Genomic DNA, 55,393 nt, shown 5'->3' on the forward strand with positions numbered 1-55,393 from the left:
CACAGTGGCGACGTCGGCATCAAGCCCGCGCCCGCCGCTGCCATTACCAGCGACAGCGACGAATCATCGATCACTAAATGCGGCTGGAGTATTAGTCACTGGAGCGACCGGCAAGCAGGGAGGCGCTGTGGCTCGCGCGCTCCTTCGCGGCGGTGTTCCGGTGCACGCCCTGGTGCGAGATCCCGGCTCCGAGCGTGCCGCCGCACTCGGGTCTCTCGGCGCTGTCCTGGTGCGCGGCGACCTCGACGACGTCGCGTCGCTGAGAGCCGCGCTAGCCGGTGCCCGCGGGGTGTTCTCCGTGCAGGTGCCTGATCTCGCTGATCCGACGGGAGACTCCGAGGTCCGGCACGGGCGGAACCTGGTCGAGGCCGCCCGGGCGGCGGGCGTCGAGCACATCGTGCACACCTCGGTGTCCGGCGCGGGCACCGTCGACGTCGAGCGCTTCGACGAGCAGCGCTGGGGTGCGCACATGCGGCACTACTGGCGCGGCAAAGCCGCGGTCGAGGAGCTCGTGCGGGGCCTGCCGCGGTGGACGATCCTGCGACCGGCCACGTTCATGGAGAACTTCGTCCGGCCGTCGTTCTACTTCGCGGACAGGACCTCGGACCGGCTCCTCGTGGGAGTCGATCCCGACGCCCGGCTGCCCTTCGTCGCCGTCGATGACATCGGAGCCGCCGCCGCCGCGGCGTTCGCGGAGCCCCGGCGTTTTCACGGCGTCGAGCTCGAACTGGCCGGTGACGTCCTGAGCTTCCGTACGGCCGCTCAGGTTCTGTCCGAGGTCCTGGGCGTGACGATCGAGCTGCCGGCCAGCCCGGAACAGGCTCTCGCGGACGGACTGGTGATGGGGCTCTTCCAGGCGCAGCAGCACATGAGTACGCATCCCGCACCGGCGCGCCCCGCCTTCGCGGCGAACCTGGGGATATCGGTCACCGGCTTCCGCCAGTGGGCAGAGATCGCCCTGGGCGGGCCAGGGCCGCGGTCCTGGTGAACCCGCAGGGCCGCGGTCCTGGTGAAGCCGCGAAGGTCTCTGACGTGCGAAAACCCCGCCTGGTGCCGGGAAAGCGGGGTTCGCTCGTACAACTACAGACGTCAGGGCTTGGTGGCGACCCCGCCGTAGGCCCAGGCGTGGCCACCGCCCGGGATGTCCTCGCGCTGCGCGCCCTCGTCGGGCCGCCAGTCGACCACCTCGACGACGCCCGGGTCGACCACGTTCCAGCCGTCGAAGAAGCGGGTCACCTCGGCGTGGGTGCGGGGGACCATGGGCGCGCTGCTCTTGTCGTAGGGCTTGGTGAAGTCTTCCTTGCGCACCTGGGGCGCGAAGTCGAGGGTGATGTGCGACAGCAGGAGGTGGCTGCCGGCGGGCACGGCGTTCTTGTAGTGCTCGACCGCTCCGTGCGGGTCCTCCTGGTCGGTGATGAAGTGCAGGACGCCCGCCAGGACGATGGCCACCGGACGGGTGAAGTCGATCACCGCCCGGGTCTCGGGGTGGGAGAGGATCACGTCCGGCTGCCGGAGGTCGGCCTCGATCACCGTGGTCCTCCCGGCGGGGCTGCCGGTCAGCAGAGCCCGGCCGTGGACCAGGACGATCGGGTCGTTGTCCACGTAGACCACCCGTGCCTCGGGGTTGACCTGCTGCGCGATCTCGTGGGTGTTGCCCTGGGTGGGGATGCCGGTGCCGATGTCGAGGAACTGCGCGACACCCGCCTCGGCGAGGTAGCGGACCGCCCGGCCGAGGAACGCGCGGTGGGCGCGGACGCCCTCACGGGTGCCGGGGGACAGCTCGATCAGTTTCTCGGCGGCCTCGCGGTCGGCCGCGAAGTTGTCCTTGCCGTCCAATAAGTAGTCGTACACCCGGGCGGGGTGCGCCATCGCGGTGTTGATCCGCGCGGCGGCCGCGATCCGGGCCTCTGTCGTATCCGGCACCGGCCACTCCTGTCTGCCTCTCGGCTTCGGCGAAACTGTTGCGCTACAACATGAGCAATCTTTCCCTATATCGATATGTCCTGGGTTGTGAAGCGTTTCAGGTTAGAAGCCGAGTTTTCTCAGCCAGGTGAGCAGGTCGTCCTCGCGCTGCGCCGACTGCTCCCTGGTCCACGGCCCGAGTTCGCGGGAGTCGATCAGCAGCCCGTCCCGGAGGTAGATCACCCGGTCGGCCCGCGCGGCGCAGGCGGGGTCGTGCGTGACCATGACGAGCGTGGTGCCGTCGTGGTGCACGTCGGTGAGGGCGTCCATGACGTCCAGGGTCATGCTGCTGTTCAGGGCGCCCGTCGGCTCGTCGGCGAAGAGGATGGACGGTTCGCAGGCCAGGGCGCGGCAGATCGAGGCGCGTTGCAGCTGGCCGCCCGAGACCTGGGTGATGCCGTGCCGGCCGACGTGGGCGATGCCGAAGCGGTCCATGAGAGCGTCGACGCGGGCGACGGCCGCGTCCTTCCGTTTCGGGGCCGCCTTGAGCGCGGGCAGGAGGATGTTGTCGCGGATGGTCAGATTGTTGAGGAAATAAGGTTGCTGGAAGACGAAGCCCATCTTGGTCAGCCGGACGCGGCTCATTTCGTCGTCGCCGAGTGAGGTCAGGTCCCGGCCTTCCAGGAGAACGTCACCGCCCGTCACCCGGTCCATTCCGCTGACGCAGTAGAGAAGGGTCGACTTTCCGGAGCCGGAGGCACCCATGACGACGAGAAATTCACCCGCTCTGACGGTGAGGTCGATGCCGTTCAGGACCTGGGCGGGGGGATCGGTGGTGAAGAAGGTCTTGGTCACGTCGCGGACGTCGAGTACGGGGTGTGTCATGAAATTTCCTGTCATTTCAGCCATGAACTCTTGTCGGCCCCGCGAAGCCGCGCGGTGAGGAGCACAGCACCGAGATATCCGGCGCCGACCAGGGCCAGCGGGTAGCACACGTAGACGAGCAGCGGCTCCGGCAGGAACGTGAGATCCGCGATCCCCAGCCCCGCCGAGGAGATGAGGACACCGGCCAGTGACTCTCCGGCGGTCGCGGCGAAGATCACGCCCAGCGAGGTCCCGGCGGCCACCGCGAGGACCGTTTTCGCCCGTACCTGCGTGACGATCTCGCGCGCCGAGAAGCCGACGGCCGACAGGACCCCCATCTTCCGCCGCTCTCTCGTCAACCGCAGCTTGAGGAAGAGGCCCGTGATGAGCAGGGCGACACCGATCCCGAAGACACCGGCCACGACGGCCGCGTTCCGGAACGCGCCGGTCACGTACGACAGCGTCTGCTGCACGTACTCCCGCATCGGGACCACGGCGGCCGACGGGAAACGCTCTCCGTAGTCGGCCGCGACCGCGGCGGGGTCCGCGCCGCCGGCCGTGTCGGCGTAGACGACGTAACCGGCCGCGCCGGACGTGACCTCGCCGTGCATCTTGGCGGTGAAGCCGCCGCTGGTGACGTCCTGATAGACGCCGCTGACGAGGAGCGCCCTCGGGCCGTCGCCGTCGCGGACGGTCAGTTCGTCGCCGGGCGCGAGCCGGTGCTTCTCGGCGTTCAGGTAGGAGAGCGCGATCTGCCCGGCTTCCGGCCGGGTGCCCTGGAGGTATTCGACCGTGCCGCTCGCGTGGTCGCCCACTTCGACGCGGAGGGTCTCCCATCCTTCCTCGCCGCGTGTCTCGTACAGCATGGTGGCGAAGACGCGCACGTCCGTCAGGCGCGCGTCGGTCCGCATGCTCGCGAGCAGATCTTCTCGTACGGTGTCGAGCTCGTCCGAGAACTGCAGATCGGCGCGGAGGTCGCTTTCCTGGGCCCCGAGGTACGTGACGAAGTTCGGGCTGGCGAAGGTGCTGAACACGTTCGCCGGGAGCGTCATGAGAACGGTGGTGAGGAAGAAGACGACGGGGATCAGGACCCACTGCCCGCCCTCGGCCCGGAGGTCCAGGAGTGCCAGGCGCCGGTTGATGTTCCCGCCGCGGAAGGACGCGAGGCTCGTCCGCGGGACCCGCCGCTCGTCGCGGGTTTCGCCGTGGACCAGGGCCCGCACGACCTGGATCTTCCGGACCTTCCTGAGCACGCCCCGGCAGAGGCCGATGACGAACAGGTAGACGAGCACCAGCGCGAGCACCGGCACCAGGACGGTGGCCAGGCCGGGCGGCGCCTCCGCGTAGTCGACCTGGACGTCCCGGGTCAGCAGCCGCGTCGCGACGACGGCCAGCCCCCCGCCGGCGACGCACGCGAGAAGGGTCATGACCCGGTACTTCGCCAGGTAGAGGCGGGCGATGGCGCTGCTCCGCAGGCCGATGGCCTTCATCGCGCCGATCTCGCGGACGTCGTCCTCCAGCGTCCCCCGGATCACGAACCGCAGGTTGAGCATGGCGATCGCGACGAGGAGCAGGCTCACGAACACCAGGGCCACCGCCACCAGGCCGTCCCCGAGAGCGTTGACCATGCGGATCATCTGGAAGGTGACCGCCTGACCGTTCTTCGGCAGCGCCCCGTCCGACTCGTAGGCGCGCTGGAACTCCGACGCCAGGGAAGGATCTTTCAGCCGGTACTGGACGATGATCTCCGGGACGCCGCCGCCGGCCCGCGTCAGGTCCCGGAAGGCCGCTTCGGAGACCAGGAACCGCGTGGCGGAGGAGAGCGACGACGCCATCTGCGCGTCGCGGACGAACCCCCGCACCTGGAAGGCGTGGACCCCGGTGTCCGTCCTGATCCTGAGCCGATCACCCGCCTGGAGGCCGAAACTCTGCTGGTAGGCCACCGGGACGTAGACCTCTCCGGGAGCGGGCCGCGGAATCGCCCCGCTCTCGTCGAGCAGGAAGTCGAACCCCTGGTTCTGCGTCACGAAGAGGTTGTCGATCAGGCTCGCGGCGAGATCCCCCGACTCGCCCGTCGCGGGGCGCTCCCAGCCGACGGCGGCGCCGTCGAAGGCGATCATCTCCTGTACGAGCCACGCGTCGATCTCGGGACGGCTCCCGGCGAACCGCGCCAGCGCGTCCGGGTCGTAACCCCCCTTGTGAAGCTGCAGGAAGTGCGGCGGCTTCGCCTCCTCGAAGAGCTGGTCGACCGAGCCGACCAGCCGCTCCATCACCATCGCCCCGGTGGCCATCAGCGACGCGCTGAGAACCAGGAGCACGAAGAGCGCGAGGTTGACGCCCCTGTTCCTGATCAGGTCCTGGTGCGCGTACCGGAGATTCACTGCCCGCCACCCTTCGTCATGCCGAGGAAACTAATCAGCTCCGCGGCGGGGCACATCGGGGATCGCCCCCATTTCGCCGGCACCAGGACCCTGACTCAGGATCGCCGGCAGGACCTTCGCGGGCCGGAAGTCCGGCGGCACCGCGAGCCGGCCGCCGCTGAGCTGAACCTCTTCCGCGCCTCCGCCTCCTCGTAAAGCGCCTGCGTGGAGACGAGCGCCTGGTTGGTCCTGCACCCGCTCGTTGTCCTGCGCCTCGGTTTCGTACGAGCGCCACGGCGGCAGGTCGAGCTCCGGCCGCGCCACGATCAGCTCGCGCAGCCGCCTCGGATCGAGTCGAGATAGGCCGTGCCGCACTCGTACCACTCGCCGTCGCTGAGCTGGTAGACGCGTGACCCGAGCGACACGGTGGCCTCGATCCAGCGGATGTCGCGCAGGTAAAGAATGGCGGTGAGAACTCAGAAGTGCGGCGCCCAGCCCGTGTCAGCGCCTGCCTGGTCGTCTAGCGGCGGGAGGCGAGGTCGTGCAGGGTTTCGGTGGTGCGGTGCAGCCAGTCGGCGATGACTTTCAGCTCGGCCTCGGAGTAGCGTTCGTGCAGGGCCAGCATGGCCTGGGCGATGCCGAGCTGGTCGCCGGTGGCGGGGCCGGGCTCGGGGGTGGTGGCGGGGCGGACGATGACCTTGCGCCGGTCCTCGGGGTGGCGGTCGCGGGTGACGAGCCCGCGTGCTTCCAGCCGGTCGATCAGTACGGTCACCGAGCCGGTGGCGAGCTTGAGCCACTGCGCGATCTCGCCGGGCGTCATGGGCCCCTGGATGCGCAGGAGCGCGTACGCCTGGAAGTCGGTGGGGTTGAGGTCGAGGCCGAGCGACATGGTGTGGAGCAGCCGGATGAGTCCGGCGGCGAGGCGCTGCCCGTCGTGCTGGATGTCGCGGTAGAGGCGCTCACGGGATCCGGCGCGCGAGGTGTCCATCTCTCTCCTAGCGGCCGTCCCGGTGTCGCCCGCCATTCTAGGGGCAGGGGCGCTGCGCGGCCCGTTCGTCGTGCCCATTAAGCTCGATTTTCGAGAAGCTCGATAACCGGGGGAGTCAGCTCGATGACCGTTGACCGCGTCCGCGCACGGCAAGAGGCGGAGCAGCAAGCGCCGCCACGGCGGCATCGGGCCTGGTACGGCGCGGCCGTGCTGCTCGCGCTGGTCTGGCTCCTCGGCGCCGGGCCGCTCGGCATGTTCATGGGCAAGCTCACCGAGGTGCAGACCAACGACCAGTCCGCCTTCCTGCCGATCGGCGCCGAGTCCACCCAGGTCCAGGAGGCGCGGCGGGCGTTCGAGGACAGCGGCGCGGTCCCCGCCTTCGTCGTCTACTCCGCCGACCAGCCGCTCGACGGGCAGCGGCTCGCCGAGATCGCCCAGGACGCGCGGAAGATCGGCGGAGAGCCCTGGGTGCAGGGCGAGGTCGCGGGCCCGATCCCCGGCTCCGAGGATCGGAGCGTGGCCCAGCTCATCGTGCCGATCAGCGACCAGGCCGAGGCGGACGTCGCCGTCGAGAACCTGCGCGCCCTGCTCCAGGACAGCGCCGCCCAGGGCACGACCGTGCAGGTCGCCGGCCCCGCCGCGCTCGGCGCCGACCTGGGCGCGGCCTTCGGCGGCATCGACGGCACCCTCCTGTTCGTGGCGCTCGGCGCCGTGCTGATCATCCTCATCGCGGTCTACCGGTCGCCGCTGCTGCCGTTCGTGGTCATCGTCGCCGCCATGCTCGCCCTCGTGCTGGCCGCCTTCGTCGTCTACCTGATGGCCGACGCCGGCTGGATCGAGCTGAACGGGCAGAGCCAGGGCATCCTGTTCATCCTGGTCGTCGGCGCCTGCACGGACTACGCCCTGCTGCTGGTCGCCCGCTACCGGGAGGCCCTGTACGAGCGAGAACGGCCGGTCGAGGCCATCCGGGTCGCGGTGCGCGGCACCGTCGAGCCCATCGTCGCCTCCGGCGGCACCGTCATCCTCGGCGTGCTCTGCCTGCTGGCCAGCGACCTGGCCTCCAACCGCGGCCTCGGTCCGGTGGCCGCGCTCGGCATCGGCGCCGCCCTCGTCTCGGCGCTCACGTTCCTGCCCGCGGTGCTCCTGCTGCTCGGCCGGGCCGCGTTCTGGCCGGTGCGGCCGCGCTTCGGAGCCCAGGAGGGGGACGCCGACTCGACCGCCGCCGTCGTGGGCCGCCACCGGCTCTGGGGCCGCATCGCCGGCTCGGTGGACCGCCGGCCTCGCGCGTACTGGATGATCACCGTGGTGGTGCTGGCCGCGGCGGCGGCGTTCGTGCCGCAGTTCAAGGCGGAGGGCACCTCCCAGCTCGACGTGTTCCGCACCGAGGTGGAGTCCGTCGCCGGGCAGCGGACGCTGGAGCGCGGCTTCGGCGCGGGCAGCTCGGCCACCCCCGCCACCATCCTGGCCTCGGCGGGCCGGGCCGAGCAGGTCAAGGCCGCCGCCGAAGGGGTGCCCGGCGTCACCGAGGTCACCCAGGCCGACAAGGTCGTGGACGGCCGGGTGCTGCTGCACGCCACGCTCGCCGAGCCCGCCGAGTCCACCGCCGCCGTGGAGATCACCCGCGACCTGCGCGCCGCCGTGCACGCGGTGCCCGGAGCGGACGCGCTGGTCGGCGGGACGGCCGCGGTCAACCTGGACACGCTCGACACCTCGGCGCGCGACCTGCGGGTGGTGATCCCGCTCGTGCTGCTGGTCGTGCTGCTGGTGCTGATCGTGCTGCTCCGCTCGCTGGTGGCGCCGCTGCTGCTGGTCGCGACCACGGTGCTCTCGTTCGCCTCCGCGCTCGGCGTCGGCGCGCTGGTCTTCGACCACCTGCTCGGCCTGCCGGGCGCGGACCCGGGCGTGCCGCTGTTCGCGTTCGTCTTCCTGGTGGCGCTGGGCATCGACTACAACATCTTCCTGATGACCCGGGCCCGCGAGGAGACGATCGGGCACGGCCCGCGTGAGGGCACGCTCCGCGCCCTCACGCTCACCGGCGGCGTCATCACCTCGGCCGGGGTGGTGCTGGCGGCCACGTTCGCCGCGCTCGCCGTGCTGCCGCTGCTGTTCCTGCTCCAGCTCGCCTTCCTGGTGGCGTTCGGCGTCCTGCTGGACGCCCTGGTGGTCCGCTCGCTGCTGGTGCCCGCGCTCTCGCTGGACCTCGGCCGCCGCATGTGGTGGCCGAGCCGGCTGTCGCGCTGACCGTCAGGCGGCGGCCTCGCGCGGCCGGAAGATCTTCCGTACGCCCGACGCGATCCAGATCGTGGCCAGCGCGGTGTAGGCCGTCAGGATCCCGACGGGGAAGGAGAGGGTGACCAGCCCGGCGGCCACGACGGCGGCGAGCAGGATCGCCCACCCCGACAGGATGCGCCGCCCGACCGGGGAGCCGGTGTGGGCGGCCTCCTGGATCGGGGTGATCAGCGCCATCACCGCGACGCCGGCCACCGACACCCCGTCCTGGCCGAGCCCGATGCCCACCCCGAGCAGGGCCGCCCCCGCCGCCAGCACGCCGCAGCAGAGCAGGGCCACCCGGGCGGCCGACCCCTCGAACAGCAGGCGGGTCGACTTGGCCCTGGCCAGCCGGAGCGTGGTCGCCGCCTCGGCGATCCACGCCGCCCAGTGCAGCAGCGCGCTGAGGATGAAGACCGCGATGACCGGCGGCAGCGCGGGCAGCAGGAACAGCAGCCGCCAGCTCACCCGGAAGCTCAGCCGCGACAGCAGCCGGTAGACCGGGTTGCGCTGCTTGAGCGCGTGCACCAGGTGGTCCCTGGCGCTGTCGAAGCCCGGGTCCAGCCGGAGCACCTCGCGGAACGACTCCGCGGCCGTCTTCGGGTCGCCGGTGCCCAGCGCGGCGCGGCCGTAGGCCCAGTGCGCCAGCGCGCTCTCCGGGTCGTTGCCCACGGCCTGGGCGGCGGCGGCCCTGGCCCGCTCGTCCTGGCCGAGCTGGGTCAGGGCGAGCGCCAGCAGGCTCGCCAGGTCCGCGTTCTGCGGCTCCGCCGCCAGGCCGCGCTCGGCGGCCTCGGCCATCTGGGCCCAGTCGCGCCGGGCCATGTTCACCCGGGCGAGCAGCTCCCAGGCGGGGGCGTACTCGGGCTCCAGCTGCAGGCAGGCGGCGATCGCGCGGGCCGCCTCGTCCACCAGCCGCGCCTGGTAGAGCACCTGCCCGGCCAGGTAGTGGGTCACGTACTGGTCGGGCGCGAGCCGTACCGACTCGTTGGACTCCTCCCGCGCCTCGTCCGTACGGCCCTGCTGGACCAGCGCCAGGCCGAGCAGCGCGTGCGCGCCGGCGTGCTGCGGCTCCTCGGCGAGGACGCCGCGCAGCTGCCGCTCGGCCTCCTCCGGGCGGCCCATCTGCAGTAACAGCCGCCCCCGCTCCAGGGAGTCGCCGACCTTCACCATTTGCGCTGGATGTAGGGCATCAGCTCGTCCCAGGCGCCCGACTCGTTGGCGTGCATGACGTAGTTGCGGGCGGTGGCCATCCACTCCCGCACCGACGTGGGCCTGGCCGCCTTGGCCGCGGTGAGCAGGTCGCGGGTCGACAGCGGGATCGGCCGGCCCGCCCGGATCGACTCCTGCAGCTTGGCCTCCACCGCCCGGTCCACCACGCCCTTGAGGTCGGCGCCGACGAACTGCTCGGTGACCTTGGCCACCGCGGCGAAGTCCACCTCCGCGAGCGGCTTGTCGCGGCAGAGGATGCGCAGGATCGCCGCCCGCGCCTCCGCGTCCGGCGGCGGTACGAAGACGAGCTGGTCGAACCGGCCCGGCCGGCGGAACGCCACGTCGATGTACCAGGGGGCGTTGGTGGCGGCCAGCACCAGCACGCCCTCGTTCGCGCTCTGGTCCACGCCGTCCAGCTCCGCCAGGAACTGGTTGACGAGCTGCCGGTTGGCCGTCTGGCGCATGTCGGAGCGGCGCCCGGCCAGCGCGTCCACCTCGTCGAAGAAGAGCACGCACGGCCGGTGGCGGCGGGCCAGGTCGAAGGTGGCGCGCAGGTTCCGCTCGCTGGAGCCGACGTACATGTCGAGGATGTCGGCCAGGCCGACGGTCACGAACGCCGCCCCCAGCTCGCCCGCGGCGGCCCTGGCCAGGTGCGTCTTGCCCGCGCCCGGCGGCCCGTACAGCAGCACGCCGCCGCCGGCCCGCTTGCCGAACGCGGCGAACAGCTCGGGCTGCTGGATCGGCAGCAGCAGCTTGACCCGGAGCGCTTCCTTGACGTCCTCCATCCCGGCGACGTCGGCGAAGGAGAACTTCGACCGCTCGACCTCCGCCGTGGACTGCTCGTGGGTGACGGCGGAGGGCGCCAGGTAGGCGGCCTCCTCCGGCTCCTCGGCGGGCGCGGCGGCGGGGGTCTCCGGGACCCTCTCCACGGGCGGCGCCGCCAGCCGGGCCGCCAGCTCCGGGTCCGCGACGGACGGGTCACGCGAGACCGCCTCGTGGTAGCGGAAGGCCGCCTTGTGCAGGTCGCCCTCACCCAGCAGAGCGCGGGCCGCCAGCACCCCGATCCGCGGCGGGTACCCGCCCTCCGACAGCAGCGGCTCCAGCGCCGACAGCGCCTCCCCGTAGGAACTCTGCCGGACGAACGCCTCGGCCAGCCCCGCCATGATGTCCGGGTCCTTCGGCGCGAGCACGAGCGCGGCCCGGAACTCGGCCTCGGCGTCGGCGAGATACCCCTTGCCTAGCAGTTGCTCGGCCAGGTGCCGGCGCAGCGGCAGGTTGTCCGGGGAGAGGCGCGCGGCCTCCGCGAGCGCCTTCAAACCGGGGTCGTCGACCACGTGCCCGGTCCCTTCTGTCGTGATCTCGGTCTTACAGAACTACGTAAGGTACCGAAATCGGACTGGGGCCGGGGCGCTGTCAGCCCTTGTCGCGGGCCGCGCCGCTGAGAACCTGGTCGATGCGGGCCGCCAGCTCCACGTCCTTGGGCGTGACGCCGCCCGCGCTGTGCGTGGAGAGGCGGAAGCGGATGCCCCGGTCGGTCCGGTCGATGTCCGGGTGGTGGTTCATCTCGTCGGCCTCGTTCTGCACGGCCTCGGTCAGCCAGCGGAAGCTGTCCGGCGTGATCGGCACGTCCTTGACCAGGGCGTCCCGCTCGCTGTGCCAGCCTTCGAGCGCCGCCAGCGCGGTGTCGATCTCGTCCCGGGTGAGCAGATCGGTCATGATGTCCCCCCTGAGCTCGGTGCCGGTCACCCTCCGGCTACCACCGGAACGGGCCTTCACACACCCGGTAGATTGGCCGCCCATGCGAAGCTTCCGCGTCGTGACGGCCGCCGCGTTGCTCGCCGCCGCGGCGGGCTGCGCCACCCCGCCGTCGGAGAGCGCACCCGCCGCCGCGCCCGCCACCACGCGAGCGACCCCGGAGCCCAGCCCCACGCCCACGCCCACGCCCGAACCCGACCTGCCCAGCCCCGGCGAGCGCATCCCCAAGGACCCGGCGAAGCTGGCCGCGGCCCTGGAGGAGACCACCGCCGCGCTCGCCGAGGCCATCGGCGGCTGGGACAAGAAGCAGGCGCCGCCCGCGGACGTGGAGCTCCTCGCCCTCTACCACCAGCGCATCTACCGGTTCGCCGCGCGCAACCCGGACATCGCCGAGAAGGCGTTCGCCCGCCTGCCCCGCCGCCTGGCCTCCGAGGCCCGCGGCAACACCCACGCCATCCGCGAGCTGCTGGCCCTCGCCCACCCGGTCAAGAGCGCGTCGGTCATCAGGACGCGCGACGCCCGCCCCGCCGCCGAACTGCTGCGCTACTTCAAGCAGGCCGAACGCCGCTTCGGGGTGGAGTGGGAGGTGCTGGCGGCGGTCATGTTCGCCGAGACGAAGTTCGGCCGGGTCCGCTCGGCCAGCCACGTCGGCGCGCAGGGGCCGATGCAGTTCATGCCCGCCACCTGGAAGGCGTACGGGATGGGCGGCGACGTCCAGGACCATCGCGACTCGGTCATGGCCGCCGCCAACTACCTGCGCGCCACCGGCGCCCCGCGCGACTATCAGCGCGCGCTGCACGCCTACAACCCCTCCCAGCGGTACGTGAACGCCATCCAGGCGCACGCCCGCCAGATCAAGCGGGATCCGGTCAACTACTACGTGTACTACAACTGGCAGGTGTACGTGATCACGACCAAGGGCGAGCGCCGCGTCACCGGCCCGTCAGAGGACTGACCGGACCGCCTCCTCGGTGCGGCCGACCACGGCGTGCCCGTCGGCGGCGGTGATGATGGGGCGCTGGATGAGGACGGGGTGGGCCGCCAGCGCGCCGATCCACCGGTCGCGGCTCTCCGGGGTGCGCGGCCAGGCGTCGAGGCCCAGCTCGGCGGCGGCCTGCTCGCCGTGGCGGGTGATGTCCCACGGCTCCAGGCCCAGCCGGGCCAGCACGTCGCGGATCTCCTGCTCGGTCGGCGGGTCGTCCAGGTAGCGGCGTACGGTGTAGCCCGCCTGCTCGGCGTCGAGGACCGACAGGGCGGCGCGGCACTTGGAGCAGTCGGGGTTGATCCAGATCTCGATCATTTCGGCCGTCCCGTGAGAGCGAAGAACTCCGCCCTGGCTTGGGCGTCGTCCCGAAGCGTACCGAGCAGTGTGGAGGTGAAGGTGCGTGATCCGGGCGCCTGCACGCCGCGGAGCGTCATGCACGTGTGGTCGGCCTCGATCACCACGCCCACCCCCTCGGGGTCGAGCTGGTCGTGCAGCCACCCGGCGACCTGCCTGGTCAGCCGCTCCTGCACCTGGGGGCGGCAGGCGAAGTGCTCCACGATCCTGGCCAGCTTCGACAGCCCGACGATGCGCTTGCCGGGCAGGTAGCCGACGTGCGCGTGCCCGGTGAAGGGCAGCAGGTGGTGCTCGCAGATCGAGCGCAGCGGGATGGCCCGTACCAGGACCAGCTCGTCGTAGCCCTCGTCGTTGGGGAAGGTGGTCAGCTCGAACGGCCGCGGGCTGAGCATCTCCGCGTAGGCGTGCGCCATCCGGCGCGGGGTCTCGCGCAGGCTTTCGTCCTCGGTGTCGATACCGAGCGCCGTCAGGAATCGCTCGGCCGCTTGCTCGGCCTCGGCCAGGTCCATCGCGTGGCCACCTCCCTTTTTCACCAATAAGCATTAGCTATATCGATATATTGGGTCAATATGGTCTTTTTCACTAGCGCCTTTGGGTGTTAATCTGATGGCGTGACGGGGGCCGAGCAAGCTCGCGCGGCCGTCGCCGTACTCGGCGACGACCTGCGGCGTCGCATGTACGACTTCATCCGGCGCTCCGGCCGTCCCGTCACCCGCGACGAGGCCGCCGAAAGCGTCGGCATCTCACGCAAGCTCGCCGCCTTCCACCTCGACAAACTCGTCGCCGTCGGCCTGCTGTCGGCCGGCTACGGCCGCCCGGGGGAGCCGCGCCCCGTCGGCCGGGCGCCCAAGGTCTACCAGCCCACCGGCCTCGACGTACGGGTCAGCATCCCACCGCGCGAGCACGAACTGCTCGCCGCCATCCTCCTGGAGGCCGTCCGCGACCAGCATGCGGACGAGACCGCCCGGGAGGCCGCGCTCCGCACCGCCGAAGAGCACGGCCGCGCGCTGGGCGCCGCCGAGCGCGACCGGGCCCGCCCCGGCCGGCTCGGCGCCGAGCGCGCGCTGACCTGCGCGGCGCGGGTGCTCGAACGGTACGGTTTCGAACCCGTCCGGGTCGCCCCCGACCTGCTGCGGCTGCGCAACTGCCCGTTCCACCCGCTGGCGGCCCAGGACCCCGGCCTGGTGTGCGCGATCAACCACGCGCTGCTCGCCGGGTTCCTCCACGGGCTGGACGCGCCCGCCGCCGAGGCCGTCCTGGCCCCGCGGCCCGACGCCTGCTGCGTCGAACTGAGAGGCACCCGATGACCGCCCCGCCCGACGAGTTCCCGCTTCACCGACCTCCCCTGCCTGAAAGCGGGGGTTTCCTCGGAGGTTCCTGATGACGTACGTGATCGTCGGCGGCGGCCTGGCCGCCGCCAAGGCCGCGCAGGCGCTGCGCGAGCAGGGCTACGAAGGCCGCCTCGTCGTGGTGGGCGCGGAGCCGCACCTGCCGTACGAGCGCCCGCCGCTCTCGAAGTCCTACCTGCAAGGCAAGTCCGAACGCGAGAAGATCTTCGTCCACGACGCCGCCTGGTACGCCGACCAGCGCGTCGAGGTCCTCACCGGCACCTCGGTCACCGCCATCGACCGCGCCGCCCACGAAGTCACCCTGTCCACCGGCGACAAACTCGGCTACGCCAAGCTGCTGCTCGCCACCGGCGCCACCCCGCGCCGCCTGCCCGGCGACGCCCTCTACCTGCGCACCGTCGACGACAGCGAACGCCTCCGCGACGTGCTGGCCAGCGCCTCCCGGATCGCCATCGTCGGCGCGGGCTGGATCGGCCTCGAAGTGGCCGCCGCCGCCCGCGCCGCCGGCGTCGACGTCACCGTGCTGGAGGCCGGAAGCCAGCCGCTGCTGCGCGTCCTCGGCGAACGGATCGGCGCGGCCTTCGCCGACCTCCACCGCGCCAACGGCGTCGACCTGCGGCTCGGCGTCAAGGTCGAGGAGATCTCCGGAGGCGTCCGCCTCGCCGACGGCACCCGCGTCGAGGCCGACGCCGTCATCGCCGGCATCGGCGTCGAACCCGACACCCGGCTCGCCGCCGCGGCCGGGCTCCAGGTCGACGACGGCGTGCTCGTGGACGCCTCGCTCCGCACCTCCGACCCCGACATCTTCGCCGCCGGCGACGTGGCCCGCGCCCACCACCCGCTGCTCGACACCCACATCCGGGTCGAACACTGGGCGAACGCCCTCAACCAGCCCGCCGTCGCCGCCCGCGCCATGCTCGGCCAGGACGCCACCTACGACCGGCTGCCCTACTTCTACACCGACCAGTACGACCTCGGCATGGAGTACACCGGTTACGTCCGCCCCGGCCAGGCCGACGACGTGGTGATCCGGGGCGACCTCGCCGGCCGCGAGTACATCGCCTTCTGGCTGTCCGACGGCAAGGTCGTGGCCGGCATGAACGTCAACATCTGGGACGTCACCGACGACATCAAGGCCCTGATCAACTCCGGCGCCCCCGCCGACCGGGCCAAGCTGGCCGACCCGACCATCCCACTCGCCGACACCCTCGCATAACGTAACGGCCGGGCCCCTCCAACCGTGGGGCCCGGCCGCCTGGCCCCTCAACCCACACCTTGCCCGGGGCATCCCTTGACCCCGTCAGCCCGCCCGTCCACAAAGGCCCTCGCTGTCGCTCGGACGTTCTTCCTGGGGCCCGGCGGCTGTCGCCCCACGTAAGCCGCCTGGCTGATCCAGGGAAAACGTGGGTGTGGTCACACTGAAGGGCTCAGCCACAACCTCAGCCGTACCACCCTTACCCGTACCGGACTGACCGTCCGACACCGCCACCATCTCGTCCACGCGTGGAATCCCCGGGCTTCAGCGCGGGGAGGATGTCAAACGGCGATGGCGATCTTCGCCCGGGCGTGCCGCTCCTCGAAGTGGCGCACCGCCTCGGGCACCTCGCTTAGCGGGTAGACGCACTCCACGGCCGGGCGGACCGCCCCGGACTCGATGAGCTCCGCCAGCGTCACCAGGTTGCCGGCCTGCGGCGACGCCATGTACCAAGAGATCTTGGGTTTGATGAGGGGCGACCGCACCATGAACCCCATGCTGCGGCCCAGCGGCCCGAACCACCGGCTGCCGCCGCCGGACGACATGACGAGCACGCCCTTCGGGGTGAGGACGCTCACCAGCTCCTTCAACGAGCGGTTGCCCACCAGGTCGAAGATCAGGTCGTAGCGGTCTCCGTGCTGGGTGAAGTCCTGGCGCGTGTAGTCGATCACCTGGTCCGCGCCGAGTGTGCGGGTCTGTTCGACGTTCTTGGTGCTGCACACGCCGGTGACTTCGGCGCCCAGTGCCTTCGCTATCTGCACGGCGAACGTGCCCACCCCGCCGGACGCGCCGTTGATCAGGACTCGCTGCCCGGCGGTCACGCCCCGCAGCCCGCCCAGCGCCGTGTTGCCCGCCACGGGCACCGTGCCCGCCTCCTCGAACGTGAGGTTGCCCGGCTTGGCGGCCAGCCGATCCTCCCGTACGAGCGCGTACTCGGCATAAGCCCCGGCCCAGACCTCCGCGTACACCTCGTCACCCGGGCCGAACCGGGTCACCCCCGGCCCGGCGGCCTCCACCACGCCGGCCAGGTCGTGACCGGGCACCGAGTGGCGGGGGCGGCGCAGGCCGAAAGCCAGTCTTCCCAGGTAGGGCATGCCGCGGGTGGTGGCCCAGTCGCCGAAGCTCACCGATGATCCCCGTACGCGGACGAGGACCTCACCGTCACCGGGGACCGGCCGGTCGGCCTCGCCGACCGTCAGCACCTCCCGGGGAGGGCCGTAGATTCGCTGGGTGATCGCTTTCATGCCGTCCTCCTCCGTAGCGCCCTGACGAAACCGTTCACGCTGTCGTTCAGGGCCATGAGCACCACGGCGATGACGACCACCCACACCACCACGCCCTCCGGCCAGCCCATCGCCGTGAGGAACGCGTCGTTCAGCAGCAGCCCGCCCGCCGTCACCCAGCCGCCGAGCACGGCGAACGCCAGCCCCATCACCGCGTTCGCCACCGCCTGCGGCACACCCCAGCCGAGGTAGTAGCCGACCAGGTCGAAGCCGATCCGTACGGCCGCGAACACCACCGCCAGATACAGCCAGCCGGACTCCCACAGCCCCGGCGAGATCACCGGGACCGGCCCGTACAGCTGGACCAGCACCAGCAGGCAGATCAGCACCGTCGCGATCGACGTCCCGCCGACCAGCGACAGGCGGTCGATCCGCTGCGCGGGCAGCTCCGGCAGCATGGCCGGGACCCAGCGCTTCAGCCGCCGGTCACGTGCTTTCGGGACCCGCTGGACGGCCGCGAACACCGCCGTCACCCAGAACGCGACGTGCATCGCCACCGTCAGTGCCGTCCCGGCCGCGTCCCACAGCACCTGACCGACCGTCCCGCCCCCGGCGAAGCCCGCCGCGCTCGCGCCTACCAGCACCAGCGGGACGGCGGTGGTCAGCAGCGTCTTCAGCAGGCGGGTGTAGCTCAGGTAGAGGCCCGGGCCGATCAGGTACAGCGGGCGGCCCGCGTACTCGGCGGACAGGCGCGCCGGGTCGCCCAGCGCGGTGAGCGCCTCCACCTCCGCCTTCTCCTCGTCCTCGTCCGTACGGAGCCGCACCTCGACGGCGTCCGCGATCGAGGACCGCAGCTCCCGCTCGATGTCGTCCCGCTGGCTTTCGGGGATGCCGCGCAGGACCTCGGCCACGTAACGGTCGGTGAGCGTCGTCATTCGTCGTCCCTGAGCTTGGAGAAGGCGGTGTTCAGCTCGTCCCAGTCGCGGGACAGGATGTCGGCCAGCGCGGCGCCGTCGGGGCTGGTGACGTAGTACTTGCGCGGGCGTGACTCGTCGGTGTTCCACTCGGCGGTCAGCAGGCCCTGTTTCTCCAGGCGGCGCAGCAGCGGGTACAGCGTGTTGGCGTCCACCGTGAACCCGCAGCTCTCCAGCGTCTCCAGCAGCGCGTATCCGTAACCGGGGCGGCGCAGGATCAGCAGACAGGCCAGCACGATCGTGCCGCGCCGAATCTCCTGACGGTGCGTAGCCAGTACGTCATCCTCTATCACGCCTCGCACGATACTGTGTGCCACACACCATTGGCAACGGCTTGGGTGCCGCGCTGAAGTGACAACCGGCTACCTGGGGCATCCCGAGCAGCTTGTCCCCGTCAACCCACCCCTTGCCCAGGGCATCCCTTGACCCCGTCAGCCCACCCGTCCACAAAGGCCCTCGCTGTCGCTCGGACGTTTTTCCTGGGGCCGGGCTGCGCCCGGCGGCTGTCGCCCCACGCGAGCCGCCTGAACATTCGTGGGTGAGGGGCGGGAACTCGGGCAGGCAGGTGCTTATCCGGGCCGAAATTCAGCAGGGGCGCACGGGGTGCCCGCCGTGGAAACGCGGCATCGCGTGTGCGAAATTATGTGCGGCGTGCCTGACATGCGCCCACGGGAACGGTGACAAAGGCCAACCACGGGCTCAACGCCAGCAGTCGTGAGAGTCCCACCTCCACCAGCGTGTTGCGGCCGAAGCGGAATACGCGCTGCCCGTAGGAGCGCGGATCCGCGCGGCCTGCCGCAGCCTGCTCCGGGTCGAGCGGAGACGGGCGAAGGCTCACTTTGACCGCGTAAAACGTGAGGCTGGCCAGCACGTTGAGGAACTGAATGCCGAGCCCCAGCCAGACCGCATCACGAAGCTGCACATCTTGGAGCGTCACAACGCCGAAACGGGCGAACTCGATGAGCACGCCCGCCCGCAGGAGCAGAACCGATGTCGCGGGGCGTGCCAGAGCAGGGTCCGTCAGGCTCGATGACAGCCGCCCCGGCAGGAAGACCAGCAAGGGCGGCACCCCCGAGGTCAGGGCGCCCAACCCCAGATCCCATAAGAACCCGCGCCAGGAGAAGCCCAGCAGGAACGCGGTCCCGACGCCGAGAATGAGGAGCGGGGCCGCCGCTGTAACCGCGATGACCTGCAGCTCTGTGCGTGCCTTGCCCCACTGCCATGAATGACTCTGTGGCGTGAGCCCCACGTACGCCTCCCTGGTCGCAGTCACCCACCTCAGGCGGAAACGATCTTTACAAGGCCGGCATTCCCGCGCCTGATCTTTCACGCGCCGTGAGCGGCGGTGAGCGTCCATGCGAAGTGGAGCGAGGCGGGGAAACTTGGCCGAGGTCTTCCGGCCGGAAACGACTCAGCCCGAGATCGGCTCGAACAGTCACGCGTAGATTCCAGAGCGATTCCGCGAAGTCGTGATATACGTCGTGAAATTCTTTGGTGTTCAGCCTGACGCCGGCTCTGACGGCATCGCGTATGGCAATCAGCTTTCTAAGAGCCACTTCCGCCGCTTGGGCAACGACAGGCGACGTCGTCACTAAATGACTTTCTCTGCATCTATACAGCTGCGAATCGTTCAATGCGGTTGCCGCTCGCCGTGCCGCTATGACCCGCTACATACAGTCCAGACGTACGGGCCTACCGCGGATGCAGTAGATTTCCGCGGCTCGTGCGGCGTCTGCGGCAGGGAGAGATGTCTCCGTCAGCACGATGACCGGCGACAGGTTCAGCGGACATAGTTCTAGCGTCGAGCTGCAGAAAGCGGAGGGGAACTTCATGTCCGTCCTATTGGTGCTTGCCACGCAGGCGGCCTCGCCCGTCTGTACGACGCCGGCGGAATGCGCGGGCCAGGGCGTCGACACTTTCCTCGGCACCCCTGAGCGAATCTGGGCCAGTGTGGCCGCATTGGTGGCGCTGGGCGGCGTGGTCATCGGCTGGCTGGCGCTGCGCTCCGTCCGTCGTATCGGCAACAGCGGGAAGGTGGGATCCATCGTGGCCCTGGTGGCGGGGCTGACCGGCGGGCTCAACGGCGCGGTGAAACTGGCCGTCGCCGACGGTGGTCTCGGCACCGGCAACGGAGTATTCGGGGCTGCCTTGGCCCTGGTGCTCGGGCTGGTCGGTGCGGCCCTCGGCGGGCTGGCTCTGGCCCGCTCCCGTCGCATCGAGTTGAGCGGCTGACCGCAGCGGAATCCAAGCGCGCGATGCCCGTTCACACCCCGATCGCCGCACGGCGAACCGTCCCTCGAATCGTAGAGCCGGTGGTGGGGTTGCCGAAGAGCTCAAGGTGACGGCTTCTGGCCGCCACACTTGGTCAGATGAACCACGGACTGGCTGCGGTGGTGGGACGGCTTCGGGAGACGTTCGCCCACTACCCACGGCGGCCAGTGCTCGAAGGGTGCCCGCACTGTCGTGGTCCCGTGCCCGTCCATCCGGAAGCCGGCGGCAGACCGTCACATCGCCGACTTGATGATCGAGCGCCACTTAAGGTACGAGTCAGGCGTCTCATCCTCGGGCCGCGCCTTCCGGCCAGATCACCCTCACCTTCAACCCGCGCGCACGCGCCTCCGCCACAACCTCGGCCGTACCGCCCTTACCTGTACCGGGCTGCCCGTCCCACACCGCCACCATCTCGTCGACCGACCCCATCACGGCCTCGTTGGCAGCCTCATACGCATCCCGGCTGGCGTGATCGAAGTCCATGACCCGTACACGCTGCGCGGCTTTCAGCAGCCGGTCGAACTGTTCGGCATGGTCCGGCTTCACCTTGGCCTCGCGGTAATCCCTCGACGGCAGCACCACCTCCAGAGCGCCGCCGGCCTGGAGGACGGCTTCGGCGAACAGGCTGTCGGCCCCGCGAGCGATGCACGACACCCCCACCAGGTCGTCTCCGGAAACCTCCAGGTGCGCGTGCAGCGCTTCGGCGACGAGTTGGGCCGTCGCCTGGGTCAGGTCCATGTGGCCGGTCACGCCGACGCGCATCTTCTCGCCCTTCTGCTCGCGGACGTTGGCAATGCCTAGCGTGCCAGCGTTTCGCGGATGCGCTGTCGCAACGGCGCAACAACCGGATCCTTGCGTGTCGCGATCTCCAGGTAGAACTCGCGTAGCTGCACACGAACCCGATCGGAGTGCACCCGGCCGGCGCTGTCGATCGCAGCCGAACCGACCGTCACGGCCTCATCCAGGTCGCCGTTGAGCAGATGAGCCTGCGCCAGACCCACCTGGTCGAGCACCAGCCCCCGCGAACTCGTACGCTCACGGAGCCCGACAGCACGCCCGATGTAGGCACAGGCATCGTCGGCGAACCGGCGATCCACGCGGGAAAGCTCCAGATACCGACCACCCGTCACACCGGCGAGCTCGGCGCTGTCGAAGTAAGTGATCCAAGCCGGATCGGGGTCAGCCGCTTTGACGCCCCCGAATGTGTCCTCCGCTTGCCCGAAGGCACGACGGAACGACTCGGGTCTGCCAAGCTGGCGTACGCCATAGATGCAAGAACGCTCGCACCGAACGGCTGGTCCCCGGAGGGCTTCGACGCCTGCAAGGACAGGACGTAGTACTTCTGGGCTGCGGTCTGTATGCCGCAGTCCCACGACATGGTGGCGGCGATCTTCGACAGCTCCGCCATCACCTGGAACATACCCAAGGCAGGACAGGAGATGTGACCGTGACGGTGACATCGTCGTTGGGCGCCGGCACACTCGGCGGAGCTTCGAACAGCTTGTCCTCGGTCAGCTCGAACGCCCGGCAGTAGAGCAGCGGGTAGGGATCCTTCGGCCGCCGCCCCGCCTCGTGATCTTTGATCCTACGCAGCACGGAGGCCACCTCGGGCAGCGTGATGTCGTGACCCGCCGCTCGGAAGAGCTCCGCCACCAGTCTCTTCTGCGACCATCCTCGGCTCCGCCGCTCGTGCCGTATGCGCTCGGCCCAAGAGGACAGCCTGTCTTGCCCTGTCACGTCGTCGCACCTCGTCCGGGGGAAGGTGACGCGCTCGTCGCTCTCAGTGTCCCTCAACCACATCTGTACGCACAGGGTTACTCACCGTTGTGATGGACCCGTGAATCTGGATACGGACGGCTTCTACTCCTGGGGAGTTCGCGATCGTATGGGCTACCGGGGCGCCGGAGGCGTGACCGACCGCAGCGGACGGGCGGTTGAACTCCTTTTCGCCGCTCTGCGTGATCTGTCGCCCGGCGCCACCGGTGTCATCCGGGTTGTACGACTCGACCGCCACGCCCGTAACCCCTCCTACCTGCCCGGTCAGATCGTGTTTCGCGTCGACACGGACAAGGCCACCCGTGTGTTTGTCGAGGACGCCACCCCCTACCGGAGAGCGAAGCTGATGCACACCTGGGAACCACACACCCCGCACGTCGGGCACGTACGTGTCCACGAAACCTCCTGCTGCGATGAGTACCAGTTCGCCTCGGAGGCCGGTGTCTACTTCGTGCTGCGCTGGACCGGCGACGGCTACGAGGAGACCGGGCGCGGCTCGTACGCCGCCACCGCTCGCACGCGGCTCGAACTCACCCAACATCACCGGCACGCGACGCAGGCAACGTGGTAACCCCATGCAACCTCATCGTGAGTCCGCGCCTCGATGGCGAGCACCTAGTGCGGTGAGCACGAACGTTCACCGGGTTCATGGACATGTCAGTCGAAGGCCGCCAGGATCCGCGCCTTGTAGGCCTTGGTGAAGGTGCGCCGCTTGGGCCGCTCCGGCTGCTGGGAGGTCACCCGACCGTCCTGCCCCGTCATCGCGGTCTGGTCGGCGAGGGTCATCGTCACTGTCGTGGTCGTCCTGTCTCGCCCTGCTTCATATCAGAAGGGCTCGTTCGTCCCATGTCTCACAGCAGTCTGACAGAGAGGGCATGGCTTGCGCCCCGAAGGAGTGGCTTTGGAGTTGCGGCTGCAACTATGCGTTTGTGAGCTGTCGGTGATGCACCGTTAGAGGCTCGATTTCAATGGTGTCGTCGTCAACGATGAGCTCGAGGCGGAACCGAACCCCCATTGCCGCACCAAGGCGCAGCAGTGTCGTTATATCCGGAATGCCGCCGCCGCCTTCGATGCGAGACAGGGCCGGTTGGGACATCCCTGAGCGCTCCGCTACGACCTTCTGAGACAGGCCTCGGCGCCTGCGAATCTCGCGCAACTGGTCTCCGAGCTCCAGGTCACGGCCCGCCTGCTCGTATTCGGGGTGGGGCTGCGCATCCGCTTCCATCTCGCGCAGACGCTTCGCCTTGTAGGTTTCCCAACGGCTATGACTCATCATGCGCTCCTCTCGAACACGTGCGTAGTGGTCAGGTCGTGCTCTGCCTCGCACCGCTTCTTGGCGGCGATGGCTCGGTCGATGTCGGGGGTCTGTGTCCCGTCCTGCGTCTTGCGGAAGACGGTCAGGACCACGATCACCTTGTTCGACGGCTTCCAGAACGTCAACCGCCAGGTCGTGCGGTCGAGAGCAACACGCAGCTCGTGCACCCCTTCGGCATCCTTCAGCTTCTTCACGTGGTCCCCGTCAGGGATTCCGCCAGTGACGAGGTAGTCGTCTACGTTCCGCATGACCCGCTGGTAGAGCGGAAAGGAAAGTCCGTCCAGCCAAGACTCCACCTCCGGCTCTAGGTCGATCTCCCACTGAGACATACCATCGAGAGTATATGTTCTCGATGGTAACCCACAGCAGAAACGAGTGCCAGGCCCACCCCGCGCTCTTCCACGATCTCGATTGCTCGTCCTAGTCCTCCCTTGGCGTCGACGAGTGTTGATCAAAGCCCGAACAAGCGGGAAACACTCGGTGCTGGTCGAGTGGCGGTCCGCCCCAGCGGAGGGAGTGGAAGTGTTGGCCGCCGCCAGGACCTCCCCACGAATCCAGCGCCGGGTCAGCGGACGCGCAGGTCGGCGGAGAGGGCTCGGTGGTCGGAGCCGGGGATGTCGTGGACCTGGGTAGAGACCGCCGCCCCGCGCGCGTCCGTGAGTACGTGGGAGATGGCCACCAATGGCGGGAGGGCGCGCATCGGCCAGGTCGGCTTGAGGCCGTTTCCGGTGGCCGCCGCCGCGTCCGTGTAGCCGGTGGCGAGCAGCCGCCGGAACACCACATGGTCCAGGGTCGCGTTGAAGTCGCCCGCCAGAACACGAGGTGGCCCGTCAGAGGGGGCAGGCGGCAGGTTCGACAAGCCCGCCTCCCACTCGTCCACCGTCCACGGGACCGGCGCCACCGGGTGAACGACCACCACCTCTACCGGAGCACCGCCCGGGAGCGCCACCTGCGCCACCGGCATGTGGTGCCCCACCCGCCGGAACAGGCCGGAGCGTTCCCGCAGCGGGTGGCGGGCGTAGATGCCGCTGCCTTCCGGGCCGCGCGGCATCGGCTGGGTGACCGCGTACGGCAGCAGTTCCTTTAGCCCGGCCGCCGTGAGCCGTTCCCGCGCCGACCAGGTCAGCTCCTGCACGCTGAACACGTCGATGTCGAGTTCCCGTACGAGGTCGACGACGGTCTGGGCGTCGGCCCGGCCGCCGTTGAGGTTGGCGGTGAGCAGCCGGAGCGGCCTTCCCTCAGTCGGGGCCGAGCTGGGGATGGCGCGGGGGATCACGAGCCAGGCCAGGCAGACGCAGACCGCCAGGAGGATCGCCGTCGCCGCCCGGCTCCGCATGAGGAGCGCCCACGCCAGCGTGAGCAGCGCCGCCACCGCGAAGTACGGGGTGAACGACACGAGAGGCACCAGGAGGGGCCCGAACTCCAGCCCGCCGAGCCGCACCGCCGTCCCGGCGGCGAACAGCACCGCAACTACGACGAGGAACCGTGACCGCCGGGGCCGCACCCGGGCCGGTTCCTCCGCAACCTTGAGCACGGCCACGAACTCTAGGTGGCCATTCTTAAACTCTGATGAGCGTCAGGCGGGGGCGGGTTCTGATGAGCGTCAGGCGGGGGCGGGTTCTGATGAGTGTCAGGCGGGGGCGGGCTTTGATGATCAAGCGGGGGCGGGCTCTTCCACCAGGGCGACCCGGACGGCCCCGGGGTCGTCTCCGGTGAGTGGGATGGCGAAGACCGCCGTCCGGGCGCCTGCCCCGTAGACGATGAATCGGGTGCCGTCTTCGTCCCAGGTCTCCCGTACGTCCGAGGAGAGGTAGGCGGACGCCGAGCAGTAGGCGGGGCTGCGGTAGAGGAGGCGGAGCGAGGTCTCCAGCGGGACCTCGCGCGACGGCGGCACGGCGAGTGGTCTGCGCAGCTGTACGAGGAGGCGGCGCAGGGGCGTGAGCCAGTAGGTGTCCAGTTCGGCCGAGAGGACCAGCAGGATCGCGATCTCCGCTACGACGAGCGCCGCGATCGGCGGATGCGGGCCTGCTGGGAGGGACAAGAGGGCGGCGGCGAGGAGGAGGCCCGCCCTGCCGAATCCGCGCCGGTCGACAGGGCGGGAGTGGGTGCCCAGGCAGCCGCACGACGAGGTGGGTGCGGCGAGGCGGGCGTAAGTCAGGTAGGCGAGGAAACCGGCGGCGAGCACGGCTGCCGCGGCGCCCTCGGCGGGGGAGTGAGGCGGCAGCGCCAGGGTGACGGCCACCGCCACTTCGACGAGTCCGACGGCGGCGAGGGCCGGGATCGCGCGCGCCTGGCCGACGAGCCGGGCCAGCGCGGTCTGCCCGGCCTGCGCCCGCATCCGGCGGCTGAACAGCTTGAGCAGCCCTGCCCAGCCGAGGAAAAGAGCGAGTACGTACGGCTGAGACGCGGCGATCCCCTGCATGCTGCCTCCTCAGTGGTGATGGGGGGTGGCGAGTGCGCGCTGCTGGGACGCGGCGGTCCCCTGCATGCGCTGCCTCGTCAGTGGTGAAGGGGGTGGTGAGGAAGAGTGCGAGTGCGTGCGGCCATCCCATGCACGCGCCGGCTCCTCAGCGGTGAAGGGGGAGGAGGGCGATCCCTTGAGGGCCGCCTCCTCAGTGGGGGGAGAAGACGGTGGCGATGTCGACTTCGTTGGTGTCCGGGCGCCAGGCGCCGAGGATCTGGACGTGCTGGCTGACTTTGAGCATCGACAGGTCGGAGGTGGGCGGCGCCTCGGCCCGGATCGCGACGGATTTGCCGGGCACGACGTGGCAGAGCACCTCCTTGCCGTGGTGGTCGAGGTGGAGTTTGCGGTCGGAGATGTTCTTGATGTGGCCCTTGATGTTCACGATGTTCAGCCAGACCGACTCGGCGGCGAGGACGCCGTCGGGCATGAGGACGCCGCGGGCGTAGAGGCCGTCGCCCGGCTGGGCCGCCTCGAAGGGGACCGGGCCGAGTTTCCACAGGCTGGTGCCGTTCACGACCCGGATGGTGTGGAAGACCATGTTGGAGCCGAGCACGAGCAGCGTGTCGTCTTTGATGGTGCGGATGCGGCCTTCGGCGAAGTTGGGGTCGGGGGCGCCGGGTTCGGCGTCGTATGACTTGTCGGCGAAGGCGGCTTCCGGTCCGAGGGAGCCGAGCGCGGTGGCGGCCACGACGGTGGCGCCGCCGCCGAGCACGGCGGTTTTGAGCAGGTTTCTTCTGCTGGTCATCGCCGCCTCCTCAGCCGGTCGCGATCTCGCACGGCCGCAGGCCGGCGGAGAGGGAGGCGATGCGGCTGAAGGCGGCCGGGGTGAGGTCGATCAGCCGGTTGTTGGCGCAGGTGGAGCCGCAGCAGCTGCGTTCGCCGCAGAACAGGTCGGTCTGCGGCCCGCAGTCGGCGATCGTGGTGACGACGCTGCCGCCGCCGCAGAGGGATGTGGTGCGGTGCCGGAAGCCGCAGGTCCGGCGGGACAGGCCGACGCCGCACCGGTCGGGGCGGGTGATCGCCCAGCAGGCGTCGGAGGTGTTGGGCCAGGCGTGCTGGAGGCTGCCGGAGTTGCAGGTGCCGCAGGCTCCCTTGCCGGTGCTGCTGCACGGGCCCCAGGCCGTGCCGCAGCAGAACCAGGAGACTTCGCCCCTGACGGGTCCGAGTAAGTCGGCGGGCGGGTCGGCGGACTCGCTTCGGGCCATGTCAGCTCCTCTCTCTGAAGGTTTTTGACTTGATCTATGAATAACATGTAAGAATCTTCCGTCAATGCCCTCTTTGGGGCGCGGCTCGCGGGTTGGGGTGAGTGTCCTGGTCAGGCGCTGATGCGTGCTTTTCTGTACCAGTGTGGTGACGGTGTGTTCACGAGCTGGTGTGATATTTGGTGATTGCGGTATTTGTCGTGGCAGGATTACGGACGATGGCCGAGTCAGGGGTGGGGCGGCGAAGGCATAAAGGAGTGCTTATGCCGATTTATCGCGATATGAGGGGTCTGACCGAAAACGTGGGCGGGGATTCCCCGCGGAGCGGGCCGACCGCATTGCGCATATTGGTGGGGTCGCAACTGCGGAGGCTGCGCGAGGAGAAGAAAATCACCCGTGAACAGGCCGGATACGCCATCCGCGGGTCGCATTCGAAGATCAGCCGGATGGAGGGCGGGCGCTGCGGCTTCAAGGCCCGCGACGTGGCCGACCTGCTCACCCTGTACGAGGTCGTGGACCCGGCCGAGCGCGCGCCGCTGCTCCTGCTGGCCCGGCAGGCCAACCAGCCGGGCTGGTGGCAGGACTACCGCGACGTCGTCCCCGACTGGTTCGAGGATTATCTCGGCCTGGAGCACGACGCCGAGCTCGTTCGTACGTACGAGATCCAGCACATCCCCGGCCCGCTCCAGACGGAGGAGTACGCGCGCGCCGTCATCGCCCGCGGCCAGGAGGAGCCGGGCGAGCGGATCGAGCAGCGGGTGGCGCTGCGGATGCGGCGCGCGGAGCTGCTGGCGTCGTCCGGGCGGCGGCTCTGGGCGATTGTGGACGAGGGCGCGCTGCGGCGGCTGGTGGGCGGGCGCGACGTGATGCGCGACCAGCTCGGCCACCTCGTGGAGATGGCCGGGCTGGCCCACATCACGCTGCAGGTGCTGCCGTTCAGCGCCGAGGTCGCGCTCGGCATCGGCCCGATCACCCTGCTGCGGTTCTCGCAGGCCGAGCTGGACGACATCGTCTACCTCGAACAGCTCGCCGGGGCGCAGTACCTCACCAAGGACGTGGAGGTGCGCCCGTACCGGCACCTGCTGAACGAGCTGAGCGTGCACGCGCCCCCGCCGGCGGAGACGCCGGAGATGCTGCGCACGATCATGGACGAGCTGTGAGTTCTACGGCTTGCGGGCGACGCCGACCAGTGCGTCCACCTCCTTGAGATCGGCCAGCGGGTCGGGGTCGGGCCGCCAGAGCGGGACGGACACGATGCCGGGTTCGACCAGCTCCAGGCCCTCGAAGAAGGCGGTGAACTGCTCGCGGGTGCGCAGGGCGTACGGGACGGCGTCGGTCTCGTTGTAGTCGTCCTGGGCCTGGTCGAGGGATTCGCCGGTGACGACGTTGACCCCGTCCCACAGGGCGAGGTAGCTGCCGGAGGGCAGCGCGTCCATCAGCCGGGCCACGATCCCGTGCGCGTCGTCCTCGTCGCTGATGAAGCCGACGATGCCCATCAGCATGAGCGTGACGGGCTGGGTGAGATCGAGCGTCTTGGCCGCGGCGGCGATGATCGTCTCTGGCTCGCGCAGGTCGGCCTCGATGTAGTCGGTGGCGCCTTCCGGGGTGCCGACCAGGAGCGCGCGGGCGTGGGTCAGCACCAGCGGGTCGTTGTCCACGTAGACCACCCGGCAGGTGGGGTCGGCCCGCTGCGCGACCTCGTGGGTGTTGTCGACGGTGGGCAGCCCCGTGCCGACATCGAGAAATTGCCGCACACCTGCCTCGTTGACCATGTAACGCACGATTCGTGCGATTAAGTGACGAGAAAGTCGCGCGATATGCACAATGTCCGGAAATGCCGCGCTGAACTGGTCACCTGCCACCCGGTCGACGTCGTAGTAGTCCTTGCCGCCCAGCCAGTAATTCCACATCCGGGCGGCATGAGGGGTGGACGTGTCGATACGGGAGCCGGGGGGAGGGGGTTCACCCGTCATACGAGTTTCTCCTCTTGTGTCGGGATACGCTGATTCAACGTAGCGACGAACCCCTCCCTTTTTCCAGCGCCGTTTCAGAGCGCGTCGGTGCTCTGCGCGGCCTGGTAGACCCGCATCGCCTCGTCGCCGAAGAACGGGCCGAACATGAAGCCGGGCGCGAAGTCGTACGTGAAGCTGTTGACCGAGTTCAGCATGCCCAGCCCGGTCTGCTCGTTGAACCCGAGGAACCAGCCGCCGCCGCTCGACCCGCCGGTCATGTTGCAGCGCACCCCCTGCCCCCGGGTCGCCACCGGGTCGTTGAACGCCCGCCCGCTGCAGTAGATCAGCCGCGAGCCGTCGAACGGCGCCGCCGCCGGATAGCCGAACAGGAACATCTGCTGCTGCCGCGCCTGGTTGAACGCCACCCCCTGCCCGCCCACGACGTCCGTCAGCGTCCGCCCCTCTAACGGGGCGACCACGGCGGCGGCGATGTCGAAGTTGATGTCCTCGCGGGCGTTCCACTGCTGGGTGGTGAACAGCCGGGTCGCCACCCAGGTGCCGAACGGCCGCCGGCCGTTGTCGAACGCCGGCACGAACGCCACGTTGCGGTGCGCCGCCCCGTTCAGCTTGACGCAGTGCCCCGCCGTCATCACGACGCTCTCGTTGGCGCTGGTCACGGCCGTGCCCGAGCAGGAGGCGTTGGCGCCCTGGGCGGTGGTGAAGAACAGCCGCCCGCTGGTGCGCACGACGGCCCCGCCGTCGGTCCAGCGCAGGCCGCGGCTGTCGGGCACGGCGGCCTGCCGGGTGGCGCCACCGCGCGTGGACCCCTGGGAACGCCAGGAGTTCCGCTGGTTCGCCCGCGCCGACGTCCCTCTCGCCGACCACGGCTCGCCGCGGCCGGGCCGGCTCGACCGGGCCCGCCGGGGCGCATCGATCGTGTCCATCGGCTGCGCGGCCAGCATCCGCTGCGTGGTCCAGTACTGCAGGACGTTCCTGCGCTCCGACGACGAGTCCGCGCCGGACCACCGGACCGGCCGGTGGTCGGCTGCCTGCGCCTGTGCGGGGACGAGTGTCCCCGCCAGCGCGAGCGCGGCGGCGGAGAGCAGGGCGACTCTGCGGTGCATGAAAACCTCCCGAAGACCGGAATCTGCCGTCAGGAGGTACGCACGAACCGGCTCATCTTTCTCAAACCGATCGCAGCTGGGTATGGCAGCAGCCCAAAAGATCATGACTTTGTCCGATCAGACGCGGAAGTCGGTCATGTCCCCGTGATTAGGCCCTCCTCGACCGGCGAAAGCCGAGTTACATTCACGGTGTTTCGCTGTCACCCACCCCCTCACGCTGACCGAAGGGAGAGGCATGAGAGCGAGAACCGCGATCGCGGCCATGACTGCTGCGGCGATCCTCATGCCCGCCGCGGCCGCCCAGGCCGCGGAGACCACCAGCGCCCCGCCCCCGGACGACCGGTTCCAGAAGGTCACGCTCAACGACCGCCCCGGCGAGCCCATGGACCTGGCGGTGTTACCCGACTCCAGGGTGTTCCACACGACCAGGAAAGGCGAGGTCTGGTTGCACGACCCGAAGACCGGGCTCAACACGCTCGCCGCCGACCTCGACGTCTACCAGCACGACGAGGAGGGCCTGCAGAGCATCGCGATCAGCCCCGGCTTCGGGCGCGGCTCCAAGAAGGACGACTGGGTCTACCTCTACTACTCGCCGCCGCTCGACACCCCCGTCGACGACCCCGCCACCCCCGAGGTGAACGAGGGCGACGCCCCGTTCACCGGCGCCCCCGAGGACTTCGAGCCGTTCCAGGGCCTGATCCGGCTGTCCCGGTTCCGCTTCACCGGCAGCACCCTCGACCTGCGCACCGAGCAGCGCATCCTGGACGTGCCGGTGGACCGGGGCATCTGCTGTCACGTCGGCGGCGACATCGTCTTCGACGCCGAGGGCAACCTCTACCTGTCGACCGGCGACGACACCAACCCGTTCTTCTCCGACGGCTACACCCCGATCGACGAGCGCGCCGACCGGAACCCGGCCTTCGACGCCCAGCGCAGCTCCGGCAACACCAACGACCTGCGCGGCAAGATCCTGCGCATCAAGGTGCGCGACAACGGCTCCTACGCGATCCCGCACGGCAACCTCTTCAAGCCCGGCACCCCCGGCACCCGGCCGGAGATCTACGCGATGGGCCTGCGCAACCCGTTCCGCATCGAGCTGAACAAGTCCACCGGTGATTTGTACGTCGGTGACTACTCGCCCGACGCGGGCAGCCCGAACCCGGCGCGCGGCCCGGCCGGCACCGGAAAGTGGACGGTCATCCGCGAGGCGGGCAACTACGGCTGGCCCTACTGCGCGACCGCGCGCCTGCCGTACGTCGACTACGACTTCGCGACCGGCGCATCCGGCGAGACCTTCGACTGCGCCCGGCCCGTCAACGACTCGCCGCGCAACACCGGACTGCGCGAGCTGCCGCCCGTCGTCCAGCCCGACGTGTGGTACTCCTACGGCCCGTCGGCGGAGTTCCCGCAGCTCGGCACCGGCGGCATCGGCCCGATGGCCGGCCCCGCCTACGCCTTCGACCACCGCAACACGCGCGGCCGGGACGCGGTGGGCTGGCCGCGCCACTACGACGGCGTCCCGCTCTTCTACGAGTGGACCCGCGACTACGTCAAGGCGTTCCACCGGGGCGGGCGGATCGAGGACGTGCTCCCGTCGTTCGTCTTCGACAACCCGATGGACATGGAGTTCGGCCCCGACGGCGCGCTCTACGTGCTGGAGTACGGCGACGGCTACTTCCAGGAGAACCCGGACGCCCGGCTCTCCCGCATCGACTACATCGGCAACACCGGCAACCACACCCCCGTCCCGGCCGCCACCGCCTCGGCGACCGCCGGCCGCGCCCCGCTCACCGTCCGGTTCACCAGCGAGGGCACCGCGGACGCCGACGGCGACCGGCTCCGGTACGCGTGGGACTTCGACGCCGACGGCCGGGTCGACTCCCGCCGCCCCGACGGCTCGTACACGTTCACGGAGAACGGCCTGTACGAGGCGACGCTCCGGGTCAGCGACCCGAGCAGCAGGTCGGCCGCGACGTCGGTGCGGATCGTGGTCGGCAACGACACCCCGGTGGTGGAGTTCGTCCGCCCGGCCGACGGCGACCGGTTCAGCTTCGGCGACGTGGTCGAGTTCGAGGTGCGGGTCACCGACGACCAGCCGGTCGACTGCGCCCGGGTGACCGTCGACTACATCCTCGGCCACGACGACCACGGCCACCCGCAGACCACCGCCCGCGGCTGCACCGGCACCATCCAGACCACCGAGCCGGGCGGCCACGACCCCGAGAACGACAACCTCACCGGCGTCTTCGTCGCCAGCTACAGCGACCCCGGCACCGGCGGCCTGCCCGAGCTGACCGGCACCGACCAGGTCGTGCTCCAGCCCACCCGTTAGGAGATCCCCATGTGCTACGGCTACGGCCCCAGCAGGCGCTCCCTGCTCGCCGCCGGGCTCGGCGCCGGCGCGGCCGCGCTCGCCGCCGCCTCGCCCGCCGCGGCGGCGCACCCGCACCACCCCGGCAAGGGACGGCACCGCGTGCCTCCGGGTCAGATCAGCATGCAGCTCTGGACCGTACGAGACGACCTCGCGCAGAACTACGACGCCACGCTCGCCTACCTCGCCGAGATCGGCTATCCGCGGATCGAGGTCGCGCTCGGCTATTTCGGGCGTACGGCCAGGCAGCTCCGCAGGTTCCTGGACGGGCTCGGCCTCAAGGCGACCTCCAGCCATGACGACATCAGCCCGGACGACGCCGCCCTGCACACGAAGATCGAGAACGCGCTGACGCTCGGCCAGACCTACATGGTCGTGCCCTACCTGAACTCCGACAGCCTGGACCAGTGGAAGGCCTGGGCCGAGCGGATGAACGTGGAGGCCCAGGCCGCCAAGAAGGCGGGGCTGCGGTACGGCTACCACAATCACGCGCACGAGTTCACCATCGACCTCGGCGGCGGGCGGACCCCGTGGGACGTGCTGACCGCCGAGCTCGACCCGCGCCTGGTCCACCTGGAGATCGACATCTACTGGGCGGTGACCGGCGGCGTCGGCCGGGGCGCCCGCGACCCGGTGCGGTTCGCTATCGACGTGATCCGGCGGGCGCCGCAGCGCGTGCTGCAGTACCACGTCAAGGACCGCCACCTCGACGGCGACATGGCCGACCTGGGGACGGGGACGATCGACTTCCGCCGCGTGTTCGACGCCCACCGCGTCCAGGAGTACATCGTCGAGAACGACACCCCGGACGTCACACCCCGCCGGACGTCCGAGGTCGGCTACCGCTACCTGCGCGACCTGCGCTACTGACCCCGGCACGGGCGGATCCCGCGCGGGGTCCGCCCGTCAGCGCAGCACGTCCTCCCAGCCGCTCCGCTCGCCGATCAGCCGCCGGACCAGCTCGCGCCGCGCCTGCCGCACCTTGGCGATGACCGACTGCACCCGGACGAGCTGCCTGCGGCCTTCCCGCTCGAAGTCCTCGGGCACCAGGCGTACGCTCCCGCGGCCCCGGCTGACAAGAGGCCTGAAAGGATGATCCGGACCGGTTCGGGAGACACTGGGGGCGTGCTTGACGAACTCGACTCCGTGCCCGACTTCGACCGCTTCGCCACCGTCGACGAGGTCAACGCCCGCTTCACCGCCCTCGCCGACGCCCACCCCGGCGTGGCGACGCTGCGCAGGGTCGGCACCTCCCGCCTCGGCGACCCGCTGCTCTGCCTCACGGTCGGCGACGGGCCGAGACACGCGATCGTCGCCGCCGGCCCGCACCCCAACGAGCCGATCGGCGGGCTGACCGTCAGCCACCTGGCCGCCCGGCTCTGCGCCGACGACCGGCTGCGCCGCGACACCGGCTACACCTGGCACCTCGTCGCCTGCCTCGACCCCGACGGCACCCGGCTCAACGAGGGCTGGTTCGCCGGCCCGTTCACCAGGACCCACTACGCACGGCACTTCTACCGGCCCGCCCCCGACGAGCAGGTGGAGTGGACGTTCCCGTTCGCCTACAAGCGCGTCTACTTCGACCGGGTGCTCCCCGAGACGCTCGCCCTCATGCGGCTCATCGACGACACCGAGCCCGCCTTCTTCAGCACCCTGCACAACGCCGAGACCGGCGGCGTCTTCTACTACCTGAACCGCCCCGTCCCCGAGCTGCACGCCGTGCTCAAGGAGCTGCCCGCCCGGTACGGGGTGCCGCTGCACGCCGGTGAGGCCGAGCATCCCGCGGTCAAGTCGTTCGAGCAGGCGATCTACCAGGCGCCCACGATGGAGGACGCCTACGACTACCTGGAGGCCAACGGCCAGGACCCGGTCCAGCACATCAGCGGCGCCGCCAGCGATTCGTACATCAAGAAGTACGGCACCCTCGGCCTGACGGCGGAGATCCCGTACTGGACCGACCCGTCGGCGGCCGACACCACGCCCACCGCCCGCTCCTACCGCGACGTGGTGGGGGAGCAGGCGCGCGGGCTGCGCGAGACCCACGAGACCCTGGCCCGCATCCTCGCCGCCGCCCAGGACGACCTGGTGACGGCCTCGCCGTTCCTCCGGGCCAGCCGCGCGTTCATCCCGCTGCTGGGGGGCATGGCCGAGACGGACGCGGTGCGGGCGGGCGACCCGTCGAGCGACCGCCCGGCGACCGTGGCCGAGGTGTCGTCCTGCCGCGAGAACCTGTCCAGCATGCGGCTCCGCTTCGGCGGCATCCTCCTGCGGGCCCTGGAGGGCGAGCTGGCCATCGGCAACGTCACCCCGGCGATCCGCGCCGCGGCGGGCGAACTGTCGGAGCTCCACACGGCCTGGTGCGCGGAGGGCGAGAGCCCGGCCCGCGCCATCCCCATCCACGACCTGGTCGCCATCCAGTACGGCGCCGTCCTGGCGGGCGCCGCGCACGCCTAGCCGGTGTCGGACTCCGACGCCTGAGGGCGCAGGTCGCCGAGCCCGTACAGGCCGACCAGCGTCCCGTCGGACCTGGTCACGACGGCGTGGCGGACCCGCTCCCGTTCCATGCGCGCCACGAGGCCGGCCAGGTCGTCGCCGGGCCGGACCGTGACGGGGCCGGTGTCCATGGCGTCGCCCGCCGTGGCGCCGGGCGGGGCGTCGGCGATCTCCTCCTCGCCGATCATGCCCTGCACGATGCGGTCCTCGTCGACGACGACCGCGACGCCGGCCGGGTCGGCGAGGATCCGGTCGGTGACCTCGGACAGCGGGTCGCCGGGGTCGGCGGTGACCGGGTCGCGGCGCGTCACCCGGGCCACCAGCTCGGCGTGTCCCTCGTACGGGAGACCGGCGGAGAGCCAGTCCATCTTGCCCGCCGGGTAGTCGCAGACCTCGCCGAAGCCCAGCTTCTCCAGCCGGATGGCGGCCTGCCGGCTCTGGTCGGACCGTTCGTTCTGCCCGTAGACGACCACCGGCCGGGCCGGGTCGAGGCCGTGCGCGGACTCGTCCAGCCTCTCCGGCGGCAGGTGGCCGGCGCCCGGCAGGTGCGCCCACTCGTACTCCTGCCGGGGCAGCACCTCCATCACCTGGGCCCGCCGGTTCTCCAGCAGGTCCTGGACGGACTCGCGGTCGAGGATTCGCACCATGGCCTCCGCCTACCCCGAGGCCGCGGCTTCTCTCAGCCGGAGGCGGGGAACCCGACGGAGTGGGTGTCCATGAACTCGCGGATGCCCTCGATGCCCATCTCCCGGCCCATGCCGCTCTGGTTGAAGCCGCCGAAGGGCGCCCGCTCGTCGAGGTGCGCCGCGCCGTGCGCGTTGACGAACGTGTATCCGGTACGGAGCCGCGCGGCGATGCCGGCGGCCCGCTCCGGATCGGCCGTCCAGACCGAGGAGCACAGGCCGGACCAGGTGTCGTTGGCGCGGGCCACGGCGTCGTCCGCGTCGTCGAACGGCAGGATCGGCAGCGTCGGGCCGAACTGCTCCTCCGTCACCACCCGCGCGTCGTCGTCGGGGTCGAGCACCAGCGAGGGCTGCAGGAAGTTGCCGCGCGAGACGTCGGCGCCCTCGGCGGGCGCGCCGAACTCCAGGATCTCGGCGCCGGAGGCGGACGCCTGGCCGAGGAGTTCGCGCACGTACTCCAGCTGCCGCGGGTGGTGCAGCGGCCCCATCGTGACCTGCTCGTCCAGGCCGTGGCCGAGCCGGGTGCCGGTGAGCAGCGCGGACAGGCCCTCGACCACCTCGTCGTAGCGGGAGCGGTGCACGTAGAGCCGCTTGGTGGCCATGCAGATCTGGCCGGTGGAGTCGAAGGTGCCGGAGAACAGCCGCCGCATCGCCTCGTCGCCGAGGTCGGCGTCGTCGAGCACGATCGCCGGGTCGTTGCCGCCCAGCTCCAGCGCCACCCGGGTGAGCGACGGCGCGGCCATCGCCATGATGCGCTTGCCGCCGGCGGGGCTGCCGGTGAAGCAGACCTTCTTGACGCGCTCGTCCTGGATGAGGGCCGCGCCGATCTCGGCGTCGGCGCCGGTGACGACGTTGAGCACGCCCGGGGGCAGCGCCCGCGCCACCTGCTCGGCGGTGCGCACGGTCGCCAGCGGCGCGGTGGGCGGCGGCTTGACCACGACGGTGTTGCCGGCCAGCAGCGCCTGCGGCAGTGAGGCGGCCAGGATCGCCAGCGGCCAGTTGAACGGCACGATGATCGTCACCACGCCGAGCGGGAGGTAGGAGATCTCGGTGTCGTACGGGGGCGCGGGGAGCCGGGTGACCTGCCCGATCTGGTCGACCAGCCCGGCCGCCAGCCGGAACCGGTGCTCGAACACGATGGAGTCGATGAACGACTCGGTCCGGATCTTGCCGTTCTCGCGGGTGAGCACCTCCGCCGTGGCCGGGCGGTCGGCCTCCAGCGGCGCCAGCGCGGCCAGCACCAGCTCGGCGCGTTCCTGTGGGGTGAGGGCGGACCAGGCGGGGAAGGCCCGGTGCGCGGCGGCGACCGCCGAGGTGGCCTGCTTGGCGCTGGCCGCCGCGGCGTATCCCACGACCGCGGTCGAGTCGGCCGGGTCGGCCACCGCGAGGGCGTCGTCGGCCCCCTGGCTCTCGCCGTCGATGAAGAGTTCGGTCCTGACCTCGGGCAACTGATCAAGGGGCGTCATGCGTACCTCCCGAGGGGGCCTGAGCGTTAGCTGGAGGCTATCGCGCGCCCGGGCGGGAAGGTCGGCGCATCGGACTCATTCCACCCGGGGCGCTCCGGCAGGTCGGAACGCGACAAATGACGTAGATACTCAGCCGATCAGCCCGCGCCGGAAGGCGGCGGCGACGGCCGCCGCGCGGTCGTTCACGCCGAGCTTGGCGTAGATGTGCAGCAGATGGCTCTTGACCGTGGCCTCGCTGATGAACAGGCGCGCCGCCACCTCGCGGTTGGTGGTGCCCTGCGCGATCAGCTCCAGGACCTCCAGCTCGCGGGCGCTCAGCGGGTCGGCGGGGGTGCGCACCTGCCCGACCAGGCGGGTGGCGACGGAGGGGGAGAGCACCGACTCGCCCCGCGCGGCCGTCCGCACGGCCGCGACGAGGTCCTCGCGCCGGGTGTCCTTGAGCAGGTAGCCGGTCGCGCCGGCCTCGATGGCGGGCAGCACGTCCCGGTCGGTGTCGTACGTGGTCAGCACCAGGACGCGGGCCCCGATCCCGAGCCTGGCGAGTTCCTTGATGGCGGCGACGCCGTCCATGACCGGCATCCGCAGGTCCATCAGGATGACGTCCGGGTTCAGCGCCCGGGCCAGCTCGACCGCGCGGGCACCGTCCCCCGCCTCGCCGAGCACGTCGAAGCCCGGGTCGCCGGCGAACATGCCGCGGATGCCGTCGCGCACGATGGGGTGGTCGTCGGCGATGAGCAGCCGGATCGGGTCAGTCACGGGCCACCGCCGGGACGCTCGCGGAGATCGCGGTGCCGCCGCCGGGCTCCGACTCGATCTCCAGGGTGCCGGCCAGGCGGCTGACGCGCCTGCGCATCGAGGTCAGGCCGAAACCGCCGCCGTCCCGTACCCGTTCCACGTCGAAGCCCGCGCCGTCGTCGCGCACGTCCAGCGTCACCATGTCCTCCATGTAGGAAAGCGTCAGCCCGACCCGGGAGGCGCCGGCGTGCTTGGCCGCGTTGGCCAGGGCCTCCTGGGCGGTGCGGAGCAGGGTCTCCTCCACCTCGGGGTGCAGGGGGCGGACCGTGCCGGTGGTGGTGAGGTCGGCGCGCACCCCGTTGAGCTCGCTCCACTTGGCCGCGACCTCGCGCAGCGCCTCCGGCAGCGGGGCCGCGTCGAGCTGGCCGGGGCCGACCGCGTGGACGGAGCGCCGGGCCTCGGCCAGGCTCTCCCGGGCGAGCTGGACGGCGTTGTCCACGTTGCGGCGCCAGTCGTCGGCCTGGTGCGCCGCCTGGAGCTGGGTGATGATGCCGGTCAGCCCCTGGGCGAGGGTGTCGTGGATCTCGGCCGCCATCCGCTGCCGCTCCTCCATCACGCCCGCCTCCCGGGCCTGCACGAGCAGCTGGGCGTGGAGGCCGGCGTTCTCCCGCAGGGTCTCCTCCAGCCGGGCGACCATCTGCCTGCGCTCGTCGCTGCGCTGGGCGGTGATCTCGCCGATGAAGCTGAACAGCCCGACCGCGGCCACGATGCCGGCGGTGAGGAGCAGGTAGGAGAGGATCTCGGACGGGACGGGCTCCGGCGGCCCGCCGAAGAAGGCGGTGACGCTGATCGCGGCCGTGGCGGTCACGCCGGCGAAGCGCCACGCGCCCCTCAGGTACTGCCAGGAGTGCAGGTAGCCGATGAAGGCGAAGAAGCTGGCGAACCACACCGCCTGCGCGCAGAGCAGGCCGATCAGGACGATCAGCCCGGCCACGTAGAGGACGCCCCGCGGCATCAGCCGCATCCACGCGGCGGTCGCCACGACCGCCGCCGCGATCTGCCAGGAAGGGGCGTTGCCGTCCTCCCGGACCAGCGCGAGCGCCGCCGAGATCGCCAGCAGGACGTACGGCGAGGCCGCCAGCAGGCGCTGCAGGAGGCTCTCCCACCGATCGAGCCGCGCGGTCATGCCTCACTCCCAGCGAAAGAACCTGGCCGCGATCATACTGACGACCATCGCGTAAGCACCCATGACCACCAGCGCCACCGGATCGGCGGGGCCGCCCGCCCAGAGATCCTGCAGACTCTGCCGAAAAGCCCCCAGCGGCGTAAATTCACCGACACTCACCAAAATAACCGGCATTTGATGCGTCGGCTGCATGAGTCCCGCGAGATAGGCCATCGGGAAATACAGCAGCACCCCGATCCCGTTGGCCGTCCGCCCGTTCGGCGCCAGGGCCGCGATGAGCAGCCCGACGGCGAACAGCGCCCCCGTGCCGAGCAGGAAGGTCAGCGCGACCAGCCCCCACTGGGAAGGCAGCCGGGCGCCGAGAACGGCGCCTCCCACGCCCAGCAGCAGGCCGCAGGCGGCCACCGCGAGCACGAGCTGCAGGATCAGCTGCACCACCAGCAGGCTGGACGGCCGCACCGGCGTGGCCGACAGCCGCCGCAGGATGCCCCGCTCGCGGTAGGTGGCCAGGGTCGTCGGCAGCAGGTACAGGCCGACCAGCCCCACCGCGATGGCCAGCGCCATCGGCACCAGCAGCGTGTCGCCGGGCTCGATCGAGCTGCCGAACACCACCAGGATGAACAGCGGGATGAGCAGCGAGAACACCGCCCCGGGCTCCCGGGTCAGCAGCTTCAGTTCGACGAAGGCGAGCTTGGTCATGGTGTCCTACTCCTCGCTGCCGAAGGAACGGCCGGTCAGGGCGATGAACGCGTCGTCGAGAGTGCGCTTGTCGATGCGCAGGTCGCTCACCAGGACCCGCCGCCGGGCCAGGTGGGCGGTGACGGCGGTGGCGAAGTCGGCCCGGCCGCTGACGACGATCCGGTCCCCGGTCCGCTCCACCCCGGTCACGCCGGGCAGCCCCGCCAGCCCGTCCGGCTCGCCGCCCATCAGCGTGAAGCTCATCCGGTGCTCGGCGTCCACCCCGTCGATCAGCCCGGCCGGGGTGTCGAGCGCGACGACGCGGCCCCCGTCGAAGACGGCGACCCGGTCGCAGAGCTCCTCCACCTCGTCCATGAAGTGGCTGACCAGCACCACGGTCACGCCGCCCGCCCGGACCTGCTTGATCAGCTGCCAGGTGGCGCGGCGGGCCTGCGGGTCGAGCCCGGTGGTCAGCTCGTCGAGAAAGGCCACCCGGGGGCCGCCGACCAGCGCCAGGGCGATGAACAGCCGCTGCTTCTGGCCGCCCGACAGCTTCCCGAACCGGGCGTCGCGCTTGTCCTCCAGCCCCCACTCGGCCATCAGCTCGCGCCAGTCGCGCGGCCTGGCGTAGAAGGAGGCGTACAGGTCCAGCGCCTCCCACACCTTGATGTTCTCCGGCAGGTGGGTGTGCTGGAGCTGCACGCCGATCTGCTCGCGCAGCCGCCGCCCGTCCTTGGCCGGGTCGAGCCCGAGCACGCGGATCGAGCCGCCGTCGCGCCGCCGCAGCCCTTCGACGCACTCCACCGCGGTGGTCTTGCCGGTGCCGTTGGGGCCGAGGATGCCGAAGATCTCGCCCTCCGCCACGGAGAACGACACTCCGTCCAGAACTTTCAGATCTCCGTACGACTTACGCAAGCCGTTGACTTCGATGACCGTCATGGCTCAAGCCTCGTCCGCCGGAGCCTTCCGCGAATCGACCCGACGGCCATGATCGGTTACTGATCCGGCTCATCGGAAAATCCACCGATCGGTTGATGCGCCCGGCCGAATTCCGGGCTGAAAGTTTCACCCCTGTTTGACGAACCCGCCGTCCGGAACACATGATCATGCCTGCCTCCTGGTCAGGAGGAGGCGTCGAGTGAGGACCACTGCCCACGGCGAGGTGCACCGATGCCGAAAACCCTGTTACGGGCCGCGTCCGCGATCGTGCTGACGCTGGCCGCCCTCAACGTTCCCGCCGCCCACGCCCAGAACCCCGCCCCGGTCGAGGTGACCGTCAACGCCCGCGCCGCCCTCGCGGACGTGCCCGAGACGGGCATCGGCACCAACCATGCCATCTGGGACACCCACCTGGGCTCGGACGACACCGCCGACCTGCTCAAGGCGGCGGGCGTGCGGCTGCTCCGCTACCCCGGCGGCTCGTACTCCGACATCTACCACTGGGCCGACCACACCGCCCCCGGCGGCTACGTCGCCCCGAACACCGACTTCGACACCTTCATGGCCGGGGTCCGCCGCACCGGCGCCCAGGCGATGGTGACCGCCAACTACGGCACCGGCACGGCCGAGGAGGCCGCCGCCTGGGTCAGGTACGCCAACGTCACCAAGGGCTACGGCATCGAGTACTGGGAGATCGGCAACGAGAACTACGGCAACGGCCACTACGGCGCCGCCTGGGAGGCCGACGACCACGACGACAAGAGCCCGGCCGAGTACGCCCGCCACCTCGTCGCCTACGCCGACGCGATGAAGGCGGTCGACCCCGACATCAAGATCGGCGCCGTGCTCACCACCCCCGCCGAGTGGCCGGACGCGATCGTGGCCGAGGGTGACGAGGGAAGCTGGAACGAGGTCGTCCTCTCCACCGCGGCTCACAAGATCGACTTCGTGGTCCTGCACTGGTATCCGGGGGCGCTCGACCGTACGGACCGCGTACCGGACATGATCCAGCTCACCCGCGAGCAGATCGCCCGGCACGCCGGCGCCCGCGCGGAGCGGATCGGCATCGCGATGACCGAGTTCAACACCGGCTCCAGCAGCAACGGCACCAACACCCAGCCGGGCGCCCTGGCCGCCGCCGACGCCTACGCGACGCTGCTGGCCAACGGGGTGTTCACGGTGGACTGGTGGAACGTCCACAACGGCATCGGCGCCGTCACCGAGGTCGAGGGCCACACCGACTACGGCGACTTCGGCCTGCTGTCGAGCGCGGGCTGCACCTCCGACGGGTCGGTCTGCGAGCCCGCCCTGAACACCCCGTTCGCGCCCTACTACGCGCTCCAGATGGTCAGCCGGTTCGCCCGCCCCGGTGACCAGTTCGTCCGGGCGGCGACCGACCAGCCCGCGGTCTCCGCGCACGCCGCCCGGCGCCCTGACGGCGGCCTGGCGGTCATGCTGATCAACACCTCGCGCGACCCGTACAGCGCCACCCTGGACTACGCGGGCTACACCCCCGCGACCGGCGCGCCCACCGTGCTCAGCCACACCAACGGCGCCACCGAGATCACCACCACGACGGCGGGCAGCGCGACGAGCCAGGTGCTGCCGCCGCTCTCGCTCACCACGGTCGTCCTGAGCCCCGACGGCGCGCGGACCGGGCCGGACGCTCCCGGCCAGCCCGCCGCCACCGCCGTGACGGACACCACCGCCACCCTCACCTGGCCGCGCGCCGCCGCCGGTGACCGGCCGGTCGCCAAGTACGAGATCCACCGCCAGCACGGCGCGGTCACCGAGCAACTGGGGGAGACGGCGGGCACCTCGTTCACGGTCCGCAACCTCACGCCCGGCACCCGCTACACGGTCAACGTGATTGCCCGCGACAGCGGCGGCGGCCTGTCCTGGTCGTCCCCGCCGCTGACGTTCACCACCACGACGCCCGCCACCAGCTCCTGCCGGGTGAAGCTGACCGTCGAGTCCGACTGGGCGAGCGGCTACGTCGGCGGCCTCCAGGTCACCAACACCGGCGCCCCGATGGACGGCTGGACGCTGAACTTCACCTGGCCGCGGGCCTGGCAGAGCCTCGGCAGCGGGTGGAGCGCCACCTGGACCGAGGACGGGCAGGAGGTCAAGGCCGTCAGCGAGCCGGGCGGCGGGCTGGACACGGGGGAGACGGCCACCATCGGCTTCGTCGGGAACTACTCCGGACCGAACGTCCTCCCCTCGGTTTTCACGCTCAACGGGACGGTCTGCACGGCCGAGTTCTGATGCCGGTCAAGTCTTCCTGAAGCCCTCGGATATGGGGTGGTTGATGCCTGAATGGGTGCTAGCGTCCTAATTGAGGAATCAATCAATTCGAGGGAGAAGCCCATGAGCACCGGATATGGAGGAGGCTGCCACCGTCGTCGCTGGGGCCGCCGTCGCTGCCGCCGGCGCAGGTGGTGGGGCTTCTGGCACGACTGGGACGACTGGGGCGGCTACTGGTGGTAGCCCCAGCCAGGACCAACGGATCGCGGCGATCTCTCACGAGATCGCCGCGATCTCTCTTTTCAGCAGGTACGCAGCATGTTGAGCAGCGCCACCCGCTCCCGGCGGGTGACGAAGAGCCGGTAGTGGCGCTTCACCTTGATCCACGACGTCGCGTACTGACACCAGTAGGCCCGCCGCTGCGGACGCCAGCTCTGCGGGCCCTTCCCGCCCTTGGCGATGTTCGCGGAGTGGCTGACCGTCAGCAGCTCGGGCCGCTTCAGGTCGTTGGCGAAGGCCCGGCGCTTGGCGGCGCTCCAGCGCTTGGCGCCCGAACGCCAGGCGTACGAGAGCGGCACCACATGGTCGACGTCCACATATCTCACATGCTTGAGTACTTTGCCGTCGTACGGGCTGTACCAGCGGCCCTTGACCGGATGGCAGTCCGCGTTCCGGCGCACGCCCTTCCCATCACGGGCCAGCACGATCTCCCGCGTGCTGCATTTGCCCCTCCTGTTCTCCCAGCGGGGCTGGAACTTCTCCCGGCTGTAGCCGCGGATCGACAGCGGCCTCGCCACCTTGAGCTGGGCCAGCATGCGCCGCCCCGCGATCTCGGCCTTGGAACGCTTACGGGTCTCGGCCGCCGCCGGGCCGGCTAAGACGACGGTGAACGGGAGGACGACGAGAGCGAGCACGGCGACGTGAGCCGCCCGCCGCAAGAAGATCATGATTGCGCCCATGCGGAGCGGCATCCCCGTTGCGGACGCCGATATTCAGGCGGCGAACACCCTTTGACCGTCCGGATAGGATCGGCAGCGTGTCGCGCCTGCTCATCGTGCATCACACCACCTCGCCCACGCTCCACGAACTCTTCGAGGAGGTCCGGCGGGGCGCCGCCACCGACGAGATCGAGGGCGTGGAGGTCGTCACCCGCCCGGCCCTGCACGCCACCGCCGTCGACGTGTTCGAGGCCGACGCCGTCATCCTGGGCACCCCGGCCAACATCGGCTACATGAGCGGCGCGCTCAAACACTTCTTCGACACCATCTACTACCCCTGCCTGGAGGAGACGCGCCGCTTGCCGTACGCCCTCTACGTCCACGGCAACAACGACACGACCGGCGCCGTCCGCTCGGTCGAGTCCATCGCCACCGGCCTCGGCTGGGAGCAGGCCGCGCGCCCGGTGTCGGTGACGGGCGCGCCGGCCAAGGACGACCGGGAGGCCTGCTGGGAGCTGGGCGCCACGGTCGCCGCCACGATCAGCCCCGGCTGATCTTGTGGTGCCGCGGGGCAGTGGCTAGGTCGCGCGCCGTCTTCGCCGGTCACAAGCTGCGCATCCACTACGCGGCCTGGAACCGGCCGCCGAGAGACTCCCCGAACCCGCCCAGCGGCCCGACCGGGTCGACCTCGACCGCGCCTGGCAGGAACGCGGCACCCGCTTCCGTGAAGGCGGCGACCAGGTCACCGTCCAGGTCCGGCTGAACCCGGCCCGCCGCGAGGACCTGGTGGCCACCGCGCTCGCCGCCCGCTACGCGCTTCGCCGGTAGCCTCAGCGGCTCACCGCGGTCTCCCGCTCCATCCGTGACAACTTCTCCGGGTTGCGTACGACGTAGAGCTCGGTGATGAGACCGCCCTCGACCCGCACCGCCATGACCGTCTCCACCCGGTCATCGGACCGGATGACCAGCGCGGGGTAGCCGTTGACCAGCGCCGGGCGGAGCGACACCGCGGACCTGACCCGCCGCATCAGCAGGCCGGCCACCTCGTCGACGCCCACGAGAGGCGTCGTCGCGGCCGGCGCGATCCCGCCGCCGTCCGCCACCAGCAGGACGTCGGGCGCGAGCACGTCGAGCAGGCGCCGCAGGTCGCCCGTCTCGACCGCCTGCCGGAACGCCTCCAGCGCGTCACGGGTCTCCGCCTGCGAAGGAGCCTCGCGCGGCCGGCGGGCCGCCACGTGCGTCCGGGCCCGGTGCGCGATCTGCCGGACCGCCGCGGCGCTCTTCCCGACGGCCTCCGCGATCTCGTCGTAGGCCACGTCGAACACCTCGCGCAGCACGAACACCGCCCGCTCCGTCGGCGTCAGCGTCTCCAGCACCAGCATCATCGCCATCGACACGCTCTCCGCCAGCTCCACGTCCTCGGCCACGTCGGGCGTCGTCAGCAGCGGCTCGGGCAGCCACGGGCCGACGTACGACTCCTTGCGCCGGCCGAGCGTGCGCAGCCGTTTCAGCGCCTGCCGGGTCACGATCCGCACCAGGTAGGCGCGCTGGTCCCGCACCGTACCGAGATCGACGCCCGCCCACCGCAGCCAGGTCTCCTGCAGCACGTCCTCGGCGTCGGCGGCCGAGCCGAGCATCTCGTAGGCGACCGTGAACAGCAGGTTGCGGTGGGCGAGGAATGCCTCGGTGGGGTCGCTCATCACTGCTTCCTCCCTGCTCGACATGGCACGCATACGATCCCGCACCCCACCTCCCTGTGACACCCGCCGACCGTGATGCACATCACATCCTTTTTGTTGTCACAAGAACCACGCCGCCGGGATCTCCTGCTCGTCCGGCTCTCTGAAAGGAACACCATGACCGCAGCGCTGAACACCCTCCGCCAGAACTTCGGCGGCGACATCATCGAACCCGGAGCGGCCGAGTACGCCTCGGCCGCCCGCACCCTGCTGGCCTCGGGCAGCCCCGCTCTCGTGCTGCGGCCCGCGAGCGTCCGGGACGTCCAGGCAGGCGTCCGCTACGCCGCCGCCACCGGCCTGGAACTGGCTGTACGAGGCGGCGGCCACGCCTTCGCCGGCTTCGGCACCAACGACGGCGGCATCGTCATCGACCTCCGTGCCCTCGCCGACGTGGAGGTCATCGACAAGGACCGCCACCTCGTACGCATCGGCGGCGGCGCCACGTGGGGCCAGGTCGCGACCGCCCTCACCCCGCACGGCCTGGCGATCTCCTCAGGCGACACCAAGGGCGTCGGCGTCGGCGGCCTGACCCTGGCGGGCGGCATCGGCTGGAAGGTCAGAAAGCGCGGCCTCGCCCTGGACAACCTCGTCGCCGCCGAACTGGTCACCGCCGACGGACAGCTCACCCGTACCACCGCTGAAGAGAACCCCGACCTGTTCTGGGCGATCCGCGGCGGCGGCGGCAACTTCGGCGTCGTGACCGCCTTCGAGTTCACCGCCCACCCCACCACAGACCTCTTCTTCGGCCGGATCGCCTTCCCCGCCCACGAGGCGCCCACCGTCCTCCAGGGCTGGGCCGACCACCTCCGCACGGCCCCGGAAGAGCTCACCTCCGCCGCGGAGTTCGCCAACCCCTTCGCCGGCGGCCCCCAGGCCCCCGTCGAGATCCACGTCGCCTACGACGGCGACGACCCGGACGCCGCGGCCCGGGCCATCGACCCCCTCCGCCGCCTCGGCACGGTGCTCGCCGACGACGTCGCTCTGATCCCGTACGAAGACACCCTCGTGGACGGCCCCACCCCGCCGGACGGCATCCACCTCCTCACCCGCAGCGCCTTCACCTCGTCGGCCCCCGCCGTCCTCGGGATCCTCACCGAAGCCGCGGCCACGGAACGCCCCCCGTACATCGCCGTCCGCAGCCTCGGCGGCGCCGTCTCCCGCGTCGCCCCCGACGCCACCGCCTACGCCCACCGCCAGGCGGAGCTGATGTTCGTCACCAACGTGATCGGCCCCCGCCCCGCCCTCGACGCCGCCCGCCCCGCCCTCGACACCCTCTGGGCATCCCTCGCCCCGCACGTCACCGGCGCCTACGCGAGCTTCCTCACCTCCGCCACGGACGAGGACGTCGCCGCGATCTACCCGCCGGCGACCCACGAACGGCTGGCGGCGATCAAACAGCAGTACGACCCCGCCAACCTGTTCTCCCGCAACCACAACATCCGGCCCCGCTAGGACTGGCCTTCCCAGTACAGGCGGGCCGGGTTGCCGACCAGGAGCGCCCGCCGCAGCTCCTCGGCCGGCGCGATGTGCGGGATCACGTCGACCAGGTGGCCGTCATCGGGCATGTGACTCTTCATGTTGGGGTGCGGCCAGTCGGTGCCCCACAGCACCCGGTCGGGGTGACGCTCGACGACGGCGCGGGCGAACGGCCGGACGTCCGCGTAGTGCGGCGGACCCTGTCTCGACAGGCGTTCGGGGCAGCTCACCTTGCTCCACACGTTCGGGTTCTCCGCCATGAAGCGCAGGAAGAGGCCGAACTCCGCGCCGTCCACCGGCTTGGTCACGTCGGGGCGGCCCAGATGGTCGACGACCACCGGGACCGGCAGCGAGGTGAACAAGTCCCAGCGTTCGGCCAGGTCGGCGGCCTCGAAGTAGATCACCACGTGCCAGCCGAGCGGAGCGACGCGGTCGACCAGTTCCCGGTAGTAGGCGTCCGGTTCAGGATCGACGAGCCGTTTCACGAAGTTGAACCGCACCCCGCGCACGCCCGCGTCGTCCATGTCGGCCAGTTCGGCGTCCGACACGTCCGGGCGGATCGTGGCGACGCCGCGGGCCCGGCCGCCGGCGGCGCGCAGCGCGTCCACCATCGCGGAGTTGTCCGCGCCGTGACAGGTGGCCTGCACGATCACGCTGCGCTCGAAACCCAGGAAGTCGCGGAGCGCGAACAGCGCGTCCTTGCCCGCGTCCACCGGCGTGTACCTGCGTTCCGGCGCGTACGGGAACACGCCGCCGGGGCCGAACACGTGACAGTGCGCGTCCACCGCGCCGGGCGGCGGGATGTAGACCGGCTTGGACGGATTCGGGTGATAGGTGAGCCAGTCCAGGTCGGGGGTCATCCGCTACAGCGCCCCTTTGCTCTGGTCCTCGGCTCTTTCGCATAGCCCGGTTGGTTCGTACTGTGCCCGGTCTGTTTCGTCGAGACGCGCCGCCGGGCTCCTCCCACTGGCCTGAGACCCTGACCGGGTGAACGATTCAGGCGAATCCCTGCCCGGCGGCGACGCCGATCACCTGCCCGCCGTGTCACGGGGGCGGGCCGTCGCCGCGCTCGTGGCGCTGTCCACCGGCGCGTTCTGCTTCGTGACCGCCGAACTCCTGCCGATCGGGCTGCTCACCCTCATCGCCCGGGACCTGGACCACACCGAGTCCAGCATCGGCCTGCTGGTCACCGGGTACGCGGTCGTGGTCATGGTCGCCTCGGTGCCGCTCACCCGGGTGACACGGCGGCTGCCGCGCCGGGCGCTGCTCGGCGGCACACTCGCCGTCTTCGTCCTGTCCACGCTGGTGTCGGCCGCCGCTACGGACTACACCCTGCTGCTCGTGGCCCGGCTGTTCACCGCCCTCGGCCAGGCGGTGTTCTGGTCCGTCGCCGGGCCCACGGTCGCCTCGCTGTTCCCGCCCCGGGTACGCGGCCGGGTGGTGTCCCAGCTGGCGATCGGGGCCTCACTCGGCCCGGTGCTCGGCGTGCCCGCCGGCCTCTGGCTCGGCCAGCAGACCGGGTGGCGGACCCCGTTCGCGGTGCTGACCGGGCTCGGCGTGGTCACCGGCCTGGCCATGGTCGCGTCGCTGCCCGGCCGCACCGGCGGGCCGATCGGGTCCATGCGCGGGACCGCCCCCGACGCGCGCCGCTACGCCCTCCTCATGGTCGTCACCACGCTGGCCGTGACCGGCACTCTGTCCGCCTTCACCTACATCACGCCGTACCTGCTGCGGGTCGGCGGCTTCACCCCGGCCGCGCTCGGGCCGCTGCTGCTGGTCAACGGCGTCGCCGGGGTGATCGCCGTGTTCTCGGTCAGCGCCTTCGTCGACCGCCGTCCCTGGCTGTCGCTCACCGTCCCCCTCGCGGTGACCGCCGTCGCCTGGCTCGCGCTCTATGTCTTCGGTACGGTGCAGGCCGCCGTCGTCGTGGCCCTCGCCCTCGCCGGACTCGGCTTCAACGCCCTGCCCCCGGCCTCCGGCAGCCGCATCCTCCATGTCGCCCCGGGCCGCGTGGACATCGCCTCGGCGGGCGCCAGCTCCACGTTCAACATCGGCATCGCGAGCGGCTCCTTCTTCGGCGGCCTCCTCCTTGCCGGACCCGGCGTACACATCCTTCCCCTGTTCGCCGCGGTCCTGACGGCGCTCGCCCTGGCGCTGATGCTCGCGGAGCCGCTCCTCTTCCGCCGCGATACGTCCCGAGACTCCTCGCCGGCGGACGGTCCACGTACGGAACCCGCATTCCCGGCCCGCCGGGTCGATCAAGGAGGTGCATGAGTCAGGTCCCGCGGACCCGGTCTTCGACGGCGTAGCAAGGCGCCCCTTTAGGCGGCGACGACCTCTTCACGCCGATCGCCGGCCGGCTCCACCGCCCGGTATCGATCTCGGCGCCCACGGCGGCTGACGGTGCACTGGCCGGCGGCACGAAGGCTGCGCACCCATTCCGCCTGCCCCCGCACTGATACCAGGTAGCGAGAGCCGCCGAGTTCCACGACGTTCACGGGAACCCGTTGGATGGCGCCCGTGGCGCGCCTCTGAACGTGCAGCGCGCTGACCGAGCCTAACCATCGGACGAGCGGATTGATCACGTGGACGGCCAACCAGCCTGGTCGCCGATAACACGCGACGGCGGCCTCCTGCCCGACCTACTCGCCACCTACCGCGCCCAACACGCTGATGTCCGCGTCGACGTACACCTCTGCGAGGCCGGAGAACAGGCGGCCCTGCTACGCGACGGCCGCGCCGACGCGGCGTTCATGCACAGCCCGCAGCAAGACTTCGCAGGCCTCGACACCGCGGACCTCCTCGTAGAGCACCAGGTCCTCGTCCTGCCCCGACATCACCACCTGGCCGGACGAGACCGCCTGTCCATGACCGACCTGTCCACCGAGACGATGCCCCTCTGGCCCGGCACGCCCCCCACCGACTCAGCCGCCCCGCAGATCCGCGACACCGGTCAACTCGCCCAGCTCATCACCTGGGACCACGTCGTCGCGCTGCTACCCGAATCCGTCCGCGCCCACCTGCCCCGCAACCTGGTGTGCGTACCGGTCCCCGACGCCCCCACCACCACCCTGATGCTCGCCTGGCCGGCGGGCAGCCGATCACCGGCACTCGCCGCCTTCGTCCACGCCGCGATCACCGTGGCACGCCGGCCGGCCCCCGGATAGGAACTTCCCCTCGCAAGGCAGAGCCCCTGGTCCCGCATGCCGTTTGACATGGTTGGTACCTTTTCGGCCGAGGCGTCCCAGCGGGGAGCCCCGGAAGCGACACAGCGGAGATACCGCGATGGTTCCCCACAAGCCAGCACGCCTCGATGACGAGGCCATGGACCCTGGACGGCGCGATCGGGCGCTGCGCTCGCTGTTCGCCAGCGCCCGCGCCCTGACAGCCCTCGGCGAGCCCGACGAGGTGCTGGCCGCGATCGTCAAGCACGCTCACGACCTGGTGGGCACCGACTTCACCTACCTGTCGGTCATCGACGAGAAGGGAAACCTCAGCCTGCGGGCCCACGAAGGGGTCTTCTCCTCGGCGTTCCGCATCGCCCGTGTCCCCGTCGGCACGGGGGTGGGCGCCAAGGTCATCGAGTCGGCGGCTCCGTACTGGACCGTCGACTACCTGGCCGACGAGACCCTGCAGCACGACCCGGGCTTCGACGAGGTGGTCCGCACCGAGGGCATGAAGGCGCTGCTGGGTGTGCCGTTGCTGGTCTCCGGGACGGTCGTCGGCGTGCTGTACGCCGCCGACCGGCAGCGGCGGTCCTTCGCCGGTGACGAGGTCGCCATGCTGGCCGCGTTCGCCGACCATGCGGCGGTCGTGCTGGAGAACGCCCGTCTCTACCAGGAGGCCCGCCGCGCGCTCGACGACCTCCGCCAGGCCTACCGTACGATCGAGGCCCAGGTGGAGACGGTGCGCCGGGCGACGGCGATCCACGAGGACCTGACCCGGCTGGTGCTCGACGGCGGTGACGCCGGCGATGTCGCCGGGATGCTCGTGACGCATCTCGGCGGCCGGGTCACCGTCTACGACAGGACCGGGCAGGTTCAGGCGTCGCGCTCCGCGCAAGGTACGGCCGAGGCGTCGTACCCGATCCCCGCGGCGGTGTTCGCCCAGACGCGCCGCGCGGGACGGCGCCTCGAACACCTCGACCCGGCCGGCCACAGGCACCAGATCGTCGCGGTTCTGGCGGGTGAGACGCTGCTCGGCCATGTGGCGCTCACCAGGGAAGATCCGATCACCGACGCCGAGGAGCACATCCTCGAACGCTCGGCGCAGATCGTCGGCCTGCTCACGCTGACCCAGGAGGCCATGGTCGAGGCGGAGAACCGGGTCAGGGGCGAACTCCTGGCCGAGGTCCTGCGCGGGCACACGATCGACGACGGGCTGCGGGCCCGGGCCTCGGCCCGGGGCGTGGATCTGGACGGGCTGACCGGCCTGATCATCGCCGACGCGGGCGCGGAACGCGTGGCCGAGGTGGGGCGCCGCCTGCACGCGATGGCGGGGGACTGGCAGGGACTCGCAGGCGAGCACCTGGGCTCGGCCGTCATGCTGCTCAGCGCGGACGACGTCCCCGCCGCGGCACGTGCCGTCCACCGGCGGCTGAAGGCGGAGACGGAAGCGCCGGTGCTCGTCATGTCCGGCAGGCCGGCGCCGGACCGGCCCGACTGGTGCGCCACCTTCACCCTGACCGCCCGCTGCCTCGCCGTGGCGAAGGCCCTGGGCGACGCGGACCGCGCCGTGAGCACGCAGGACTACGAGCTGTACGCCCTGGCCTTCGACCCCGCACGCGACAAGGAACTGAAGCACTTCCTCTCCAGCACCATCGGGCCGCTGCTGGACTACGACCGGCGCCGGTCCACCGACCTGCTGCCGACGCTGGCCGCGTACTTCGACGCCTCCGGAAACGTCGCCCAGGCCGCACGGCGGCTGCACGTCCACGTCAACACGATGCTGAAGCGCCTGGACCGGATCAGCGAACTCCTGGGCCCCGGCTGGCGCGACCCCGAGCCCGGCCTCCGGCTCCACCTGGCGGTACGCCTGCACAAGCTGTCGCAGCTGAGCTGACCACCCCTTGTGTGAGGATCACACCATCGATTGCCAAACGGTGGAAGACCCTTCCATTCCCGGGCGATGACCCCGCACCGCAGGATGGGGAGCAGCTGGAAGGGAGAAACCGATGGTCAACGCCCTGCCCGACCGGGTGAGGGACACGCGGGTAGCGGTTCTCGGCGCCGGTCTGATGGGCCACGCGATCGCGGGTGTGTTCGCCGGCGCGGGGTCTCAGGTGTCGCTCTTCGACCCGTACGAGCCCGCGCTGCGGCGAGGGCTGGCCGACATGAGACGGCAACTGCGCGATCCCGAGGCCGCCGGCAGGGTCACGCCCTGCTCCGAACTTCCGGACGCCGTGGCCGGCGCTCACCTGGTGATCGAGGCCGTACCGGAGCGGCTGGAGCTCAAGCAGCGCGTCTTCGCCGAGGTCAGCGACCTCGCTCCCGGGGCGGTCCTGGCGACCAACACCTCGGTCCTGAAGATCACCGAGGTCGGCCGGGAGGCCGACCGCCGCCGGGTTCTCGGCACCCACTGGTTCAACCCGCCCCACCTCGTCCCGCTGGTCGAGGTGGTCGAGTCCGACGCGACGGATCCGTCCTGCGTGACGTGGGTGATGGAGGTGCTGCGGCAGGCGGGGAAACTGCCGGTGCACGTCCGGCGGGACGTTCCCGGCTTCATCGGCAACCGCCTCCAGCACGCCATGTGGCGCGAGGCGCTGCACCTGGTCGAGACCGGCGTCTGCGACGCCGAGACCATCGATCTCGTCGTACGGAACGGCTTCGGCCTCAGGCTGCCCGCCATGGGCCCGATCGAGAACGCCGACTATGTCGGCCTCGACCTGGTGCTGGCCGTCCACGCATACCTGTTCCCCCACCTGTGCCGCGACGAGGAGCCCAGCCGCCTGCTCCGCGACGCCGTCGACGCCGGCCACCTGGGCGCCAAGACCGGCGCCGGCCTCCTCGCCTGGCCGCCCGGCCGGCAGGAGGAGGCGAGGAACCGGCTCGACGCCCAGCTGAACGTCCCGCGCGGCTGAGCGCCATCACCCAGGCATGCACGTAAGAGGTCTGTCATGAGCACACCCCCCCTTGACCACCACCGCGTATCGCACCGGGACCCGGCAGGTCTGGCTCCGGTTGATGCCGGTCATTCTCATCGCGTACGTACTCAACTTCCTGGACCGGACGAACATCGCCCTGGCCAAGAACCACCTCGAAATCGACCTCGGCATCTCGGCCGCGGCTTTCGGGCTCGGCGCCGGCCTGTTCTTCCTCGCCTACTGCACGCTCGAAATCCCCAGCAACATCATGTTGCACCGGGTGGGCGCCCGCCGCTGGATCAGCCGGATCGTCATCAGCTGGGGAGCCGTCTCCACGCTCACCATGTTCGTGCAGGACGAGATCACCTTCTACATCATGCGGCTGCTGCTCGGCGTCGCCGAAGCAGGTTTCTATCCCGGGATGCTCTTCTACTTCACGCTCTGGTTCGCCTCCCGGGACCGGGCCGTCGCCATCGGCGTCCTGCTCATGGCGCCGCAGGTCGCCACCGTCTTCGGCAGCCCCCTGGGCGGCGCGCTGATGACGCTGGACGGCAACCTGGGGCTGCACGGCTGGCAGTGGATGCTCCTGCTGGAGGGCCTGCCCACCGTGCTCTTCGGCCTCTTCCTCTGGTTCTACCTGCCGGACGGCCCCGCCGACGCGCGCTGGCTCAAGGCCGAGGAGAAGCAGGCCCTGCTCGAAGCCGCGGGTGACGGCCAGGCCGCCGACCACTCCGTACGCGGCGCGCTCAAATCGGTCTTCTCCAGCGGCGCCCTGCTCCTGATCGCGGTCATCTACTTCGTCACGCAGCTGTGCGTGTACGGCATCACGTTCTTCATGCCGAGCATCATCGAAGCGGCAGGCGTGCAGGGATCCTTCCAGATCGGCGCCATGGCCGGCCTGCCCGCCCTCGGCGCCCTCATCGGCGTCTACGTCTATCCCCGCCTCTACCGCGTCTACGGCAGGCCGATCCTCTTCGCGGCCGTCGCCATGGCGGGCGCCGCGGCCGCCACCTACGTGGCGTCGGCCAGCGGCGTCGCCGGAGCCTTGGCGGCGCTCGCCGTCATGCAGTTCTTCGTCACCGGCACCGCGCCCGTGCTCTGGTCGGTGGCCATGAGCCGGATGAGCGGCGTGCAGTCGGCCGCCGGACTCGCCATGATCAACTCCATCGGCCTGCTCGGCGGCTTCTTCGGCCCGAACCTGTTCGGCATCGCCGAGAGCCGGACCGGCGATCCGGCCAGCGCCATCCTGCTCCTCACCGTCGCCTGCGGCCTGGCCCTCCTCGCCGTGGCGGGCCTGCGGCGACTCGTCGGCACCCCGGTCAAGGCCGTGGAGGTCTGAGTGGTGGCCGCACGCAAAGTCATCATCACCTGCGCGGTGACCGGGGCCATCCACACACCGTCGATGTCCCCGTACCTCCCCATATCACCCCAGGAGATCGCCGAGGCCGCCATCGGGGCGGCGGAAGCGGGAGCGGCCGTCGTCCACCTGCACGCCCGCGACCCCCGCGACGGCCGGCCCTCCCAGGACCCCGCCCACTTCGCCCCCATCCTCGAAGCCATCAAACGCAACAGCGACGTGGTGATCAACCTGACCACGGGCGGCGCACCCCACATGGGCGTCGACGAACGGCTGCGCCCGGTCGCCGAGTTCAAACCGGAACTCGCCTCCCTGAACATGGGATCCATGAACTTCGGTCTCTTCCCGATGCTGGAGAGATTCAAGGAGTTCGAACACGACTGGGAACGCCGGGCGCTGGAGAACAGCCGCGACCTCGTCTTCAAGAACACCTTCGCCGACATCGAACGCATCCTCGACCTCGGCGGCAGCAACGGGACCAGGTTCGAGTACGAGTGCTACGACATCTCCCACCTGTACAACCTGGCCCACTTCCACAGCAGAGGCCTGACCCGGGGACCCCTGTTCGTCCAGTCGATCTTCGGGCTGCTGGGCGGCATCGGCCCGCACCCCGACGACGTCCTGCACATGCGGCGCACCGCGGACCGGCTGCTCGGCGACGCCTACACCTGGTCCGTCCTCGGCGCCGGCCGCCACCAGCTCCCGCTCGCCACCATGGCCGCCACCATGGGCTCCCACGTCCGGGTCGGCCTGGAGGACTCCCTGTGGCTGGGCCCCGGCCGCCTCGCCGAGAGCAACGCACACCAGGTCGAGCGCATCCGCACCATCCTGGAGTCACTGAGCCTCGAAGTCGCCACGCCGGACGAGGCCCGCCGGCTGCTAGCCCTCAAGGGCAGGGACCACGTCGGCTTCTGACCCCACTCCAGCGCTCCAGGACTTCACGCGGCTTCTGTAGTGTGCGCGAATGACAAGAAGCGAGCGACTCGCGGATCAGCTGGACCGGCACTGGCGCAAGAACCTGCGACCACGGCTGGACGGCCTCACCGATGAGGAGTACTTCTGGGAGCCGGTGCGTGACTGCTGGAGCATCCGCCCACGCGGCACGCCGGGTTCGGGGGAGTGGACGATGGACTCCGCGTCCCCTGCCCCGGTGCCGGCGCCGGTGACCACGATCGCCTGGCGACTGGCCCACATCATCGTCTCGTGCCTGGGCTATCGGGTCGGCTGGCACTTCGGCGGTCAGGACGCCGAGACCTTCCCCTACGCCGGGACCGCCGACGAGGCGCTCAAACAACTCGACGAGATGTACGAGAGATGGAACGCGGGAGTCCGCGGCCTCTCGGACATCGACCTGGAGAATCCGCCCACGGCGGGTCCCGAGCGGTTCCCCATGGAGGGCATCGTCCTGCACGTCAA

General features: G+C 70.6%; 56 protein-coding genes and 1 pseudogene (1 of these 57 cut by a window edge). 22 read left to right on the plus strand and 35 right to left on the minus strand.

Annotation, left to right across the window (positions count from 1 at the left end; translation table 11 throughout):
- Nucleotides 1–37 precede the first annotated feature (37 nt).
- Nucleotides 38–988 (plus strand): NmrA/HSCARG family protein, encoded by a 951-nt coding sequence (locus AB0J42_RS28930; RefSeq protein ID WP_364299999.1) that lies wholly within the window; start codon nucleotides 38–40, stop codon nucleotides 986–988.
- 101 nt (nucleotides 989–1,089) lie between these two features.
- Here AB0J42_RS28930 and AB0J42_RS28935 read toward each other — a convergent pair whose 3' ends face one another.
- The 4 genes from AB0J42_RS28935 to AB0J42_RS28950 all read right to left on the minus strand — a co-directional run bounded on the left by AB0J42_RS28935 (nucleotide 1,090) and on the right by AB0J42_RS28950 (nucleotide 6,114).
- On the minus strand, nucleotides 1,090–1,923 hold the full coding sequence (locus AB0J42_RS28935) for an SAM-dependent methyltransferase (RefSeq protein ID WP_364299865.1): 834 nt from the start codon (nucleotides 1,921–1,923) through the stop codon (nucleotides 1,090–1,092).
- Between the two features lie 102 nt (nucleotides 1,924–2,025).
- Nucleotides 2,026–2,787, minus strand: coding sequence for an ABC transporter ATP-binding protein (locus AB0J42_RS28940; RefSeq protein ID WP_364299867.1), 762 nt, complete (start codon nucleotides 2,785–2,787; stop codon nucleotides 2,026–2,028).
- 11 nt (nucleotides 2,788–2,798) lie between these two features.
- A complete protein-coding gene (locus tag AB0J42_RS28945; RefSeq protein ID WP_364299869.1) occupies nucleotides 2,799–5,147 on the minus strand; it encodes an FtsX-like permease family protein in 2,349 nt (782 codons plus the stop codon).
- Between the two features lie 499 nt (nucleotides 5,148–5,646).
- The gene (locus AB0J42_RS28950) at nucleotides 5,647–6,114 is read right to left on the minus strand and encodes a MarR family transcriptional regulator (protein ID WP_364299871.1); all 468 of its coding nucleotides are present in this window, start codon (nucleotides 6,112–6,114) and stop codon (nucleotides 5,647–5,649) included.
- A gap of 123 nt (nucleotides 6,115–6,237) precedes the next feature.
- Here AB0J42_RS28950 and AB0J42_RS28955 point away from each other — a divergent pair, with 123 nt between their 5' ends.
- Complete coding sequence (locus AB0J42_RS28955; protein ID WP_364299873.1) at nucleotides 6,238–8,355, plus strand: MMPL family transporter; 2,118 nt, start codon at nucleotides 6,238–6,240, stop codon at nucleotides 8,353–8,355.
- A gap of 3 nt (nucleotides 8,356–8,358) precedes the next feature.
- Here the strand turns inward: AB0J42_RS28955 and AB0J42_RS28960 are convergent, their stop codons facing one another.
- The 3 genes from AB0J42_RS28960 to AB0J42_RS28970 all read right to left on the minus strand — a co-directional run bounded on the left by AB0J42_RS28960 (nucleotide 8,359) and on the right by AB0J42_RS28970 (nucleotide 11,307).
- Complete coding sequence (locus tag AB0J42_RS28960; protein ID WP_364299875.1) at nucleotides 8,359–9,552, minus strand: tetratricopeptide repeat protein; 1,194 nt, start codon at nucleotides 9,550–9,552, stop codon at nucleotides 8,359–8,361.
- Nucleotides 9,546–10,925, minus strand: a complete 1,380-nt coding sequence (locus AB0J42_RS28965; RefSeq protein ID WP_364299877.1) for an AAA family ATPase — start codon at nucleotides 10,923–10,925, stop codon at nucleotides 9,546–9,548. The genes AB0J42_RS28960 and AB0J42_RS28965 overlap by 7 nt, the downstream gene beginning before the upstream one ends.
- A 79-nt stretch (nucleotides 10,926–11,004) precedes the next feature.
- Nucleotides 11,005–11,307 (minus strand): 4a-hydroxytetrahydrobiopterin dehydratase, encoded by a 303-nt coding sequence (locus AB0J42_RS28970; protein WP_364299879.1) that lies wholly within the window; start codon nucleotides 11,305–11,307, stop codon nucleotides 11,005–11,007.
- An 82-nt stretch (nucleotides 11,308–11,389) separates the two neighbouring features.
- On the opposite strand from AB0J42_RS28970, the gene AB0J42_RS28975 reads away from it, so the two are divergent.
- A complete protein-coding gene (locus AB0J42_RS28975; RefSeq protein ID WP_364299881.1) occupies nucleotides 11,390–12,301 on the plus strand; it encodes a lytic transglycosylase domain-containing protein in 912 nt (303 codons plus the stop codon).
- Here AB0J42_RS28975 and AB0J42_RS28980 read toward each other — a convergent pair.
- Nucleotides 12,290–12,646 (minus strand): arsenate reductase family protein, encoded by a 357-nt coding sequence (locus tag AB0J42_RS28980; protein WP_364299883.1) that lies wholly within the window; start codon nucleotides 12,644–12,646, stop codon nucleotides 12,290–12,292. The two genes, AB0J42_RS28975 and AB0J42_RS28980, sit on opposite strands and share 12 nt — an antisense overlap.
- Nucleotides 12,643–13,194, minus strand: coding sequence for a GTP cyclohydrolase I FolE (gene folE / locus AB0J42_RS28985; protein ID WP_364299885.1), 552 nt, complete (start codon nucleotides 13,192–13,194; stop codon nucleotides 12,643–12,645). Before folE ends, AB0J42_RS28980 begins: the two co-directional genes overlap by 4 nt.
- Before the next feature lie 102 nt (nucleotides 13,195–13,296).
- Here folE and AB0J42_RS28990 point away from each other — a divergent pair, with 102 nt between their 5' ends.
- Entirely contained in the window at nucleotides 13,297–13,992 is a 696-nt protein-coding gene (locus AB0J42_RS28990; protein ID WP_364299887.1) for a helix-turn-helix domain-containing protein, read from the plus strand.
- Nucleotides 13,993–14,065: 73 nt separating this feature from the next.
- On the plus strand, nucleotides 14,066–15,250 hold the full coding sequence (locus AB0J42_RS28995) for an FAD-dependent oxidoreductase (protein ID WP_364299889.1): 1,185 nt from the start codon (nucleotides 14,066–14,068) through the stop codon (nucleotides 15,248–15,250).
- A 320-nt stretch (nucleotides 15,251–15,570) separates the two neighbouring features.
- Here the strand turns inward: AB0J42_RS28995 and AB0J42_RS29000 are convergent, their stop codons facing one another.
- The 4 genes from AB0J42_RS29000 to AB0J42_RS29015 all read right to left on the minus strand — a co-directional run bounded on the left by AB0J42_RS29000 (nucleotide 15,571) and on the right by AB0J42_RS29015 (nucleotide 18,735).
- Nucleotides 15,571–16,533, minus strand: coding sequence for an NAD(P)-dependent alcohol dehydrogenase (locus AB0J42_RS29000; RefSeq protein ID WP_364299891.1), 963 nt, complete (start codon nucleotides 16,531–16,533; stop codon nucleotides 15,571–15,573).
- A complete protein-coding gene (locus AB0J42_RS29005; RefSeq protein ID WP_364299893.1) occupies nucleotides 16,530–17,447 on the minus strand; it encodes a permease prefix domain 1-containing protein in 918 nt (305 codons plus the stop codon). Before AB0J42_RS29005 ends, AB0J42_RS29000 begins: the two co-directional genes overlap by 4 nt.
- On the minus strand, nucleotides 17,444–17,779 hold the full coding sequence (locus AB0J42_RS29010) for a PadR family transcriptional regulator (protein WP_364299895.1): 336 nt from the start codon (nucleotides 17,777–17,779) through the stop codon (nucleotides 17,444–17,446). The genes AB0J42_RS29005 and AB0J42_RS29010 overlap by 4 nt, the downstream gene beginning before the upstream one ends.
- A gap of 347 nt (nucleotides 17,780–18,126) precedes the next feature.
- Complete coding sequence (locus AB0J42_RS29015) at nucleotides 18,127–18,735, minus strand: hypothetical protein (protein ID WP_364299897.1); 609 nt, start codon at nucleotides 18,733–18,735, stop codon at nucleotides 18,127–18,129.
- 515 nt (nucleotides 18,736–19,250) lie between these two features.
- Between AB0J42_RS29015 and AB0J42_RS29020 the strand changes: the two genes are divergently transcribed.
- On the plus strand, nucleotides 19,251–19,718 hold the full coding sequence (locus tag AB0J42_RS29020) for a DUF6223 family protein (RefSeq protein WP_364299899.1): 468 nt from the start codon (nucleotides 19,251–19,253) through the stop codon (nucleotides 19,716–19,718).
- Nucleotides 19,719–20,042: 324 nt separating this feature from the next.
- Here the strand turns inward: AB0J42_RS29020 and AB0J42_RS29025 are convergent, their stop codons facing one another.
- The 3 genes from AB0J42_RS29025 to AB0J42_RS29035 form a co-directional block, all read right to left on the minus strand.
- Complete coding sequence (locus tag AB0J42_RS29025; protein ID WP_364299901.1) at nucleotides 20,043–20,519, minus strand: hypothetical protein; 477 nt, start codon at nucleotides 20,517–20,519, stop codon at nucleotides 20,043–20,045.
- A 35-nt stretch (nucleotides 20,520–20,554) separates the two neighbouring features.
- A complete protein-coding gene (locus AB0J42_RS29030) occupies nucleotides 20,555–20,854 on the minus strand; it encodes a hypothetical protein (RefSeq protein WP_364299903.1) in 300 nt (99 codons plus the stop codon).
- A 310-nt stretch (nucleotides 20,855–21,164) separates the two neighbouring features.
- Nucleotides 21,165–21,410 carry a hypothetical protein gene (locus AB0J42_RS29035; protein WP_364299905.1) on the minus strand — a complete coding sequence of 82 codons (246 nt, stop codon included), beginning with the start codon at nucleotides 21,408–21,410 and terminating at the stop codon, nucleotides 21,165–21,167.
- A 184-nt stretch (nucleotides 21,411–21,594) separates the two neighbouring features.
- On the opposite strand from AB0J42_RS29035, the gene AB0J42_RS29040 reads away from it, so the two are divergent.
- Nucleotides 21,595–22,104 (plus strand): hypothetical protein, encoded by a 510-nt coding sequence (locus AB0J42_RS29040; protein WP_364299907.1) that lies wholly within the window; start codon nucleotides 21,595–21,597, stop codon nucleotides 22,102–22,104.
- A gap of 86 nt (nucleotides 22,105–22,190) precedes the next feature.
- Here the strand turns inward: AB0J42_RS29040 and AB0J42_RS29045 are convergent, their stop codons facing one another.
- From AB0J42_RS29045 to AB0J42_RS29075, 7 genes are all read right to left on the minus strand, one after another.
- On the minus strand, nucleotides 22,191–22,319 hold the full coding sequence (locus AB0J42_RS29045) for a hypothetical protein (protein ID WP_364299909.1): 129 nt from the start codon (nucleotides 22,317–22,319) through the stop codon (nucleotides 22,191–22,193).
- A gap of 133 nt (nucleotides 22,320–22,452) precedes the next feature.
- Entirely contained in the window at nucleotides 22,453–22,809 is a 357-nt protein-coding gene (locus tag AB0J42_RS29050) for a helix-turn-helix transcriptional regulator (RefSeq protein ID WP_364299911.1), read from the minus strand.
- Entirely contained in the window at nucleotides 22,806–23,177 is a 372-nt protein-coding gene (locus AB0J42_RS29055; RefSeq protein WP_364299913.1) for a type II toxin-antitoxin system RelE/ParE family toxin, read from the minus strand. The genes AB0J42_RS29050 and AB0J42_RS29055 overlap by 4 nt, the downstream gene beginning before the upstream one ends.
- A 236-nt stretch (nucleotides 23,178–23,413) precedes the next feature.
- A complete protein-coding gene (locus AB0J42_RS29060; protein ID WP_364299915.1) occupies nucleotides 23,414–24,382 on the minus strand; it encodes an endonuclease/exonuclease/phosphatase family protein in 969 nt (322 codons plus the stop codon).
- A 120-nt stretch (nucleotides 24,383–24,502) separates the two neighbouring features.
- Nucleotides 24,503–25,270: a MauE/DoxX family redox-associated membrane protein gene (locus AB0J42_RS29065; protein WP_364299917.1), complete on the minus strand. Its 768-nt coding sequence runs from the start codon at nucleotides 25,268–25,270 to the stop codon at nucleotides 24,503–24,505.
- Nucleotides 25,271–25,460: 190 nt separating this feature from the next.
- The gene (locus AB0J42_RS29070) at nucleotides 25,461–26,057 is read right to left on the minus strand and encodes a cell wall protein (RefSeq protein WP_364299919.1); all 597 of its coding nucleotides are present in this window, start codon (nucleotides 26,055–26,057) and stop codon (nucleotides 25,461–25,463) included.
- 10 nt (nucleotides 26,058–26,067) lie between these two features.
- Entirely contained in the window at nucleotides 26,068–26,517 is a 450-nt protein-coding gene (locus tag AB0J42_RS29075) for a hypothetical protein (protein WP_364299921.1), read from the minus strand.
- Nucleotides 26,518–26,864: 347 nt separating this feature from the next.
- Between AB0J42_RS29075 and AB0J42_RS29080 the strand changes: the two genes are divergently transcribed.
- Nucleotides 26,865–27,674 carry a helix-turn-helix transcriptional regulator gene (locus tag AB0J42_RS29080; RefSeq protein ID WP_364299923.1) on the plus strand — a complete coding sequence of 270 codons (810 nt, stop codon included), beginning with the start codon at nucleotides 26,865–26,867 and terminating at the stop codon, nucleotides 27,672–27,674.
- Between the two features lie 3 nt (nucleotides 27,675–27,677).
- Here the strand turns inward: AB0J42_RS29080 and AB0J42_RS29085 are convergent, their stop codons facing one another.
- Both AB0J42_RS29085 and AB0J42_RS29090 read right to left on the minus strand, forming a co-directional pair.
- Nucleotides 27,678–28,487, minus strand: a complete 810-nt coding sequence (locus AB0J42_RS29085; protein ID WP_364299925.1) for an SAM-dependent methyltransferase — start codon at nucleotides 28,485–28,487, stop codon at nucleotides 27,678–27,680.
- Between the two features lie 74 nt (nucleotides 28,488–28,561).
- Nucleotides 28,562–29,590 (minus strand): peptidase, encoded by a 1,029-nt coding sequence (locus AB0J42_RS29090; protein ID WP_364299927.1) that lies wholly within the window; start codon nucleotides 29,588–29,590, stop codon nucleotides 28,562–28,564.
- Nucleotides 29,591–29,825: 235 nt separating this feature from the next.
- On the opposite strand from AB0J42_RS29090, the gene AB0J42_RS29095 reads away from it, so the two are divergent.
- Both AB0J42_RS29095 and AB0J42_RS29100 read left to right on the plus strand, forming a co-directional pair.
- Complete coding sequence (locus AB0J42_RS29095; RefSeq protein ID WP_364299929.1) at nucleotides 29,826–31,922, plus strand: PQQ-dependent sugar dehydrogenase; 2,097 nt, start codon at nucleotides 29,826–29,828, stop codon at nucleotides 31,920–31,922.
- Nucleotides 31,923–31,931: 9 nt separating this feature from the next.
- Complete coding sequence (locus tag AB0J42_RS29100) at nucleotides 31,932–32,831, plus strand: sugar phosphate isomerase/epimerase (protein WP_364299931.1); 900 nt, start codon at nucleotides 31,932–31,934, stop codon at nucleotides 32,829–32,831.
- Nucleotides 32,832–32,867: 36 nt separating this feature from the next.
- Here AB0J42_RS29100 and AB0J42_RS29105 read toward each other — a convergent pair whose 3' ends face one another.
- Nucleotides 32,868–33,008 (minus strand): hypothetical protein, encoded by a 141-nt coding sequence (locus AB0J42_RS29105; protein ID WP_364299933.1) that lies wholly within the window; start codon nucleotides 33,006–33,008, stop codon nucleotides 32,868–32,870.
- A gap of 78 nt (nucleotides 33,009–33,086) precedes the next feature.
- Here AB0J42_RS29105 and AB0J42_RS29110 point away from each other — a divergent pair, with 78 nt between their 5' ends.
- Nucleotides 33,087–34,415, plus strand: coding sequence for a M14 family zinc carboxypeptidase (locus tag AB0J42_RS29110; protein ID WP_364299935.1), 1,329 nt, complete (start codon nucleotides 33,087–33,089; stop codon nucleotides 34,413–34,415).
- Here the strand turns inward: AB0J42_RS29110 and AB0J42_RS29115 are convergent.
- From AB0J42_RS29115 to AB0J42_RS29140, 6 genes are all read right to left on the minus strand, one after another.
- The gene (locus AB0J42_RS29115) at nucleotides 34,412–35,101 is read right to left on the minus strand and encodes a CBS domain-containing protein (RefSeq protein WP_364299937.1); all 690 of its coding nucleotides are present in this window, start codon (nucleotides 35,099–35,101) and stop codon (nucleotides 34,412–34,414) included. The genes AB0J42_RS29110 and AB0J42_RS29115 overlap by 4 nt on opposite strands.
- A gap of 32 nt (nucleotides 35,102–35,133) precedes the next feature.
- Nucleotides 35,134–36,603, minus strand: coding sequence for an aldehyde dehydrogenase family protein (locus AB0J42_RS29120; RefSeq protein ID WP_364299939.1), 1,470 nt, complete (start codon nucleotides 36,601–36,603; stop codon nucleotides 35,134–35,136).
- 129 nt (nucleotides 36,604–36,732) lie between these two features.
- The gene (locus tag AB0J42_RS29125) at nucleotides 36,733–37,359 is read right to left on the minus strand and encodes a response regulator transcription factor (RefSeq protein WP_364299941.1); all 627 of its coding nucleotides are present in this window, start codon (nucleotides 37,357–37,359) and stop codon (nucleotides 36,733–36,735) included.
- Nucleotides 37,352–38,524 carry a sensor histidine kinase gene (locus AB0J42_RS29130; RefSeq protein ID WP_364299943.1) on the minus strand — a complete coding sequence of 391 codons (1,173 nt, stop codon included), beginning with the start codon at nucleotides 38,522–38,524 and terminating at the stop codon, nucleotides 37,352–37,354. The genes AB0J42_RS29125 and AB0J42_RS29130 overlap by 8 nt, the downstream gene beginning before the upstream one ends.
- Before the next feature lie 3 nt (nucleotides 38,525–38,527).
- On the minus strand, nucleotides 38,528–39,223 hold the full coding sequence (locus AB0J42_RS29135; RefSeq protein WP_364299945.1) for an ABC transporter permease: 696 nt from the start codon (nucleotides 39,221–39,223) through the stop codon (nucleotides 38,528–38,530).
- Nucleotides 39,224–39,229: 6 nt separating this feature from the next.
- The gene (locus AB0J42_RS29140; protein WP_364299947.1) at nucleotides 39,230–40,141 is read right to left on the minus strand and encodes an ABC transporter ATP-binding protein; all 912 of its coding nucleotides are present in this window, start codon (nucleotides 40,139–40,141) and stop codon (nucleotides 39,230–39,232) included.
- A gap of 231 nt (nucleotides 40,142–40,372) precedes the next feature.
- Here AB0J42_RS29140 and AB0J42_RS29145 point away from each other — a divergent pair, with 231 nt between their 5' ends.
- A complete protein-coding gene (locus AB0J42_RS29145; RefSeq protein WP_364299949.1) occupies nucleotides 40,373–42,406 on the plus strand; it encodes a cellulose binding domain-containing protein in 2,034 nt (677 codons plus the stop codon).
- A gap of 281 nt (nucleotides 42,407–42,687) precedes the next feature.
- Here AB0J42_RS29145 and AB0J42_RS29150 read toward each other — a convergent pair whose 3' ends face one another.
- Nucleotides 42,688–43,332, minus strand: a complete 645-nt coding sequence (locus tag AB0J42_RS29150; RefSeq protein WP_364299951.1) for an HNH endonuclease family protein — start codon at nucleotides 43,330–43,332, stop codon at nucleotides 42,688–42,690.
- Between the two features lie 89 nt (nucleotides 43,333–43,421).
- Here AB0J42_RS29150 and AB0J42_RS29155 point away from each other — a divergent pair, with 89 nt between their 5' ends.
- A complete protein-coding gene (locus AB0J42_RS29155; RefSeq protein ID WP_364299953.1) occupies nucleotides 43,422–43,877 on the plus strand; it encodes a flavodoxin in 456 nt (151 codons plus the stop codon).
- Between the two features lie 32 nt (nucleotides 43,878–43,909).
- A pseudogene (locus AB0J42_RS29160) lies at nucleotides 43,910–44,127 on the plus strand (DNA-binding transcriptional regulator); the annotation flags it as partial.
- A 26-nt stretch (nucleotides 44,128–44,153) separates the two neighbouring features.
- On the opposite strand, the gene AB0J42_RS29165 reads toward AB0J42_RS29160, so the two are convergent.
- Nucleotides 44,154–45,023, minus strand: coding sequence for an RNA polymerase sigma-70 factor (locus AB0J42_RS29165; protein ID WP_364299955.1), 870 nt, complete (start codon nucleotides 45,021–45,023; stop codon nucleotides 44,154–44,156).
- A 156-nt stretch (nucleotides 45,024–45,179) separates the two neighbouring features.
- Between AB0J42_RS29165 and AB0J42_RS29170 the strand changes: the two genes are divergently transcribed.
- Nucleotides 45,180–46,514, plus strand: a complete 1,335-nt coding sequence (locus AB0J42_RS29170) for an FAD-binding oxidoreductase (RefSeq protein WP_364299957.1) — start codon at nucleotides 45,180–45,182, stop codon at nucleotides 46,512–46,514.
- Here the strand turns inward: AB0J42_RS29170 and AB0J42_RS29175 are convergent.
- Entirely contained in the window at nucleotides 46,511–47,398 is an 888-nt protein-coding gene (locus AB0J42_RS29175) for an amidohydrolase family protein (protein WP_364299959.1), read from the minus strand. The two genes, AB0J42_RS29170 and AB0J42_RS29175, sit on opposite strands and share 4 nt — an antisense overlap.
- 127 nt (nucleotides 47,399–47,525) lie before the next feature.
- Here AB0J42_RS29175 and AB0J42_RS29180 point away from each other — a divergent pair, with 127 nt between their 5' ends.
- The 7 genes from AB0J42_RS29180 to AB0J42_RS29210 all read left to right on the plus strand — a co-directional run.
- Nucleotides 47,526–48,812 (plus strand): MFS transporter, encoded by a 1,287-nt coding sequence (locus tag AB0J42_RS29180; protein WP_364299961.1) that lies wholly within the window; start codon nucleotides 47,526–47,528, stop codon nucleotides 48,810–48,812.
- Between the two features lie 311 nt (nucleotides 48,813–49,123).
- Nucleotides 49,124–49,705 carry a LysR family substrate-binding domain-containing protein gene (locus tag AB0J42_RS29185; RefSeq protein ID WP_364299963.1) on the plus strand — a complete coding sequence of 194 codons (582 nt, stop codon included), beginning with the start codon at nucleotides 49,124–49,126 and terminating at the stop codon, nucleotides 49,703–49,705.
- A 157-nt stretch (nucleotides 49,706–49,862) separates the two neighbouring features.
- Complete coding sequence (locus AB0J42_RS29190; RefSeq protein ID WP_364299965.1) at nucleotides 49,863–51,599, plus strand: helix-turn-helix domain-containing protein; 1,737 nt, start codon at nucleotides 49,863–49,865, stop codon at nucleotides 51,597–51,599.
- Between the two features lie 112 nt (nucleotides 51,600–51,711).
- Nucleotides 51,712–52,617 (plus strand): 3-hydroxyacyl-CoA dehydrogenase NAD-binding domain-containing protein, encoded by a 906-nt coding sequence (locus AB0J42_RS29195; RefSeq protein ID WP_364299967.1) that lies wholly within the window; start codon nucleotides 51,712–51,714, stop codon nucleotides 52,615–52,617.
- A 103-nt stretch (nucleotides 52,618–52,720) separates the two neighbouring features.
- Nucleotides 52,721–53,959, plus strand: coding sequence for an MFS transporter (locus tag AB0J42_RS29200; RefSeq protein WP_364299969.1), 1,239 nt, complete (start codon nucleotides 52,721–52,723; stop codon nucleotides 53,957–53,959).
- A gap of 3 nt (nucleotides 53,960–53,962) precedes the next feature.
- Nucleotides 53,963–54,892 carry a 3-keto-5-aminohexanoate cleavage protein gene (locus tag AB0J42_RS29205; protein WP_364299971.1) on the plus strand — a complete coding sequence of 310 codons (930 nt, stop codon included), beginning with the start codon at nucleotides 53,963–53,965 and terminating at the stop codon, nucleotides 54,890–54,892.
- 49 nt (nucleotides 54,893–54,941) lie between these two features.
- Nucleotides 54,942–55,393, plus strand: partial view of a DinB family protein gene (locus tag AB0J42_RS29210; RefSeq protein WP_364299973.1) — the 5' portion only. Its footprint extends 88 nt past the window's final position; 452 of the gene's 540 nt are visible here — the first part of the coding sequence; its start codon is at nucleotides 54,942–54,944; the stop codon falls past the right edge of the window.

It is taken from the genome of Nonomuraea sp. NPDC049649 (assembly GCF_040675175.1).
GTDB lineage: Bacteria > Actinomycetota > Actinomycetes > Streptosporangiales > Streptosporangiaceae > Nonomuraea.

Bases quoted from the DNA above. Each gene is read 5' to 3' on its own strand.
- AB0J42_RS28940 (WP_364299867.1), bottom strand. From the start codon at position 2,787: ATGACACACCCCGTACTCGACGTCCGCGACGTGACCAAGACCTTCTTC.
- AB0J42_RS28950 (WP_364299871.1), bottom strand. From the start codon at position 6,114: ATGGACACCTCGCGCGCCGGATCCCGTGAGCGCCTCTACCGCGACATC.
- AB0J42_RS28955 (WP_364299873.1), top strand. From the start codon at position 6,238: ATGACCGTTGACCGCGTCCGCGCACGGCAAGAGGCGGAGCAGCAAGCG.
- AB0J42_RS28960 (WP_364299875.1), bottom strand. From the start codon at position 9,552: ATGGTGAAGGTCGGCGACTCCCTGGAGCGGGGGCGGCTGTTACTGCAG.
- AB0J42_RS28970 (WP_364299879.1), bottom strand. From the start codon at position 11,307: ATGACCGATCTGCTCACCCGGGACGAGATCGACACCGCGCTGGCGGCG.
- AB0J42_RS28975 (WP_364299881.1), top strand. From the start codon at position 11,390: ATGCGAAGCTTCCGCGTCGTGACGGCCGCCGCGTTGCTCGCCGCCGCG.
- AB0J42_RS28980 (WP_364299883.1), bottom strand. From the start codon at position 12,646: ATGATCGAGATCTGGATCAACCCCGACTGCTCCAAGTGCCGCGCCGCC.
- folE (WP_364299885.1), bottom strand. From the start codon at position 13,194: ATGGACCTGGCCGAGGCCGAGCAAGCGGCCGAGCGATTCCTGACGGCG.
- AB0J42_RS28995 (WP_364299889.1), top strand. From the start codon at position 14,066: ATGACGTACGTGATCGTCGGCGGCGGCCTGGCCGCCGCCAAGGCCGCG.
- AB0J42_RS29000 (WP_364299891.1), bottom strand. From the start codon at position 16,533: ATGAAAGCGATCACCCAGCGAATCTACGGCCCTCCCCGGGAGGTGCTG.
- AB0J42_RS29005 (WP_364299893.1), bottom strand. From the start codon at position 17,447: ATGACGACGCTCACCGACCGTTACGTGGCCGAGGTCCTGCGCGGCATC.
- AB0J42_RS29020 (WP_364299899.1), top strand. From the start codon at position 19,251: ATGACCGGCGACAGGTTCAGCGGACATAGTTCTAGCGTCGAGCTGCAG.
- AB0J42_RS29025 (WP_364299901.1), bottom strand. From the start codon at position 20,519: ATGCGCGTCGGCGTGACCGGCCACATGGACCTGACCCAGGCGACGGCC.
- AB0J42_RS29045 (WP_364299909.1), bottom strand. From the start codon at position 22,319: ATGACCCTCGCCGACCAGACCGCGATGACGGGGCAGGACGGTCGGGTG.
- AB0J42_RS29050 (WP_364299911.1), bottom strand. From the start codon at position 22,809: ATGATGAGTCATAGCCGTTGGGAAACCTACAAGGCGAAGCGTCTGCGC.
- AB0J42_RS29055 (WP_364299913.1), bottom strand. From the start codon at position 23,177: ATGTCTCAGTGGGAGATCGACCTAGAGCCGGAGGTGGAGTCTTGGCTG.
- AB0J42_RS29065 (WP_364299917.1), bottom strand. From the start codon at position 25,270: ATGCAGGGGATCGCCGCGTCTCAGCCGTACGTACTCGCTCTTTTCCTC.
- AB0J42_RS29070 (WP_364299919.1), bottom strand. From the start codon at position 26,057: ATGACCAGCAGAAGAAACCTGCTCAAAACCGCCGTGCTCGGCGGCGGC.
- AB0J42_RS29075 (WP_364299921.1), bottom strand. From the start codon at position 26,517: ATGGCCCGAAGCGAGTCCGCCGACCCGCCCGCCGACTTACTCGGACCC.
- AB0J42_RS29085 (WP_364299925.1), bottom strand. From the start codon at position 28,487: ATGACGGGTGAACCCCCTCCCCCCGGCTCCCGTATCGACACGTCCACC.
- AB0J42_RS29090 (WP_364299927.1), bottom strand. From the start codon at position 29,590: ATGCACCGCAGAGTCGCCCTGCTCTCCGCCGCCGCGCTCGCGCTGGCG.
- AB0J42_RS29095 (WP_364299929.1), top strand. From the start codon at position 29,826: ATGAGAGCGAGAACCGCGATCGCGGCCATGACTGCTGCGGCGATCCTC.
- AB0J42_RS29100 (WP_364299931.1), top strand. From the start codon at position 31,932: ATGTGCTACGGCTACGGCCCCAGCAGGCGCTCCCTGCTCGCCGCCGGG.
- AB0J42_RS29115 (WP_364299937.1), bottom strand. From the start codon at position 35,101: ATGGTGCGAATCCTCGACCGCGAGTCCGTCCAGGACCTGCTGGAGAAC.
- AB0J42_RS29120 (WP_364299939.1), bottom strand. From the start codon at position 36,603: ATGACGCCCCTTGATCAGTTGCCCGAGGTCAGGACCGAACTCTTCATC.
- AB0J42_RS29130 (WP_364299943.1), bottom strand. From the start codon at position 38,524: ATGACCGCGCGGCTCGATCGGTGGGAGAGCCTCCTGCAGCGCCTGCTG.
- AB0J42_RS29135 (WP_364299945.1), bottom strand. From the start codon at position 39,223: ATGACCAAGCTCGCCTTCGTCGAACTGAAGCTGCTGACCCGGGAGCCC.
- AB0J42_RS29140 (WP_364299947.1), bottom strand. From the start codon at position 40,141: ATGACGGTCATCGAAGTCAACGGCTTGCGTAAGTCGTACGGAGATCTG.
- AB0J42_RS29145 (WP_364299949.1), top strand. From the start codon at position 40,373: ATGCCGAAAACCCTGTTACGGGCCGCGTCCGCGATCGTGCTGACGCTG.
- AB0J42_RS29150 (WP_364299951.1), bottom strand. From the start codon at position 43,332: ATGATCTTCTTGCGGCGGGCGGCTCACGTCGCCGTGCTCGCTCTCGTC.
- AB0J42_RS29165 (WP_364299955.1), bottom strand. From the start codon at position 45,023: ATGAGCGACCCCACCGAGGCATTCCTCGCCCACCGCAACCTGCTGTTC.
- AB0J42_RS29170 (WP_364299957.1), top strand. From the start codon at position 45,180: ATGACCGCAGCGCTGAACACCCTCCGCCAGAACTTCGGCGGCGACATC.
- AB0J42_RS29175 (WP_364299959.1), bottom strand. From the start codon at position 47,398: ATGACCCCCGACCTGGACTGGCTCACCTATCACCCGAATCCGTCCAAG.
- AB0J42_RS29190 (WP_364299965.1), top strand. From the start codon at position 49,863: ATGGACCCTGGACGGCGCGATCGGGCGCTGCGCTCGCTGTTCGCCAGC.
- AB0J42_RS29195 (WP_364299967.1), top strand. From the start codon at position 51,712: ATGGTCAACGCCCTGCCCGACCGGGTGAGGGACACGCGGGTAGCGGTT.
- AB0J42_RS29200 (WP_364299969.1), top strand. From the start codon at position 52,721: ATGCCGGTCATTCTCATCGCGTACGTACTCAACTTCCTGGACCGGACG.